The following is a 53,680-nucleotide window of genomic DNA, read 5'->3' on the forward strand; positions in this document are numbered from 1 at the left end:
GCGCGCGTTGCGGGGGTCGGGCATTTCCTCTGTATAGGCGTGAGTGCCGATAACGCCGCCACGGTAAAACGGCTGGCTGAGCAGTATGTCGATGTGGACTGCTCGGTGGGCGTGCATCCGTTGGATCTCGAGCCGGGCGCCGAGCCGGCACTGGACTGGCTGCTAAGTGAACTGGCTCACCCCCATGTCGTGGCCATCGGCGAAACCGGTCTGGATTATCACTACGAGCCCGAATCCGCCGCGCTGCAGCAGGCTTCGTTCCGGCTGCATCTGGACGCGGCGCGTATCACTGGCAAGCCGGTGATCGTACACACCCGCGCGGCGCGCGCCGACACGCTCGAGTTACTTCGCGAAGCGGCCTTGCCACAGGCCGGCGTGCTGCATTGCTTTACCGAAGATTGGGACATGGCCAGGGCTGCGCTCGACCTTGGCTTCTACATTTCCTTGTCTGGCATCGTCACCTTCCGCAACGCCGAGGCGCTGCGAGATGTGGCGCGTCGGGTGCCGGCTGACCGCCTACTGGTCGAAACGGATTCACCCTATCTCGCGCCGGTTCCCTACCGCGGCAAGCCCAACCTGCCGCAGTACGTGCGCGAAGTCGCCGAGTTTATCGCGCAGGTGCGCGGGGTCGATTACCCGCTCCTGGCCGAGCAGACCACCGCCAATTTCAAGCAGCTCTTCCCCCTGGCTCGTGTGGCGGGCTGAGCGAGCGATCGTCAACACAAACCGAGCGCAAGGCTTAATGCGCTGATGCCGTGTACAATCCGCGCCGCTTCGCCCTGCATGCGAAACATGGCATGCGGGCGCGATAGTTCCGCTCGGTTCATGTCGCAACCACCGAGCCGTTTCCCGTCACAGACCTATCAAGGTGACGCATGCCCAGCGAGACGCTGCATCCCGGGACGCTGCAACGCGGCCTGAAAAACCGACACATCCAATTGATCGCACTTGGTGGCGCCATCGGCACGGGGCTGTTTCTCGGCTCGGCTGGCGTGCTGCGCAGTGCCGGCCCGTCGATGATTCTTGGCTATGCGATCGGCGGACTGATTGCTTTTTTGATCATGCGGCAGCTCGGCGAGATGATCGTGGAAGAACCCGTTGCAGGTTCGTTCAGCCATTTCGCGCACAAATACTGGACGCCTTATGCGGGCTTCCTTTCCGGGTGGAACTACTGGGTACTGTATGTGCTGGTGGGCATGGCCGAGCTGACCGCGGTCGGTAAGTATGTGCAGTTCTGGTGGCCGGAAATACCGACCTGGGCAACGGCCGCGGCCTTTTTCGTGCTGATCAACCTCATCAACCTGGTCAACGTGAAAGCCTTCGGCGAGACCGAGTTCTGGTTCGCGATCATTAAAGTGGGCGCCATCATCGGCATGATCGCACTGGGCTTGTACCTGCTGCTCAGCGGCGAAGGCGGCGAGCAGGCCAGCTTCAGCAACCTCTGGAGCCACGGCGGCTTTTTCCCCAACGGCGTCAGCGGAATGATCATGGCCTTGGCCATCATCATGTTCTCTTTCGGCGGGCTGGAACTGGTGGGTATCACCGCCGCGGAAGCCTCAGACCCCAGGACCGTCATTCCCAAGGCCATCAACCAGGTGGTCTACCGGATTCTGATCTTCTACATCGGCGCGCTGAGCGTCCTGCTGGCGCTGTATCCCTGGGATACCCTGCTGCAGACGCTCGGTGCCGCCGGCGATCCCTATAGCGGCAGCCCCTTCGTGCAGATTTTCTCGCTGATTGGCAGCGATACCGCGGCGCATGTGCTGAACTTCGTGGTGCTGACCGCGGCGCTCTCGGTATACAACAGCGGCGTCTACTGTAACAGCCGGATGCTCTACGGCCTGGCCGAGCAGGGCGATGCGCCGAAGGTACTGCTGGCGGTCAATCGTCGCGGCGTACCCGTGCTGGCCATCGCCTTCTCGGCGCTTGTAACCATGCTCTGCGTGCTGGTGAATTATGTGCTGCCGCAGAACGCCCTCGAATTGCTGATGTCGCTGGTGGTCGCGGCCTTGCTGATCAACTGGGCGATGATCAGCCTGGCCCACCTGAAATTTCGCAAGGCGATGACCAGCCAGGGCATAACGCCTTCGTTCAAGGCGTTCTGGTATCCGTTCAGCAATTATCTGTGCTTGGTGTTCGTCGCGCTGATCGCCGCCATCATGCTATCCATGCCCGGGTTGCGCACCTCGATCATCGCCATACCACTATGGGCGTTGTTCATCTGGGGATGCTTCCGGCTTCGGCAATGGCGGCGGCAAGTTGCCCTTGGTTGAGGCGACGCACAGAGTTATCTGCAAAAAAAACCCGGCTTCGTAAGGAGCCGGGCCAAGACCATTAGGAGTAATGAGGTCACGTCCTCGTTCCCTCAGCTGGCCGAGCATTGGGGGGATTGCGCGGCCAGTGACTGAAGTATTGGCCCGTATCGGCGATCCTGCCGGTGGAATCGCCGCCTTTTTAAAACGGATTTGGAATAGTCAGGCGGACCTTGATCGCCTACCTTGCGTGCAGGTTGCCGATGACGGCCAACGTCTGTTCGATCACTTCCGCACGGGTGTAGAAGTGGGGCGACAACCGCACGCCTCCGCCGCGAAGCGCACAAACGATCTGCTCCGTTTTGAGCTGCTCGAACAGCGCCGCGTTATCCCAGCCATCGACTCTGAACGTGACGATCCCGGCGCGTCTTAGCGGATCGCTTGGGCTCAGCGGGGTAACGCCTGGCATGGCGGACAACGCGTGATGCAGGTGGTCGATGCGCTCGGCCAGCGCCTGGCCTACGTGGGCCATACCGACCTCTTCGAGCAGCGACAAGCTCGCTTCCAGCGCCATCGCACCGAGCATGTTGGGGCTGCCGCATTCGAACCGACGCGCGCTGCGCGCCGGCTGCCAGTCGACGCGGTCGTAGTCGCCGGCATGCTCGAGCATGTGCCAGCCGTATTCATGGAGCTGCAATTGGTCGCGTAGGTCACTGCGGCAGTAAAAAACACCCAGCCCTTCGGGCCCCAGGAGCCACTTGTGCCCGTCCGCCATGGCGAAGGCGCATTTGTACTGCTGCACATCGAAAGGCAGCGCGCCGAGCTGCTGGATCGCGTCGATGCACAGCAACACGCCACGCTGCTCACAGCCCTCACCCAGCCGGGGCAGGTCGAGCCGCAAGCCGCTGGCGTACTGAACGGCACTGATTGCCAGCAGGCGTACCTTGGGGCCGCAGGCCGCGAGCAGGGCGCCTTCCGGGTCGTCGCCCTTGAGGCTGACTTGAATCACCTCCACGCCTCGCGGCCGCAGCGCCTCCCAGACGACCCGATTGGAGGGGAATTCCTCGTCGCTGATGATGATCTGGTCGCCGGCTTTCCAGTCCAGGCCGAACGCGACGAATGACAGCGCCTCGGACGTGTTTTTCACCAGCGCGATGTCGGCAGGGGCGGGCGCGTTCAGCAACCGGGCCAGACGAACCCGCAGCCGGTTCTCGACCGTGAGCCACTGCGGGTAGTCGCGGGCACCGACTGTCATGTTCTGCTGGGCGAAGGCCGTCACCGCTTCGGTCGCGCGGCGAGGCCAGGGAGCGACGGCTGCGTGATTCAGGTATCGCAGCCCTTCGATATGAGGAAATTCGTCATTCAGTGAACTCATGGGCGATGTTCCGTGCATTTTCTGACTAGATAGGCATAATCATCTGCTTCAATTTTCAAGCCGCAGTCTCCTATGCAAAATGAACCTCGGAAGGTCCGTGAATTCCGCCGTCGCGAACAAGAAATTCTCGATACCGCGCTTCAGCTGTTCCTCGAACAAGGAGAGGACAGCGTCACCGTCGAGATGATCGCCGACAGGGTCGGCATCGGCAAAGGCACCATCTACAAGCACTTCAAGTCCAAGGCCGAAATCTACCTGCGGCTCATGCTCGATTACGAGCGTGACCTGAACGAGCTGTTGCATTCGCCCAGCCTCGATCAGGACAAGGAAGCCCTGTCGCGCGCTTACTTCGAGTTCCGCATGCGTGATCCGCAGCGCTACCGCTTGTTCGACCGTCTCGAGGAAAAGGTGGTCAAGGGCAACCAGGTGCCGGACATGGTGGAGGAGCTGCACCGGATCCGCGCGTCGAATTTCGAACACCTTACGCAACTGATCAAGGGGCGTATCGAAGCAGGCAAGCTCGAAGACGTGCCGCCTTACTTCCATTACTGCGCGGCCTGGGCATTGGTACACGGCGCCGTGGCGCTGTATCACTCGCCGTTCTGGAGCAACGTTCTCGAGGATCAGGAAGGCTTCTTCCAGTTCCTGATGGATATCGGCGTGCGCATGGGGAACAAGCGCAAGCGCGACTAGCCGGCTGCCGCCAGGCCACGTGCATTGCCTGGCGAACACGCGGATCCTGCCGCAAGGGCGCCCAACATTGCTCTCGCTTCGACTTGGCCGATGCCCTCGTAGGTCGTTGCTCCTAACGGATTGCAGACACTGAAGGCGAGCCCCAATCGTTCACCGCTGCTCGCCCGGTATCGACATCTGCGACGCCCAGGTTGGCAGAGCTGGCGTGGTTAGTGCATTGCTTCGCCAGAATCGTCGGTTTTCAGTCAGTGGCAGGAGCAGCAAATGAAAGTGGTTGGCCTTGTTGTGGCAATGCTCGTCTTGAGCGGCTGCATGAACGTCAGTGATCTGGCCGAGGGCGCTCGTTATCAGCTCAGCGACGTAGGTGTGCTCGACCACAGCGAAACCGTGCGGTCGACCTCCTGGCGTCTGCAGCCCGACTCGTTCATCTATATCGCGCAAGGCCATTTCGTCCCACCCGGCAACGCTTATCCTCGGCCGAACGTGGTTGCCGAAGAAGCCTTCAAGGGCTTCGTCGAGTACTTTCCGCTGGTCAGGCGCGCAGCCGAACCGGCCGGACTGGATGAGGCATTGAACCAAGCGCGGGCAGCTGGTGCCCATTACTTGCTATATACGCGATTCGCCGCGGCGGATGACCGGATCGGCAGCTTCGATGAGCTCAATGACCAGCGCGCGCTGGATCGCCTGGGTGTCGATACCAGTGTCATTCAGCTGATGCTGATCGAGACCGGAAACCACTATCTGGTCGATACCGCCCGCATCCGCAGTCGCGGTGGGTTGCTGAACATTTACGATGCGACGCCGCAGGTCTTGTTGGGACCGCCCTTGCGCGACTACGCCCGACGCCTGACAGGCCTCAGCCGTTAAGGAGCGCACATGAGCGATGCTGGAAAAGCCGCGAACCTGCTCGATCAGATTGCCCAGTCCGGAAGCAAGGGCTTGCCGCCGGTGCACCTGTGGAACCCGCCATTTTGTGGCGATCTGGACATGCGGATCGCGCGTGACGGTCGCTGGTACTACATGGGTACGCCAATCGGGCGCCCGGCCATGGTTCGGCTGTTTTCCACCGTGATTCGGCGGGACGGCGACGACTATTTCCTGGTGACGCCGGTGGAGAAGGTCGGCATTACCGTAGACGATGCGCCGTTCGTGGCCGTCGAGCTGTCGGTCGATGGGGTGGGGGAGGCGCAGGTGCTGCGCTTCGTCACCAATGTCGGTGACGAAACCGAAGCGGGAGCGGAACACCCGATACGGGTCGAGATCGATCCGCAAACCCAGGAGCCGGCGCCCTATGTGCTGGTACGCGCGAACCTGGAAGCGCTGATTCATCGCAACGTGTTCTACCAGCTCGTCGAGCTGGCGGTGCCGCAGGATATCGAGGGTGTCAGTTGGCTGGGTGTCTGGAGCCATGGCCAGTTCTTTCCGATCGGGCGTGCCGAATAACCTGAACGGAACGCAGCCTCTGGCCGCCTTGCGACGGAACGGGGCCGCTTCAGCCCCGTTGGCTTTCGCTCAATCAGTACGCCAGAGAATTTCCGCTTCGCCGCGCTCGCTGATGCTGATCCAGCGATCGGCGTCCTCTACCGACTCCTCTTCCTGCCAGCCACCTGGCGCACAGCGAATTTCCACGCCCAGCGCCTGATAGGCCGCGCGGGCGCAGGCGACGTCGTCCTCCCATGGGGTCGCGTCGCTTTCCAGCAACAGGCTGTGCCACTTGCCGACGGCCTTGGGTAACCAGGTCACCGGTATGTCGCCAGCCTTGCACTTGAAGGTGTGGCCCTTGGGCTGCCAGGGAGAGCAGGGCCCGACAGCCTGGTCGAGCCATTGGGTTACGGCGTCCTGGCTGGCGTCCCTGAGGTAGATCTCGATGTCCGGTTGACGCATGGGCGATGGCCTTGTCTGTGAGGTTGCGAGCCTGTGGCGGCTGGGGCGACGTGGCACCGGCCGCGTCAGGAGCGTCTTGTCTTGAAGGTTCTAGCGGTCTCGCTCGATCCAATCGTAGCGTATCGCAACCCGAACCTTGAGCGGTGTGTCGATCACCTTGGCGCGGCGTTCGGCGCTGGCGCGCCAGCCATGCGGGGTCATGGCCAGCAGATCGGCGCGGGCCTGGGCGTCATCGAGCAGCAACTCGTAGGTGAGCGTCTCGCTAGCCGCCAGGTGCATACCCTGAGGGATCAGCGACAGGTGCTTTTCGTCATCATAATCGCGTATTTCGTCGTACAGCAGACCGCGTAGTTCCCACAGATGCTCGCGAGTCGGCCCCATGCGCAGGAGGCCACCGCCGGGCGCGAGCAGGCGGTGGGCTTCGTCCCAGTCCAGCGGGCTGAAGACGCTGGCCAACAGAGTGCAGCTGCCATCGGCCAGCGGCACCCGCGCCATGCTCGCCACCAGCCATTCCAGCTGCGGCGCACGTTTGCAGGCACGTTTGATCGCTTCGCGAGAAATATCCAGCGCATAGCCATCGGCATCCGGCAGTGCCTGGGCGATCTGGGCGGTGTAGTACCCCTCGCCACAGCCGATATCCAACCAGCGCGTCGGCAATCGCTCACCCGCCAGCTGCGCCAGGCGCGCGGCCAGCGGCGCATAGTGGCCGCCGTCGAGAAAGCGCCGACGAGCCTCGACCATGGCTTGGTTGTCACCCGGCGCACGACTGTTCTTGTGCTGCACGGGCAGCAGGTTCAGGTAACCCTGGCGGGCGCGATCGAAGCGGTGATTGGCCGGGCAGGCGACGCCGTTGTCGACTGCCACGAGCGCGGCTTGGCAGAGCGGACAGATCAGCATGCGAGCAGGTTGACCAGTGTCTGGTAATAGATTTCGGTCAGCAGATCGAGATCGCTGGCGAGGATGTGTTCGTCCACTTGATGGATCGTCGCGTTGACCGGGCCCAGCTCGACTACCTGGGTGCCGAGCGTGGCGATGAAACGCCCGTCGGACGTGCCGCCACTGGTCGAGGGGGTGGTCTCGCGCCCGGTGACGCTACGAATCGCGGCGGCCACGCCGTCGAGCAGTTCCCCCGGTTCGGTGAGAAAGGGCAGCCCCGACAGCGCCCAGTCGACGCTCCAATCCAGGCCGTGTTTGTCGAGAATCGCTGCGGTGCGTTGCTGCAAGGCTTCGACGGTGGACTCGGTGGAGAAACGGAAGTTGAACACCGCTTCCAGGGTGCCGGGAATCACGTTGGTCGCGCCGGTGCCCGAATTCAGGTTAGAGATCTGGAAGCTGGTGGGTGGGAAAAACGGGTTGCCATCGTCCCAGTGCTCGGCAGCCAGTTCGGCCAGCGCGGGCGCGGCGAGGTGAATCGGGTTCTTCGCCAGGTGCGGGTAGGCCACATGGCCTTGCTGGCCGCGTACGGTCAGGGTGCCGCCGAGCGAGCCACGGCGGCCATTCTTGACCACGTCGCCGACCTGGCTGGTGCTCGACGGCTCGCCGACAATGCACCAGTCCAGCCGCTGGCCGCGTTCGCGCAGGCGTTCGACCACGGCCTTAGTGCCGTGGTGGGCCGGGCCTTCCTCGTCGCTGGTAATCAGAAAGGCGATCTGGCCCTTGTGGGTTGGATGAGTCGCGGTGAAGCGCTCCACGGCTACGATCATCGACGCCAGACTGCCCTTCATGTCCGCTGCACCACGGCCGTGGAGCATGCCGTGCTCGTCGATGCGTGCGGCGAAGGGCGGGTTGTGCCAGGCCTGTAGTGGGCCGGTGGGCACCACGTCGGTGTGACCGGCAAAGCAGAGTACCGGACCTTCATGACCGCGAATCGCCCAGAAGTTCTCGACGTCCTCGATGTGCATCGGCTCGATGGCGAAGCCGCAGGCGGCCAGACGCTCGCACATCAACTGCTGACAGCCCTCGTCCAGTGGCGTGACCGAAGGCCTGTTGATCAGCTCACAGGCGAGTTCGAGAGTGGGGGAGAGGGCGGCGGTACTCATCACGGCTCCGGAGCGGGCGGGGGAAAGGGCGCCATATTAAATTAATTCGGCGAGCTGGGCGGCGCGAAAACGGATGCGATTGGCCAATCGCCGCCGCGGCGGCTGTGCCAGCCGGCGGCAAACCCAGGGCCTGGCTGGGAGCGGGCCGGTCGGCGCTCTATAATCGGCCGATAATATTCGGGGGATCACATGGCAATTGACGATCAACGTTTCGGCGGCATCGCCCGTCTGTACGGTGCCCAGGGGCTCGAGCGCCTGGCCGCCGCCCATGTGGCGGTGGTCGGTATCGGCGGCGTCGGCTCGTGGGCGGCCGAAGCGCTGGCACGCAGTGGCGTGGGTGAGATCAGCCTGTTCGATCTGGATGACGTCTGCATCACCAATACCAATCGCCAGGTGCACGCGCTGGAGGGCGCGGTCGGCAAACCCAAGGTCGACGAGATGGCCGCGCGGATCAAGGCGATCAACCCAGCGTGCCGGGTGCACGCGGTGGCCGATTTCGTTACGCGTGAGACCATGGCCGAATACATCACTGAGCAGCTGGACTGCGTCATCGACTGCATCGACAGCGTGCCGGCCAAGGCCGCGTTGATCGCCTGGTGCAAGCGTCGCAAGATCCAGATCATCGCTACCGGAGGCGCGGGAGGGCAGGTCGATCCGACGCAGATTCAGGTCACCGATCTGAACAAGACCTTCAACGATCCGCTTGCGGCGAAGGTGCGATCGTTGCTGCGGCGCGAATATAACTTTTCGCGTACGCCGGGCCGCACCTACAGCGTGCCCTGCGTGTTTTCCACCGAGCAGCTGCGTTATCCCAAGCCGGACGGCGGTGTCTGTCAGAGCAAGAGTTTCGTGGGTGAAGGGGTCAAGCTCGACTGTGCCGGCGGTTTCGGCGCGGCGATGATGGTTACCGCGAGCTTTGGTCTGGTGGCGGCGGCGCGGGCCGTGGACAAGCTGGTCGCAGGTGCGCGGCGGCCCGCCGAACGAACCCCGGGGCCGGCCAACCGTTGAGTTCGGGGCTTAGTCTGTCGACGCCAGCGCGCGCATCCGCTCCAACACGGCGTTCATGCCGTTGGCTCGGGACGGGCTGAGCTGACGGGACAGCCCCAGCTGGCTGAACCACTCCGCCACATCGACGCGCTGCAGTTCGCGCGCCTCCAGCCCATCGACCCGGGCCAGCAGGACGGCGAGCAGGCCACGCAACAGCCGCGCCTCACTGGTGCCGCGGAAATGCCACTGACCGTCGCGGCGTTCGCCCACCAGCCAGACCTTGCTCTCGCAGCCCGCCACGAGATTGGCGTCGTTGCGCTCGGCATCGGCGAGCGGCTGCAGGCAATCACCCCATTGCATCAACAACCGAGCGCGCTGCTCCCAGCCTGCCGCCTGCTGAAAGCTGTGCAGGGCGTCCATCGCCGCTTCGGGCAGATCGTTCATCGCAGCAGGTCCAATGCCTGATCCAGCGCGCCGAAGAAGCGCCCCAGATCGTCGCCGTCGTTGTATAGCCCGAGCGATACCCGAGTCGCGCCTTCCAGCCCTAGCGACTTCAACAGCGGTTGTGCGCAGTGAGTGCCACTGCGCACGGCGATGCCCTGATCGGTGAGTAGGTGGGCCAGGTCGCCATGATGGATGCCATCCACGGTAAAACTGGCCAGGGCGACTTGCGGCTCGCCGAGCAGCCTGACGCCGTCGCGAGCCGCCAGCCCATTCAGCAGTTCGCGGTGCAACGCCTGTTCATGGGCCGCTACCGCCGTAGCGTCGAGCTTCGACAGGTAATCCAGTGTCGCGCCGAGGCCGATGACGCCACCGATGGGTGGGGTACCGGCTTCGAACCCCAGCGGGGCGGCGTGGAACTCGGCGTGCTGGTAGTCGGCGATGCGGACCATTTCGCCGCCGAATTGCCAGTGCTTGAGCTTGAGCAGCGACTCGCCGCGCCCGTACAGTGCGCCGACGCCCTCCGGGCCGTAGAGCTTGTGGCAGGACAACACATAGAAATCGCAGGCCAGCGCCTGCATGTCGTGCCGACCATGCACCACGCCCTGCGCGCCGTCGACCACTGTCAGGGCGCCTTGCGCCTTGGCCAGCGGGAGTAGCTCCAGCAGCGGTTGCCAGCAGCCGGTCACGTTGGACAACTGACTGACGGCCAGCAGGCGCGTGCGCGCGCCGATGAGCTGCCTGGCGGCATCCATGTCGATGCGCCCGCGGGCATCCAGCGGCAGCACGACCAGCCTGGCGCCGCGGCGCTTGGCCAATTGCTGCCAGGGCAGCAGATTGGCGTGATGCTCCAGGGCGCTGACGAGGATTTCGTCATCGGCTTCGATCAGGTGTTCAAGCCCGTAGGCGAGTAGATTGAGCGCCTCGGTGGCGCCGCGGGTGAAGACGATTTCGGTCGGGCAGGAGGCATTCAGCCATTTGGCCACCTTGACGCGTGCCTCCTCGAACGCGCGCGTCGCACGTTCGGCTGGCTGGTGCTGGGCACGATGCACATTGGCGGTGCCGCAGGTGAAGTATCCCGTAAGGGCGTCGATCAGCGCCTGGGGTTTTTGCGCAGTGGCGGCACTGTCGAGATAGGTCTGACCCTGGGCTTCGAGGATGGCCAGAGCGGGGAAATCGGCACGCCAGGGGGATACAAGCGACATCGTTTTCGTCCTATGGCTTTGTGCCCGAAGCGGCTGGAGGCCTTGGGTAGAGCGGGGCAGGGTTGCCCACCGGCCCAGCCTTGGCCTCCAGCGCTTCGATCTGTTTCCAGCTTAGTTGTGCGCGTGCAGCGCTTCGTTCAGCTCGATCGCGGATTTGTGCGTCTTGCATTCGACCGCGCCGGTCAGCGAATTGCGGCGGAACAGCAGGTCGGTCTGGCCGGCCAGCTCGCGCGCCTTGACCACCTTGACCAGCTCGCCTTGCTCGTCGAGCAGGTTCACCTTGGTGCCGGCGGTGATGTACAAACCGGATTCCACGGTGTTGCGGTCACCCAACGGGATGCCGATGCCGGCGTTCGCACCGATCAGGCAGCCTTCGCCGACCGAGATGACGATGTTGCCGCCGCCGGACAGGGTGCCCATGGTCGAGCAACCGCCGCCCAGGTCTGAACCCTTGCCGACGAACACACCGGCCGATACGCGGCCTTCGATCATGCCCGGACCTGCGGTGCCGGCGTTGAAGTTGATGAAGCCTTCATGCATCACGGTGGTGCCTTCACCCACGTAGGCGCCGAGGCGGATTCGTGCGCTGTCGGCGATACGGACGCCGGCCGGAACCACGTAGTCGGTCATCTTCGGGAATTTGTCGACCGAGACGACTTCCAGCAGATAGCCCTTCAGGCGTGCTTCGAGCTGGCGTTCGGCCAGCTCGGCCAGGTCCACCGCGCCCTGGTTGGTCCAGGCGACGTTGGGCAGCAGCGGGAAAATGCCGGTCAGGTTCAGACCATGCGGTTTGACCAGACGATGGGAGATCAGGTGCAGCTTGAGGTAGGCTTCGGGCGTGGACGTCAGCGCCGCGTCTTCGGCCAGTAGCGTGACCACCAAAGGGCGCTGGCTCTCGGCCAGGCGCGTCAGCAGCGCGTGCTGAGTGGCGTCGATCGACTTCAGCGCATCGGCCAGCTGAGCGGCCTGGGTGGTGCTGATGGCGATCGCCTGGTTACCACCTTGATAGTTGAGCAGCGGTGCAATGGCGTCGACCAGCTCACCGGCCGGGCGCAGCAGCGGCTGCGCATAGAAGACTTCCAGCCAGGTGCCCTGACGGTTCTGGGTGCCGACGCCGAACGCCAGGCTGAATAGGGAGTTGCTCATAGGGGAGTCCTTAATCAATCGCAGTCTCTAGGGGAGCGCGTTCAGTTCTTGGCTGCCAGCTCGGCAGCGTAGGTGTCCGGCTTGAAGCCGATCAGCGTCTTGTCGCCGAGGTCGAGGACCGGACGCTTGATCATCGACGGCTGGACCAGCATCAGCTCGATGGCCTTGGCTTGGTCAAGATCGGCTTTCTGCGCATCGTCCAGTTTGCGGAAGGTGGTGCCGGCACGGTTGAGTACGGTCTGCCAGCCATGTTCTTCGCACCAGGCTTGCAGGTGGGCACGGTCGATACCGGCGCTCTTGTAATCATGAAAGGTGTAGCTCAGCCCCTGCTGGTCGAGCCAGGTGCGGGCCTTTTTCATCGTGTCGCACGCCTTGATGCCGTACAGGCACAGTCCGTTGTTTCGTTCAGGCATAACAGGCTCCGCATTCTCCGGCCAAACTGGACCGCGGATTATGCCACGGTGAGACGAAGCCTGCCGCTTGCCGGCTGCCTGGAAGGCTTCAGATTATCCGCTTGTCGCCTCGCCGCACTGGCGTAGCAATGCCTCGATCGGTTGGGTGCTGGTCGGGCGGACCACACGTCCCAGTTCTTCGCCGTTACGCATCAGGATCAGTGTCGGCCAGAGCTTGACGCGGAATGAGCGCCCCAGTGGGCGTCTCGGGCCATCCTCGATCTTCAGGTGGCGCAGTTCGCGGCCGGCCAGCGCACTGGCCAGCGGCGCCTGCGCGGCACGGCAGTGACCGCACCAGTCGGTGCCGAATTCGATCAGGGTGAAGCCGTCGAGCGCGTCGACTTCCTCGCGTGAGGGGGCGTTGGCGGTATAGGTCTCGTTCAGGGTCATGGCATGGCTCCCGTCGGCTGTTAAGGGATGGAGTCGCGGTGACAGTGCTCGGTTCAGCCACCGGTCGGCGGCCACGTTCGATCTTTTTCGCGCTGAGCGTTGTCCATTGATCACAATCGCAACGATGAGGTCATGTATGGCACGCAAGCATTTCGAACACCATGAGGCCATTTCCTCGGCCGTTCCTGCCGACGACGGTTTCGAGGCGGTGATTGCGGTCAAGCGCCGTGATAGCGATGACAACGTCCATGTATTCAAGGTCGCCAATGGACGGCGGTATGACCTCGCCTCCGAGGCCGATGTCGCCGCCGAGGCGGCGCTGACCAAGGTCCGGGAGGTCAGCGAGGACGGTGAGCTAATCTGGGAAGAGAACGCAATCTGACGGAGGACGCCATGAACGAGCCTGAAAAACCGGATGTCGATGAGCGTGACGAATGCGATGACACCGCCACGGATATTCCGGAGCACATGAAACCGGAAAACCTCGAGAAGCTGCGCGACTACGGCAAGGACATGATCCCGCCCGGGGTTGCCTGATGCGCAAGCCGGACGCCCTGGCGTCCGGCTTTTCGTCAGAGCGCGGCGATGAAGGTTCGAATGCGCTCGGCGGCCTCGACGCAATCGGCCAGTGGCGCCACCAGCGCCATGCGCACCCGGCCCGCTCCAGGGCTGGCGCCCTCTACTTCGCGTGACAAGTAAGAGCCGGGGACCACGGTGACGTGCTCGCGGGCGAACAGCTCGCGGGTGAACTGCTGATCATCGACCGGCGTCTTCGGCCAGAGGTAAAACCCGCCATCAGGGCGCTGCACGTCCATTACCGGGGTAAGGATGTCCAGCACCGCGTCGAATTTCTCGCGGTAGAGCTGTCGGTTGGCCTGCACATGGCTTTCATCGTTCCAGGCGGCGATGCTCGCCAGCTGTGTCTGCACTGGCATGGCGCAGCCGTGGTAGGTGCGGTAGAGCAGGAACGCCTTCAGGATCTCGGCGTCGCCGGCAACGAACCCGGAGCGTAGTCCTGGTAGGTTGGAGCGCTTGGAGAGGCTGTGGAAGACCACGCAGCGCTTGAAATCATCGCGCCCCAGTGCGGCGCAGGCGGTCAGCAGTCCTGCTGGCGGCTGGTCTTCATCGAAGTACAGCTCGCTGTAGCACTCGTCCGCCGCGATGACGAAGTCATGCTGGTCAGCCAGGGTGATCAGCTTCTTCAGCGTGTCGAGGGGCACCAGTGCGCCGGTCGGGTTGCCGGGTGAGCAGAGGAACAGGATCTGGGTGCGCCGCCAGGTGCTGGCCGAGACGGCATCGAAGTCGGGATTGAAGCCGTTTTCGGCCGTGCACGGCAGGTAATGCGGCGTGGCGCCGGCCAGCAGCGTGGCGCCTTCGTATATCTGATAGAACGGATTCGGGCTGACCACCAGCGCCTCGGTGCCGCGGTTGACCACCGCCTGTGTAAAGGCGAACAGGGCTTCACGGGTCCCGTTGACCGGCAGCACATGGCGGGCCGGGTCGATACCGCCAGTGGCGACGCCGAAGCGCCGCTCGGCCCAGCGGGCGATCGATTCGCGCAGCGCGGGTATGCCGAGCGTGGATGGATACACCGCCAGCTGATCGAGATTGGCAGCCAGCGCCTGGGCGACGAAATCAGGGGAAGGGTGCTTTGGCTCGCCGATCGACAGTGCTATCGGGCGCTTCTCGGCAGGCGGTTGGGCGCCGGCGAGCAAGGCGCGCAGCTTCTCGAATGGGTAGGGCTGCAGCAAGGACAGGTCGTTGTTCATGGTCGTGGTCTTCGAGACGTCGGGAAGCGTGCTGATTCACGCTTCGATAGCTTCATTCGCTGCGTGCACCGCCGTAATAGGCGCAGCCGCGCAGGGTTTGGTCGTCGAGGCGCAGTTCGGCTGTCAAATGGGTGACCGCGCCGGTGGCGCTGTCGACGCAGCGTAGCGGGGCGACCCAGAGGTCGAGGCGCTGGTTGTTCGCTTCACTGCTGAAGCTGATTTGCCCACCCGGCAACTGCTCTTCCAGATAGGGTAGGGCCAAGGGGGCCTGCCCCTGGCGTTCAAGCAGCATGCCCTGAGTCGTGATCCGCACAGCCCAGCCCGGCTCATGACCACCCGCACGGAGGGTGAGCTGGTCGAATTCGCGAATGTTACAGCCGTGCCCGTCGCCTTCGAGGCGATAGAGCTGGGTCAGTTGCAGCTGAGCGCTGCCGTCGGCCCGGGAGGCCAGCCTGCCGCGAACATCGGCAAACAAGCGCGTATTGCCATCTGCCCACAGGGCTTGCGCATCATCACCGAACCCCGTCGCAGCCGGGTCGAGCAGCTCCACCTGGCGCTCGCCCTGGCAGCTGTCCAGCACGAGCTTGCCCTCGCTGCGCGTGACCACACCCTGCAGCCGCTCGAGCGGTTGTCCGGGTGGCTGGTGGTTCCAGGGCATGGACTGGCAGCCAGCAAAAACCGGCAGCAAGGCGAACATCAGGGCGCGGGAGCAGGTCATCGTGGGGCTCGGCATGCAGCGTGTGGAGCTGCGCCAGCATGCTGGCGCAGGTGAGATCAGTTACCTTTCACGGCTTTGCCGTCAACGGTGCCTTCATCCAGCATGATCTGATATTCCTTACCGTCCTTTTCCACCTGATGCAGGCGGACCAGCAGGTAATCCCAGTCGGTGGCGAACCAGAGGATCGTCTGGCGCTTGCTCTGGGTCGGGTCACGCACGCGTTCGACCTTGATGGCATCCACTTGCCCGGCCTTGGTGCTGACCTTTTCCTCGCCGAGGACACGGAAATCGTAGGTTTCGATTTCATCGCCATCGACGACCTGATAACTCATGCTCTTTTCACCCGCCGCTACGGCGTGCTGAAGCGCGATCTGATAGGTGGACTTGTCCAGCAGGCCGCGGTTGAGCGGCAATTTGACCGGATCGCCACGGTCTTCGCCGACGACCTGTTTCGCCGCCCAGTCGAAGTCGTTTTTGACGACCTTGCCTTTGCCGAGCCCGCTGCGCTTGAGCCGATACTTCTGCGGCACGAAGGTGTCCCCTTCGACCTTGAACGTGCTGCGCTCGTTGAAGCTGGCCACCAGCATGGAGGCTTCGAAATCCAGCTGCCAGGTATCACCGTCGAGCTTTTCCAGGCTGCGCTGGGCCGTGCCACTGATGGGCACCTGTTTCCAGTCCGCGGTGTAGCTGGCGGAGAAAGGCTTGAGCTCCAGCGCCTGGACCGGCAGAGCCAGTACGGCAAGAGCGAGCAGCAAGGCGCGACGCATAAGATCTCCTAGATTCGTAACAGATGGCCGGTAGCCGGCAGCAGGGTGGCGTCCAGCATCGCGCCTTGTTCGGCAAGGCGCAAGCGGCCGTCGGCGAACCAGCGAACGGCCAGAGGATAGATGACGTGCTCGGCTGCATGGACCCGCTCGGTCAGCTGGTCAATGCTGTCGTCGGGTTCGACGGCAAAGGCTGCCTGGATGGCGACAGGGCCACCGTCGAGTTCTTCGGTGACGAAATGGACGCTGCAGCCATGCTCGCGGTCGCCGGCATCCAGCGCTCGGCGATGGGTATCCAGCCCTTTGTATTTCGGTAGCAGCGACGGATGTATGTTGAGCAGACGGCCGTGGTAATGGCGCACGAAGCCGGGGGTGAGGATACGCATGAATCCGGCCAGCACCACCAACTGCGGCTGATGCGCGTCGATGATCTCCATCAGTGCCGCATCGAAGGCTTCCCGGTCGGCGTAATCCTTGTGCCGCACCACATGCGTGGGAATGCCTGCAGCCTGTGCGCGTTGCAGGCCGAAGGCTTCTGCACGATTGGAAACCACCGCGCAGATGCGTGCCGGGTTACCGGCTTCGATACTGTCGATCAGGGCCTGCAGATTGCTGCCGGACCCCGATATGAGCACCACGATATTGCAGGTCGGGGTCATCAGTGACTTTTCAGGTTGTTCAGTACAACGCGCTCGGCGCCTTCGCCGGCCGCTGCAATCTGACCGATCACCCAAGGCTGTTCGCCGGCGTCACGCAGATTGTCGAGCACCGCTTCGACCTGGTTCTGGGCGACGCAGATGACCATACCGACGCCGCAGTTCAAGACACGGTGCATCTCGTGCTCGTCAACGTTGCCCTGCTCCTGCAGCCAATCGAAGACTGCCGGGCGCTGCCAGCTGGCAACGTCGATGACCGCCTGGCTGCCATCGGGCAGTACGCGCGGAATGTTGTCCAGCAGGCCACCGCCCGTGATGTGCGCCATCGCCTTGACCGCACCGGTGTCCTTGATCAGCTTGAGCAGTGGCTTGACATAGATGCGGGTCGGCGCCATCAACAGCTCGGTCAGCGGCTTGCCGTCGAGTTGGGTGTTCTCGATGTCGGCGCCGGCTACTTCGATGATCTTGCGGATCAGCGAATAGCCGTTCGAATGTGGGCCGGAAGAGGGCAGTGCGATCAGCGCATCGCCCGCGGTCACGGTTGTTCCGTCGATGATCTCGCTTTTCTCCACCACGCCGACGCAGAAGCCCGCCAGGTCGTAATCTTCCCCTTCGTACATGCCGGGCATTTCCGCCGTCTCGCCGCCCACCAGCGAGCAGCCGGCCAGTTCGCAGCCGGCACCGATGCCGGTGACCACGGTGGCGGCGATGTCGACATTGAGCTTGCCGGTGGCGTAGTAATCGAGGAAGAAAAGCGGCTCGGCGCCGCAGACAACCAGGTCGTTGACGCACATCGCCACCAGGTCCTGGCCGATGCTGTCGTGCTTGTTCAGGTTCAGAGCCAGGCGCAGCTTGGTGCCGACGCCGTCCGTGCCGGACACCAGTACGGGCTGCTTGTAGCCCGCCGGGATTTCGCAGAGGGCGCCGAAGCCGCCCAGCCCGCCCATGACTTCAGGACGCGCGGTGCGCTTGGCTACGCCCTTGATGCGTTCAACCAGCGCTTCGCCTGCATCGATGTCGACACCGGCGTCCTTGTAGCTGATGGAGGGTTGCTTGCTCATAGAGATCCGGACCTGTGAGGAGAGTGCGGGGCGACCGGTGGAACGGAGTCTGTCTCGACGTGGCGAGGGCGCCGGACCGGTCAGCGGAAAGCGCGCGATTTTATCAGGCTTGCCGCAGAGCGACCATCCCGCACACCGGATCCAGCTAGCAGCAGCCCGGAGCGGCGATGTCGAGTCGAGCGGGTGCCGCAACTGTGCGGCGGTTGCCCCGATTCAAGCGCCTGTTTAAGGTATAACGCGTGTTTCACCGTGGCCGCATCCGATCGTCGCCGAGCGATCGTTAGGCTTCCCCATGACTGGCCAGCCAGCGAGTATCCGCATGCCTCTTATCCCCCGCTTCATAGCTTTGTGCTGCGCCATGGTTTCCGCTCACAGCCTGGCGGCACCGGTCAGCGACCTGTACAAGGTGCGAGAGCCGGTGGCCAGTCAGCAGCCAGCGGAGCGCGAGGAAGCGTTGCGCAAGGCGTTCGACACCCTGGTGTTGCGCCTGACTGGCGATCCTGAGACGGACGAGGCTGCCGTTGCGCAGTTGCGCAAGGACCCGCAGCAACTGATAAGCCGATATGCCTACGAGGATGGTGCGGTGGTGGTGAGCTTCGACCCGACCACTACCGAACGTGCATTACGCAAAGCCGGCTTGTCGTTGTGGGGCAGCGACCGCCCCAGCGTGCTGACCTGGTGGTTGACGGAGTCGAGCGACGGCTCGCAGCTCATCGGTGATGCGCAGGACGGCGCATCCGACTTGCAGGCGGCCGCGCAGCATCGTGGCTTACCGCTGCGTTTGCCGCTTGCCGACCTGAGCGAGCAGATCGCCGCCACGGCTGAGACGGTGGCGGCGGATGACCCGGGAGCACTTCGCGACGTATCCGAGCGTTACGATGCAGATAGCTTGCTCACCGTGCTGGCTAAGCATTCTGACGACACCTGGCAGGCGAACTGGCATTTCTGGCTTGGCGACAAGCGCACCCAAGGCAAGGCGAGTGGCGCCACCCGCGCCGCTGTGGCCGACGAAATCCTGTCGGAGGTCAGCGCCTTCCTGGCGCCGCAATACCGCGTCGCGCCGGGCGCGGTTGCCGAAATCACACTCGAGGTGCTGGGCGCCGACGTCGATCGCTTTGCCGAATTGGACCGCCTGCTCGAACCCTTCGATGCCCACTTGCAGCGCGTCGATAGGGATCGCTTGGTGTATCGCCTCAACGCCAGCCCGGAACAACTTCGGGCGCAGCTGGCCTTGGCACGTCTGCAGGAGGTGCCTGCTGATGAGGTCGACGAGCAGCCCGTTGAAGCGCAGACGCCCTCGGCTGACGCGGCGCTTGATCCTGCTGTCCAGCCGATCGACGCCGAGACGCCTATCGAAGAACCGAAACGGCCTGCTGAGCTACCATCCGCGTCGAGAGACCAGGGCGAGGTGCTGCGCTTTCGCTGGTAGCTGAAGGCGCTGCAATAGGCGCCAATGGTTCGGTGCCGCTACCCGCGGCACGTGCCGGTTTCTCTTGCCTGCCGAGAGCATGGCTCTCGATCAACGGAACAAGGCGTACAGATCATGACCATCACCTCCACTAACCGCTGGCTCTGGCTGGCGGCGCTCTTGCTGCTTGGCTGGCTGGTCTATCAGCTCTCGCCGATCCTTTCCCCATTTCTGGTGGGCATTCTGCTGGCGTACCTGGGCGATCCGCTGGTCGATAGGCTGGAGAACTGGAAACTGTCGCGGACCTGGGGCGTGATCCTGGTGTTTGCGTTGTTCCTGCTGCTGTGCCTGTTGATGTTGCTGGTACTGGTGCCGATGCTGGGCAAGCAGCTGATGCACCTGTATCAGCTGGCGCCTCTGGGGCTCGACTGGCTGCAGGTCACGGCGTTGCCTTGGGTGCAGATGCAGTTTGGTCTTGAAGAAGAGTTCTGGCGTTTCGATCAACTCAAGAGTGCCTTTTCCGCCAATCTCGGCAGTACCAAGGACGTGGTTGCGGTCATCCTGAGCCAGGCGACCGCTTCGGGCCTTGCGCTGCTCGCGTGGCTGGCGAATCTCTTTCTGGTGCCGGTGGTGTGCTTCTATCTGCTGCGCGATTGGGATCTGATCATGGCCAAGCTGCGGGCGCTGTTGCCACGGCGCCGGGAGGAGACCGTGATGGCTTTGATGCGCGAATGCCACGAGGTCATTGGCGCCTTTCTGCGCGGGCAGCTGTTGGTGATGTTGGCGCTTGCCGTGGTGTATTCCGCCGGGCTCATGCTGGTTGGCGTCGAGCTTGGGTTACTGATCGGCGTGCTGGCAGGCCTGGCGAGCATCGTGCCGTATATGGGATTCGTGGTCGGTATCGGCGCGGCGGTGATCGCTGTCCTGTTCCAGTTTGGCCTGGAGCCTTATCCCTTGCTGGGCGTCGCCGCGGTGTTCGCGGTCGGGCAGATGCTCGAAGGCATGTTACTGACGCCCTTGCTGGTGGGCGATCGGATCGGTCTGCATCCGGTTGCGGTGATCTTCGCGGTGCTGGCGGGCGGTCAGCTGTTCGGCTTCACTGGCGTACTGCTGGCGCTGCCGGTGGCCGCGGTGATCATGGTTCTGCTGCGCCATGTGCATGATCTCTATAAACTCTCGGACCTTTACGCAGAGCCTCCGGTCGATCCGCCCCGCCAACCATGAAACCCATTCAACTGCCCCTGGGCATCCGCCTTCGCGACGATGCCACCTTTGCCAACTTCTATCCGGGCGCCAATGCCGCTGCGCTGGGCTACGTTGAGCGCGTCTGTTCGCCCGAGGCCGGCTGGTCCGACGAACTGATCTATCTCTGGGGCAACACCGGCGTGGGGCGCAGCCACCTGCTCCAGGCCGCCTGTCTGCGGGTCGAGCAGCGCGGCGAACTTGCCGTGTACCTGCCGCTGGCTGAGGTGGGCGAATACGGTCCAGCGTTGCTGGACAATCTGGAGCAGAGCGAGCTGGTCTGCCTGGATGATCTGGATGCAGTTGCGGGCGATCCGGTCTGGGAAGAGGCGTTGTTCCATCTGTTCAATCGGTTGCGCGATAGCGGCCGACGCCTGCTGCTCGCCGCCGATGCCTCGCCGCGAGAGATCGCGATCCAGCTGCCGGACCTCAAGTCGCGCTTGAGCCTTTCACTGGTGTTCCAGTTGCAGGAGCTGTCCGACGAGGACAAGCTGCGCGCGCTGCAGCTGCGTGCGTCGCGGCGTGGACTGAGCCTGCCCGATGATGTCGGCCGCTTCATTCTTACCCGTGGCGCTCGCGACATGAGCGCCTTGTTCGAGCTGCTCGACCGGCTCGACCAGGCTTCGCTGCAGGCGCAGCGTAAGCTCACCATTCCGTTTCTCAAGGAAACGCTTGGCTGGTAGCAGCGCCAGGGCATGAGGGGTGTGCCCGTTCCCTCTTGAAGCCGCTACGAGGGGCGAGTGCTTTCGCCGCTAGTAGCCAGCCAGGGTGGTTTCGATCCACCGGGGATGGCCATCGAGCCAATTTGAGTTGGGCGCAGGGTTGTGGTCCCGCGCCCCGTCTACCTCAGTTCTCTCCCGCTGCCTTGCGTTCGTATTGATAAGCCCAGCGGGTATAAAGCAGAGCGCCGGTGAACAAGGTCAGGCTGATGATCGCCTCCAGCCAGCCGTAGAACATCCGGGCCGGGTCGATGGCCGCGAGTACGCCCTGAATGAAGTACAGGTTGACGATGAAACATGTCCAGGCGTGCGCACGTGGGCTGCCGGAGATCATGCCCGGGGCGACCAGTAAAAGCGGGATCAGCTGAATACCGACCACGACCCAGGTGCGTGCCCCATGGAGATCGGCGAACGCGAGGTTCCAGACGACCAGTAGCACGGCGAGACCAATGAAGCTGGCCAGACTGATCGCACGAGCGAGTTTGACCCGCGGTGTCAGCCATTCCAGCGTTGGGAGCGGTTTGGGTTTTCTAGCCACGGACATTCTCCAGGCGCTTGGCGGTGTCCGCGATGCGCTGCCCTAAGGCACGGCAAAGGGCAATTTCGTTATCGTCCAGCTGACGCTTGCTGTCTGTGCCGGCGTGATGGCTCGGTCCATAGGGCGTACCGCCGCCACGAGTCTCGAGTAACGCGTTTTCGCTGTAGGGCAGACCGAGTACCAGCATGCCGTGGTGAAGCAGTGGTAATAGCATCGACAGCAGCGTCGATTCCTGCCCGCCGTGCAGGCTGGACGTCGAGGTAAAGACGCCGGCGGGTTTGCCCACCAGTTCGCCCGTCAGCCAGAGGCCACTGGTGCCGTCGAGGAAGTACTTCAGAGGCGCAGCCATGTTGCCGAATCGGGTCGGGCTGCCGAGTGCCAGCCCGGCGCAGTTCTTCAAGTCATCCAGGGTCGCGTAGACCGCACCCTGCTCGGGAATGCTCGGCGCTACCGCTTCGCACTCGGTCGATACCGCCGGCACGGTGCGAAGCCGCGCTTCGAGTCCGGTCTGCTCGATGCCGCGGGCGATCTGCCTCGCCATCTCGGCAGTGGCGCCGTGGCGGCTGTAATACAGCACCAGGATGTAGGAAGCGTTCATGGCAGTAGCTCCAACACCTTCTCGGGTGGACGACCGATCACGGCGGCATCGTCGGTGACCAGGATGGGCCGCTCGATCAGCTTCGGGTGAGCGATCATCGCTTCGATGATCTGGCGGTCGCTGAGGCTCGGATCGGCCAGGTTGAGGGTCTTGTATTCCGCTTCGCCCGTGCGCAGAAGTTGGCGCGCCGGGATGCCCAGGCGGGCAATGATCCGTTGCAGCTCTTCGGCAGACGGGGGCGTTTCCAGGTAATTGATCACCGTGGGCGTCAGGCCACGCTGTGTGAGCAATTCCAACGCGCCACGCGATTTCGAGCAGCGCGGATTGTGATAGAGGGTCAGTTCGGTCATTTGCAGTTTGCTTCACGCCAGGGAAGGCCGTCATTCTAACCTTCAAAGCCGCAAGGCTTGAAACGCTGCTCGCGGGCGGCTGTCTGCACAGGTAGGCTTTCGCTCTGTCACAGGCCTGCAAGCGTGTGTTTCGGCAATCGTGACTGGCACCGAGGGGATGGGATGCAGCAACGGATCAAGGACTTCGTCGAGTTTGTTCGCTTTCTAGTGCAGCGATTCCTGGCCGACCGTGGGGCCCACAGCGCAGCAGCCTTGACCTATACGACGCTGTTCGCGGTTGTGCCGATGATGACGGTGACCTTCGCCATGCTCTCGGCGATCCCTGCGTTCCAGGGCGTCGGCGAGCAGATACAGATCTATATCTTCAACAACTTCATTCCATCCACCGGCGCTACCATTCAGGAGTATCTGGTGGCCTTCACCGATCAGGCCAGGCAGCTCACCTGGTTCGGTGTGGGCTTTCTGATGGCGACCGCGCTGATGATGCTGCTCACCATCGAAAAGGCCTTCAATGTCATCTGGCGCGTGCGCCAACCCCGTCGTGGTATTTCGAGCTTTTTGTTGTACTGGGCCATCCTGAGCCTGGGGCCTCTGTTGCTCGGCGCGGGATTCGCCATGAGCACCTACATCACCTCGTTGTCGCTGATCTCCGGGCCTCACGCGGTCGTGGGGGCGCGCACCATTCTCAAGGCGATGCCGCTGGTGCTGAGCATCGCGGCCTTCACGCTGATCTACGCTGCCGTGCCGAATACTCGGGTACCCCTGCGGCACGCCGTGGTCGGAGGGGCCTTCACCGCCGTTCTGTTCGAGGCGGCGAAGCAGTTGTTCGGCCTGTATGTCAGCTATTTCCCCAGCTATCAGCTGATCTACGGTGCCTTCGCCGCGGTGCCGCTGTTTCTACTGTGGGTCTATCTCTCCTGGATGATCGTGCTGTTCGGTGCGGAGCTGGTGTGCGGCTTGTCGTCGTCTCAGCAATGGCGTCAGCGCTCGGTGCCCCGTCTGCTGGTCATGCTTGGGCTGCTGCGCGTGCTTTATGAGAGCCAGCAGGCCGGACGCGAGGTGCGTTTGCGCGACGCGCACCGAAACGGCTGGCAGCTGCCCGAGGACGAGTGGGACGAAATTTTCGAGTTCTTCGAGCGTGAACAGTTGGTATGTCGCACCGGGTCGTCCGGCTGGGTACTCTGCCGCGATCTCAATCACTACAGCTTCGATCAGCTGTTGCGCTGCAATCCCTGGCCCCTGTCGGGCAGGCAGGCGCTACCGGATCACCTCGACGAGCCCTGGTATCCAACCCTGCGTCAGACCCTGGACCTGCTCCACAAAGAGCAGGCCAGCCTCTTCGGAGGTAGTGTCGCCGACTGGCTGCAGGCACGCCGGGTATGATCACGACACGGCTTCATTGCAAGGAAACCAAGATGATCAAACGGTCCGTAGGTCTATTCGCGGTACTCGCCTGCCTGGCGCTGGCCGGCTGTGGTGAGGATTGGGGGCCTGACCAGAACGGTTCTGCTGTCACGGCTCAACAGCTCAAGGGTCAGTGGCTGGTCATCAACTACTGGGCGGAGTGGTGCGGGCCTTGCCGGACCGAAGTGCCCGAGCTCAACGCACTGGATAGCGCCAGCGATGATGTCACGGTGCTGGGGGTGAATTTCGACGGGTTGCAGGGTGACGAACTGGTCGCCGCGGCCGATGCGCTGGGCATTGCCTTTCGGGTACTCAGTGTCGATCCGGCGGAACGCCTGGACCTACCGCGCAGTGCGGTACTGCCGGTGACCTATATCGTGGATGCCTCAGGGACAGTGCGCGAGCATCTGGTGGGTGAACAGACGAAGGAGGGGCTGCTCGCTCGGCTGGATGCATTAAGGCGATAGCGCTAAAGAAAATGCTGCCTGAACGGGCTCAAGGCTTCACATACCAGAAGTCCTGCCAAAAACCGATGACCTTCGCCGGGTACTGAGGCTTGCCGAGGCTGCCGTTGTAGCGCGCGAGGGCACGGTTAATGTCGCCGTTCTCTTTCTTCAGGTAATAGCTGAGGATGGTGCAGCCGTAGCGCAAATTGGTGGCATTGTCGGTGAGGTTGTCCTGTGGACGGCCGAGTTCGGCCTTCCAGAACGGCATGACTTGCATCATGCCCTGTGCGCCGACGCTGGAAATGGCGAAGCGATCGAACCGACTCTCGGCGTGGATCAGGGCCAGTACCATGTCCGGTTTCAGGCCTGCCTTGCTGGCCTCCTGATGTACCAGACGCAGTAACGTCAGCCGCTCCTGCGGGTCCGGAACGTAGCGTTTGAGGCGTGTCGACATGTCCAGCAACCAGACCTCGGCGTCGAATCGATCCTGAAAGCTTTCAGCTTCCGCCACGGTCCGCTGCATCAGCTCGCGCAGCTCCGGTTCCGGCGCCTGGCGAACGGACGCAGCGACTGGCCACGCCACCATCAGCGCCATCAGCCACAGCCAGGAACGAGCCTTCACGAGGCGGTCTCAGTCTTCGCCCGGATCGCTGACCTGGCGACCGGCGTCCTGCATCAGGCTGTGAAGGAACTGCTGTTGCAGGTCAGGATCGTTGCGGGTCAGTTCGATCAGGCTCTGCTCGAGCTCGCTGGCTTCTTCCTCGAGCCCCAGCTCCGACAGGCGCTTGACCCGATGCACCCACTGCTCGACATCGTCGCCTTCCAGGTCGTCGAAAATGAGGTCGTGTGCCTCGACCAGCTTTCCGCGCAGGCTGCGGCTGACCAGAAGCGTTGCGTCGGCACGGGTCGCATCCTGAGGGTCCACTACCTGCAGTTGGAGTTTGCCGACCTGGCTGATGTCCTGGTCGGCGAACGGGCCGTCGAGCAGATTCAGCCGCAGTACACCGTTGCGATCGGTGCTCAGCTCGTGGGTTTCGCTGCCTGCTACGACCTGCACCGGCCGTTCCGCCCAGGGCAGGCTGGAGTATTCGAGTCGGGCATCGCGGCGTTGCTCGTCGAGGCTGGCCAGGTTCTGCTGCGAGCGGCCGTTGGACTCGACGTTGACGAAGGGGTTGAGACCGGCAAAGCCATAGCTGATCCAGTCACGCGTGGCGCTTTCCGGCAGATGGCCGAGCATGACCACGTTGAGCACGTTGGCACCTATGCCGGCGACCACCGCAACAGCCCCCAGCGGAATCTCGTACAGCTCGCGCCACGGCTGATACGGCGTATACCGGTCATAGCGACGGGTCACTTCGAAGTCGGTGACCTCGAAGGTTTTCTGGTCGAGTATGCGAATCCGACGCTGAGGCAGCTCCAGCAGCGGCTCGCCCACTTCGATGCGCAGGCTGTGGTCCAGCAGCTTGCGCTCAGTGCGAGCCTCATGCTCGCTGCGCTGAGGCAACTGGTTGGCGCAACCACCCATAAAAAGCGCCACGCAGAGCGTGGCGCAGACTGAAGCACTTCGGTTGAGCATGATGTCCGTTAGCGACTGGTACGCGAATTGATGAACTCAAGGATATCGGCGGCCGGCACGGCCTGGCTTTCGGCATCACGGCGATGCTTGTATTCCAGGGTGCCGTCAGCAAGGCCCCGATCGCCGATCACGATGCGATGCGGAATGCCCACCAACTCCATGTCAGCGAATTTGACGCCGGGACTGGTCTTTTTGTCACGATCATCCAGCAGCACCTCGTAGCCTGCGGCTGTGAGCTCCGCATAGAGCTTGTCGGTGGCCTCACGCACGGCTTGGTTCTCGTACTTCATCGGAACCAGGGCGATCTGGAAGGGAGCCAAGGCCTCTGGCCAGAGGATGCCCCGCTCGTCGTAGTTCTGCTCGATGGCCGCGGCGACGACGCGAGAGACGCCGATACCGTAGCAGCCCATGGTCAGGGTAACCGGTTTGCCGTTCTCGCCCATGACCGAGCAGTTCATGGCTTCGCTGTACTTGGTGCCCAGCTGGAAGATGTGGCCGACTTCGATGCCGCGCTTGATCACCAGCGTGCCTTTGCCATCCGGGCTCGGGTCGCCAGCGACCACATTGCGCAGATCAGCCACTTCCGGCAACGGCAGATCGCGCTCCCAGTTGACGCCGAAGTAGTGCTTGTCTTCCTGGTTCGCGCCCGCGACGAAGTCGCTCATCAGCGCGACCGATCGATCGACGATGCAGCTGACCGGCAAGTTCAGCGGGCCGAGCGAGCCAGGGCCTGCGCCCATCGCAGCACGGATTTCGGGCTCGGTCGCGAACACCAGCGGGCTTTCGACCTGCGGCAGGTTGGCCGCTTTGATTTCGTTCAGCTCATGGTCGCCACGTACGATCAGTGCAATCAGCTGGCCTTCTTCGGCACCACGAACGATCAAGGTCTTGATGGTTTTTTCGATGGGCAGCTGGAACTGCTCGACCAGCGCGGCAATCGTTTTGCAATCGGGCGTGTCGACCAGGCGCAGCGCTTCCTGGGGTGCTCCACGCTCGGTTTCGCGTGGGATGGCTTCAGCCTTCTCGATATTCGCCGCATAGTCGGAGCTGTCGCTGAAGGCGATGTCATCTTCGCCAGATTCGGCCAGCACGTGGAACTCATGCGAGCCGGTGCCACCGATCGAACCGGTATCGGCCTGCACGGGGCGGAAGTTCAGCCCCAGGCGGGTGAAGACGTTGCAATACGCCTGATGCATGCGGTCATAGGTTTCCTGCAGCGAAGCCTGATCGGCATGGAAGGAGTAGGCGTCTTTCATCACGAATTCGCGCCCGCGCATCAGGCCGAAGCGGGGGCGAATCTCATCGCGGAATTTCGTCTGGATCTGGTAGAAATTGATCGGCAACTGCTTGTAGCTGTTGAGCTCGTTGCGAGCCAGATCCGTAATGACTTCTTCGTGGGTCGGGCCGACGCAGAACTCGCGGTCATGCCGGTCTTTCAGACGGAGCAATTCAGGCCCGTACTGGACCCAGCGGCCCGACTCCTGCCACAGTTCGGCAGGCTGGATTGCTGGCATCAGGACTTCCAGCGCGCCGGCCTTGTTCATCTCGTCGCGGACGATCGCTTCGACCTTGCGCAGTGCACGCAGGCCCATTGGCATCCAGGTATAGAGGCCAGACGCCAGCTTGCGAATCATTCCGGCACGCAGCATCAGCTGGTGGCTGATCACCACGGCATCGGAAGGGGTTTCTTTGAGGGTCGAGAGCAGGAACTGACTGGTGCGCATGTGGGCCGTTGTGTCCTTGCAGAGCGGAAAAATGACTCGGCATTGTACGGCGGCGGCGAGGTGGCGTACAGAATCCTTCGGAAGGCGTTCGGGCGGAAAACAAGAAAGCCCGGCATTTGCCGGGCTTTCTGTTTTTACCGCGAGTTACGCAACTAAGTCCCGAATTACAGGATGCTCAGCGGGTACTCGACGATCAGGCGGGTGTCGCTCAGGTCGTTATCCAGACCATTGGTGGCGTTATAGAACGCCTGGCGAACGCGCAGGGACAGATCCTTGGCAGGACCGTCCTGGAAGACGTACTTGGCTTCCAAATCCCATTCGCGTTCTTCCGCGTCCGAGTTACCAGCGCCCATATCGATGTTGCTACCGCTCACGTAGCGGGTCATGAAGCTAAGGCCCGAAACACCGTAGGCAGCCATGTCTAGGTCATAACGGACCTGCCAGGATTGCTCGTCTTCATAGTAGAAGTCGGAGTATTGGACCGAGTTGCCTAGCCAAACAGTGCCGCCGCCGTCTACGCCATAGACATAGCCATTGGTATTGTAGCCGCCATGCGACTTCTGATACGCGACAGTGAACTTATGAGCGCCAATGCCGTAAGTAGAAGCAAGGCTCCAGATGGTGTTGTCTTCGTCGCTACCAGTGTTCGTGAATTCTGACTCGTAGTCGGTCTGGTAGATATTGAAGTCAAAAGCCAACGACTGGTCTGCGTCGAGCGCCATGTTGTAATTAACGTTGCCGTAGATCTTCTCGAACGCGTCCTGCACATCCGAGTAGTACAGCGAGGTGCTCAGGCTGTCGCTGAACGCATAAGTGCCACCGACGAGGTTGATCTCATCCAGGCCAACGGAATCATGGTCAGCTTCAGATTTTGCGCTCAGGGCAGTAAAGCGGCCGACGTTCAATTCCAGTCCATCGATCTCGCTGCTAGTGATCAGGCCGCCGCGTGCGGTTTCTGGCAGCAGGCGGGCGTCGTCGGTGGAGAACACCGGGAGGGCCACGAACTGAGTGCCGTACTTAAGTACCGTATTGGATACGCGGAATTTGACTGCTGCGCCAGCCTCGGAATAGTCATCCTGCGGCCTGCCGTCACTGTCTTTCGGGAAGATGTCTGGCCAGGCACGACCTTTGCCACTGTCAAGTTTGACACCCAGCAGGCCAATCGCATCGACGCCGACGCCGACGGTGCCCTGAGTAAAGCCGGATTCGAAGGTGCCAATGAAGCCATGACCCCAAGCTTCGCGGTAGCTCTGGCCATTGGCGGCAGGGGTACCGCCGAAGCCGTTGTCGCGAGCATCACGGTTCATATACAGGTTACGGTTCAGGATGGTCAGGCTGCTGCCTTCGACAAAGCCTTCCGATTCGGACTGGCTGGACGCCAATGCCATTTGCGACGTGCCGGCCGCAACGGCCATGGCGATTACGCTCCACTTCATCACTTTCATCGTGATTGCTCCTTTGGTTCAAATTGGTGCTTGCTCCCCAGCGTGCGCTGGAAAGAGGCATCTTTATTTTCGGTATACAAGCTCAATTTCGGTCCTTGTTTGCCCAGTTTCGAAACCTGCAGCAAGCCTTGGAATTTATTGTCCCGAGGATAACTGTGTAGCTGGGGAAACTAGCGCCGGCAAGCTTAACGCAGCTATTTCCGTTTTTCTCCCCCCTCCCTGGATGCTTTTTGACTCACTGCAATAACCGTGCGCAAACGCAAAAATCGGCTTCGCGGGCATTGTTTTGCCGACTGGCTCGGGTCGGCCGGCTCTATTCCGGGGCCTTGAGGTGGTTTCATGCGCAGGCCTGGTGCGTGACGGCGCTGAAGGGCTCCAGGCGTTGGAGTATCCTTGGGTGAACGATCAGGTGCGGCTTCGGCTGGCCTGTCTTTCGATCAAGAACTGGAGTGCCGTTATGTTCGTTCTCGACTCACGATTGGAGCAGGACACGCTCAATATGGGCGATTTTCCATTGTGCCGGCTGTTGCTGATGAACGATGCCAATTATCCCTGGTTCATTCTGGTGCCACGTCGAGAGGAGGTCAGTGAGTTGTTTCAGCTGGACCCGGCGGACCAGCAGGCCCTGTGGCGAGAGGCGACGGCACTGGCCGAGACGCTGAAAGACACGTTCGGCGCGGACAAGATGAACATCGCAACCCTGGGTAACGTGGTGGCTCAGTTGCATATGCATGTCATCGCGCGGCGGCGCGATGACGCGGCTTGGCCGGCGCCTGTCTGGGGGAGGCACGCGGCGAACCCTTACAGCGAGGCCCAGGTGGCGGCGATCAAGCAGAAGCTGAAGCTGGTGCTTACCGACAACTTTCGATTTGCGGAGTGACATCATGGAGCTCGAGCAACGGATTATCGATCTGGAGGCGCGCCTGGCGTTTCAAGACGACACGATTCAAACGCTGAACGATGAATTGGTTGAGCAGCAGCGGACCGTCGAACGCTTGCAGGCGCAGCTGGCATTGCTCGCCAGGCGGCAAGAAGATATGCAAAGCAGAATAGGGGGCGAGGGGGACGAAGCGCCTCCGCCGCACTACTGATTGCCGCGGCGGAGGTGATACGCCAGGGTTGAACCCTGGCGCCTGTGTCAGCTAACGGACTGGCTGGGGACGACGTCCTCGGCCTGCAAGCCCTTGTCGCGCATCATGATGGTGAATTCGACGCGCTGACCTTCGACCAGCACTCGGTGGCCTTCGCCGCGAATGGCGCGGAAGTGGACGAATACGTCGTCGCCGCTGTCACGGGAAATGAAGCCGAACCCTTTGGAGGTGTTAAACCACTTGACCGTGCCTGTTTCGCGTCCAGCGGCAGCGGCTGGCGTCGACGCAGTCTTGGGTTGGGGTCTACGGGTGGTCGAAGTCCGGCTGCGGTCGCTCGTTGGCAGATTCTTCGACGGCGCTGCCAGTTGCAGCAGCACGGCGACGAAAGCGAGCATGAGGCTGGCAAGCGTTGCCGGCTGGCCGGCAATGGCGGTAACTGGTGTCAGTAGCACGATGGCCTGAACTGCAACCGTGACAATCAACAGTGCCGATGCGACGAGCAGAATCGGGCGGCCCCGGCCATGCATGTGCGATGGGCCAAACGAGGCGAACTGTACGTTCAACAAGCCGAGAAACAATAAAGCCAGGGCCTCAGGTTGCACCAGTAGTGGCAACGCTCCGCTGAGGCTGGGTAGGAATGACAACACTAAGGCAGCAACGCCCGTTAACACATGGATGATCTTCAGCATTCGTATGACTCATAGTTAAAAAGCACGACAGTAAGCGGCAGGCAATGGACGAAAGATGGCTGAGCGTGAAACTCGGTCGCTCTATTGATGGCGTCCAGCCTGCGGCGCGCGCGAATTTAACAGTAAAGGAACGGGCTGCTCAAATGGATGGCGTGACAGCCGCTGGAGAAGGGCGGGCGCGGTGGCGATGGCGGGGCTGTCGATTTCCCCGAACCGTGGCGGGATGACCGCAGGTGCGGCCACCCCGCGCAAAGCCTAGCTACCTCAGGCAGCGAGCAGACTGCGCAGCATCCAGGCAGTTTTCTCATGAATCTGCATGCGCTGGGTCAGGAGGTCAGCGGTGGGTTCGTCGCTGACCTTTTCCAGCAGCGGGAAGATGCCGCGGGCGGTCCGCACCACTGCCTCCTGCCCCTCTACCAACAGCTTGATCATCTCTTCCGCGGACGGAATACCCTCCTGCTCCTTGATGGAGGACAGCTTGGCGTAGGCTGCGTAGGTTCCTGGAGCGGGAAAGCCGAGTGCGCGGATGCGCTCGGCGATGTCATCCACGGCAACTGCCAATTCGGTGTACTGGGTCTCGAACATGGTGTGCAGGGTGTTGAACATCGGGCCCGTCACGTTCCAGTGAAAGTTGTGCGTCTTCAGGTACAGCGTGTAGGTGTCGGCCAGCAGGCGGGACAAGCCGTCTGCGATGGCGGCGCGATCCTGTTCGGCAATACCGATATCAATTTCCATGTTGCTCTCCCGTTTGATGAGTCCACTAATAGTTATGCCAGAAAACAATTGCCCGTAGCGAGTGACGAGCTGTCGCCAGGCGTGATGTACTGATTGGAAGCTTTCTGCCCAAGTCCGTTCAAATGGTGTTCGCTATCGGCTCGATTGCTTGCGCCTATAGCCGTCGGCTGCGTTGAATGGATTATGCAGATATAATCCCGCGCTTGTGTCGGACGGCCGGTGTGCGCCGTACGGGAAGCGGGGCGCTTTGGCGCCGGTCGCTGCCGTAGATGCCGATGAGTAACACCCAGGCGGGGCAAGAAGCAGCCGTCTGCCCAGTCGCGAGTTCAGCGACCCAACGAATTCAAGATGCGAGAAGCGAACCTCACCATGATGCGCAGCCACTATTGCGGCCAGTTGAACGAAAGCCTGGACGGCCAGGAAATCACTCTATGCGGCTGGGTTCATCGCCGCCGGGACCACGGCGGGGTGATCTTCCTCGATATTCGCGATCGTGAGGGGCTGGCCCAGGTCGTATTCGACCCGGATCGCGCCGAGACCTTTGCCACGGCAGACAAGGTGCGTAGCGAATACGTCGTCAAGATCACTGGCAAGGTTCGCCTGCGTCCGGCTGGGGCGGTCAACCCGAACATGGCGTCCGGTGCGATCGAAGTGCTGGGCTACGAGCTCGAAGTGCTGAACGAGGCGGAAACCCCGCCGTTCCCGCTGAATGAATACAGCGACGTCGGCGAGGAAACCCGTCTGCGCTATCGCTTCATCGACTTGCGCCGCCCGGAAATGGCGGAGAAGCTCAAGCTGCGTTCGCGCATCACCACCAGCATCCGTCGCTACCTGGACGAAAATGGCTTCCTCGACGTCGAGACGCCGATTCTTACCCGTGCCACGCCGGAAGGCGCGCGCGACTACCTTGTGCCTAGTCGCACCCATCCCGGCAGCTTCTTCGCGCTGCCCCAGTCACCCCAGCTGTTCAAGCAGCTGCTGATGGTTGCCGGCTTCGATCGCTACTACCAGATCGCCAAGTGCTTCCGTGACGAAGATCTGCGCGCCGACCGCCAGCCCGAATTTACCCAGATCGACATCGAGACCAGCTTCCTCAACGAGTCCGACATCATCGGCATCACCGAAGGCATGGTGCGCAAGCTGTTCAAGGAAGTACTGGGCGTCGAGTTCGGTGAGTTTCCGCACATGCCGTTCGAGGAGGCGATGCGTCGCTACGGCTCGGACAAGCCGGACCTGCGCATCCCGCTGGAGCTTGTCGATGTTGCCGACCAGCTGCAGGAAGTCGAGTTCAAGGTCTTCGCCGGCCCAGCCAACGATCCCAAGTGCCGTGTTGCCGCGCTGCGGGTGCCGGGCGGGGCGAGCGTGCCGCGCAAGCAGATCGACGACTACACCAAGTTCGTCGGCATCTACGGTGCCAAGGGCCTGGCCTACATCAAGGTCAACGAGCGCGCCAAGGGCGTCGAGGGCCTGCAGTCGCCGATCGTCAAGAACATTCCGGAAGACAAGCTGAACGTCATCCTCGATCGCGTCGGTGCGGTTGATGGCGACATCGTCTTTTTCGGCGCCGACAAGGCCAAGATTGTCTCTGAGGCGCTCGGCGCGCTGCGCATCAAGCTGGGCCATGACCTCAACCTCTTCACGTGCGAGTGGGCGCCGATGTGGGTCGTCGACTTCCCGATGTTCGAGGAGAACGATGACGGTTCGCTCAGCGCGTTGCACCATCCGTTCACCGCGCCCAAGTGCACACCCGAAGAGCTTGAGGCCAATCCTGCCGCGGCGCTGTCGCGTGCGTACGACATGGTGCTCAACGGTACCGAGCTGGGCGGTGGTTCCATTCGTATCCACCGCAAGGAAATGCAGCAGACCGTCTTCCGCATTCTCGGCATCGACGAAGCGGAGCAGAACGAGAAGTTCGGCTTCCTGCTCGATGCGCTGAAGTTTGGGGCACCGCCGCACGGCGGCCTGGCGTTCGGCCTTGATCGCCTGGTGATGCTGATGACCGGTGCACAATCGATCCGCGAAGTCATCGCCTTCCCGAAAACTCAGAGCGCAGCGGACGTCATGACCCAGGCGCCGGGTGCCGTGGATGCCAAGGCATTGCGCGAACTGCACATTCGCCTGCGCGAGCAGCCGAAAGCCGAATGATGATGGCCGGAGCCCAGGGAAACCTGGGCTCTTGGTTTAAGCAGATTGAAAAGTTGATCAAAAAGGGAGGCAGTTAATGGCTGGGCATTCCAAATGGGCCAACATCAAGCATCGCAAGGGGCGTCAGGACGCCAAGCGCGGCAAGATTTTCACCAAGCTGATTCGCGAGCTGACCGTTGCCGCCAAGAGCGGGGCGATTCCTGCCGATAATCCGCGTCTGCGCCTGGCCGTTGACAAGGCCTTGGTCGCCAATATGTCGCGCGATGTGATCGATCGCGCCATCGCTCGCGGTGCCGGCAACAACGAAGCCGACAACGTCGTCGAACTGACCTACGAAGGCTATGCGCCGAGCGGTGTCGCGATCATCGTCGAAGCCATGACCGACAACCGCAACCGTACGGCGGCCGAAGTGCGCCATGCCTTCAGCAAGCACGGCGGCAACCTGGGCACCGACGGTTCGGTGGCCTACATGTTCGATCGCAAGGGCCAGATCAGCTTCGCCGCGGGAGTGGACGAGGACGCACTGATGGAAGCGGCCCTCGAAGCGGGTGCCGACGATGTGGAAATGGGTGAGGATGGCTCGGCGCTGGTGTCCACCAGTTTCACCGAGTTCCACGCGGTCAACGAGGCGCTGAGCGCCGCCGGGTTCAAGGCTGAAGAGGCCGATATCGCGATGATTCCCTCGATCTCGGCGCCGCTCACCGATCTGGAAACCGCGCAGAAGGTATTGCGCCTGATCGATGCGCTGGAGGATCTGGATGACGTGCAGAACGTCTATCACAACGCGGAGATTCCAGACGAGATCATGGAACAGCTGGACTGATCCATCATGCGTTGCCCACAGCCGGAAGTGACCTCGGCGCGTCCGGCGTTTCGTTGGCGTTTTCGGCAGCTGTTCACGCTCGGTTATCTCGCTGGCCGCCATGCTTCGAGGTCCTTATACTGGCGGCTGGATAAATAGACAGTATGGCGACGGCATGACGCTTATTCTGGGGATTGACCCCGGTTCACGGATTACCGGCTACGGCGTGGTGAGGGATAACGGGCGCAGCTGCGAATACGTGGCCTCGGGATGCATCCGTACTGGCAGTGGCGAGCTGGCCGCCCGCCTGCAGGCTGTGTTCGTAGGCGTCAGCGAAGTGATTCGCCTTCATGGCCCGGTGACCATGGGTATCGAACAGGTGTTCATGGCGCGTAATGCCGATTCCGCCCTCAAGCTGGGCCAGGCGCGGGGCGCTGCGATCGTCGCCGCCGTCGGGCAGGGCCTGGATGTCGCTGAGTACACCGCCACACAGGTCAAACAGGCCATTGCCGGAACCGGTGGGGCCGATAAACAGCAGGTGCAGATGATGGTGATGCACTTATTGAAATTGGTGCAAAAGCCGCAGATCGATGCATCGGACGCCCTGGCCATCGCCTTGTGCCATGCCCATCATCGGCAGAGCCTGATTCCGCATGGCCTCTCGGGCGCCAAGCGGCGCGGTGGCCGCCTGCGCCTGTAGCGGTCCATCGCTGTGATGTCGTTCTTCGCGTTCTGATGCCACCCGTTTATTCCGGCCGAAGCCGGGCATGCCGATCCTAGGAGAGCAGAGTTTGTGATTGGACGTTTGCGCGGCACCCTGGCTGAAAAACAGCCGCCCCACCTGATCGTCGACGTGAATGGGGTCGGCTATGAAGTCGAAGTGCCCATGACTACCCTGTATCGCCTGCCAGCAGTAGGCGAGCCGGTAACGCTGCATATTCATCTGGTGGTGCGCGAGGATGCCCAGCTGTTGTACGGCTTCTCGGATAAGCGCGACCGTGAGCTGTTTCGTGAGCTGATTCGCCTCAACGGCGTGGGCCCCAAGCTGGCGCTGGCCTTGATGTCAGGGCTGGAGGTCGACGAACTGGTGCGCTGTGTTCAGGCTCAGGACACCTCCGTGCTGGTCAAGATTCCCGGCGTGGGCAAGAAAACCGCCGAGCGTCTGCTGGTGGAACTCAAGGATCGCTTCAAGGCCTGGGAGAACATGCCGTCCATCGCAACGCTGGTGGTGGAACCCCAGAGAGCCGTGGCAGTCTCAAGCGCGGAGAACGATGCCGTCAGTGCCCTGATCTCGCTGGGCTTCAAGCCGCAAGAGGCCAGCCGTGCTGTATCCGCCGTACAGGGAGACGATTTGAGCAGTGAAGACCTGATCCGCCGTGCACTCAAGGGAATGGTCTAGTGATCGAAGCAGATCGTCTGATTACCGCCACCGGTCGAGACCGCGAGGAGCAGTTCGACCGCGCCATTCGCCCGCTGAACCTGGCCGATTACATTGGGCAGCCTGTCGTGCGCGAGCAGATGGATCTCTTCATTCGTGCCGCCCGGGCGCGCAAGGAAGCGCTGGATCACACGCTTATCTTCGGTCCTCCAGGGCTCGGCAAGACTACGCTGGCCAACATCATCGCGCAGGAGATGGGGGTATCGATCAAGAGTACATCGGGGCCGGTGCTTGAGCGCCCGGGTGATCTCGCCGCGTTGCTGACCAATCTGGAGGAGGGCGACGTCCTCTTTGTCGACGAGATCCACCGGTTGTCGCCCATCGTCGAAGAGGTGCTCTATCCGGCGATGGAAGACTTCCAGCTCGACATCATGATCGGCGAGGGGCCCGCTGCGCGCTCGATCAAGCTCGACCTGCCGCCGTTCACGTTGGTCGGGGCAACGACCCGGGCCGGTATGTTGACCAATCCGCTGCGAGATCGCTTCGGTATCGTGCAGCGTCTGGAGTTCTACTCCACCGCTGATCTGGCCACCATCGTCGCGCGGTCGGCTGGCATTCTCGGCCTGCCCATAGAGGCCGAAGGCGCTGTCGAAATTGCGCGCCGGGCGCGGGGAACGCCACGCATCGCCAATCGCCTGCTACGGCGCGTTCGCGACTTCGCCGAGGTGCGCGGCAACGGGGAAATCACGCGTGGCACTGCCGACCTGGCGTTGAACATGCTCGACGTCGACGAGCGCGGCCTGGATCACCAGGATCGCCGCTTGCTACTGACGCTCATCGAGAAGTTCGACGGTGGGCCTGTGGGTATCGACAGTCTTGCCGCCGCGATCAGCGAGGAGCGTCATACCATCGAGGACGTGCTCGAGCCCTACCTCATTCAGCAGGGCTACATCATGCGTACCCCGCGCGGCCGGGTGGTCACGCGTCACGCCTATCTGCACTTCGGTTTGAACCTGCCGAAACGCATGGTTGAGCCGCCAATCGCCGACCTTTTCAGTGGCGATATGGATTGAGAAAAAATCTTTGTTTCACCCGATTGGCATTTGCAGGGCCTGGCACTAGTATGCGCGCGGAATCACATGCTCAACCGTTTCTCCACCGGTGTCGTGTCTATTACGAAGACACCGATGCGGGCGGTATCGTTTATTACGTCAATTATCTCAAGTTCATGGAGCGGGCCCGTACCGAGCGGTTGCGCAGCCTGGGGTTCGCCCAGTCGCAGCTGGTTGGTGAAGACCTGCTTTTTGTCGTGCATTCCAGCGAAGCGCGATACCACGCACCGGCCAGGCTGGACGATGAGTTGCTGGTGTCGGCTGAAGTGATAGAAATGAAGCGCGCAAGCCTGCGATTCAAGCAGCAGGTGCGGCGAGCGAAGGATGATGTGCTGCTCTGCGAAGGGCAGTTCGTGGTGGCCTGTGTGCGCACCGAGAGTTTGAAACCCCGTTCCATTCCCGAAGGGCTGCGAGCAGCTTTCGCCGGGTCGGGCCTACCCCCTGCAGGAGAGTAAGCGTGGAAGCCAACGTCGATCATATGTCCATGTGGAGCCTGATCAGCAATGCCAGCTTTGTGGTTCAGTTGGTGATGCTGATTCTGGTAGGCGCCTCGGTGATGTCGTGGATCCTGATTTTCCAGCGCGGCGCCATGCTTCGTGCCGCCAAGCGTTCGCTGGATGCCTTCGAGGAGCGCTTCTGGTCCGGAATCGACCTGTCCAAGCTTTACCGGCAAGCTGGCAGCAACCCTGATCCCGATTCGGGTGTGGAGCAGATCTTCCGTGCCGGATTCAAGGAATTTTCCCGTCTGCGCCAGCAGCAGGGCGTAGATCCAGACGCGGTGATGGATGGTGTCAACCGCGCCATGCGAGTGGCTATCTCGCGCGAGGAAGAGAAGCTCGAACAGAGCCTGCCATTCCTGGCAACTGTCGGTTCCACCAGCCCCTATATCGGTCTGTTCGGTACCGTTTGGGGCATCATGAACTCGTTCCGCGGCCTGGCGCAGGTGCAGCAGGCGACCCTGGCGACCGTGGCCCCCGGCATTGCCGAAGCGCTGATCGCTACCGCCATCGGTCTGTTCGCCGCAATTCCTGCGGTCATCGCCTACAACCGCTTCTCGGCGCGTGGTGAGATGCTCATCGGTCGCTATTACACCTTTGCCGATGAATTCCAGGCGATTCTGCACCGCAAAGTTCACACCACTGAAGATTGAGGCCGCAGGCCATGGCTAGAATTCGCAACAGACGCAAACCTGTCGCTGAAATGAACGTGGTTCCCTACATCGACGTGATGCTGGTGCTATTGGTCATTTTCATGGTGACCGCGCCGATGCTCAATCAGGGTGTAAAGGTCGATCTGCCGAAGGTCAGCAGCGAGGTCCTGCCTCAGGATAACGATGCGCGCGTACTGACCATCTCGATCAAAGCCGACAAAACCTACTACTGGAACATGGGCTCCGAGGTCGACACGGACACCGTTCAGGACAAGGCGCTGACCCTCGGCGAGATGACCAAGGCGGTGACCGCGATCATGAACCAGAACCGCAGCCAGGGTAAGCAGGTGCAGGTATTCGTACGCGGCGACAAGGCAGTGGACTATGGTTCGGTGATGGCCGCCATGGGAGGGCTGCAGGAAGCAGGCGTAGGTAATGTCGGCCTGATAACCGAGGCGCCGTGATGCCACGTCCGGAACGTTCGCGCTCGGAAAGTCTTTATTGGCCCACGATTCTGGCGGTTGGGCTGCACGTCATCATTTTCGGAATGCTCTTCGTCAGCTTCGCCATGACACCGGAGCTGCCGCCTTCCAAGCCCATCGTTCAGGCGACGTTGTACCAGCTCAAATCTCAAAGCCAGGCCAAGACGCAGACCAATCAGAAGATTGCCGGCGAGGCGAAGAAGACGGCTGCCAAGCAGTACGAAACCGAGCAGATGGAGCAACGCAAGGTCGAGCAGCAAAAGCAGGCTGCCGCTAAAGCTGCGGAACAAAAAAAGGCTGATGAGGCTCGAAAGGCCGAGGCAGCGAAGGCTGAGGCCGCCCAAAAGGCAGCCGAGGCCAAGAAGGCCGAAGCCGCCAAGCAGGCCGAGCAGAAGAAACAGGCCGATATCGCCAAGAAGAAGGCCGCCGACGAGGCAGCGAAAAAGAAAGCGGCCGAAGAGGCGGAAAAGAAAAAGGCTGCCGAGGAAGCGAAGAAAAAAGCGGCTGCCGAGCAGGCCAAGAAAAAGGCGGCGGAAGACGCCAAGAAGAAGGCCGCTGCGGAAGCAGCGAAGAAAAAAGCTGCCGAAGAGGCGAAGAAGAAGGCCGCCGCCGAGGCCGCGCGTAAGGCAGCCGAAGACAAGAAGGCACAAGCGCTGGCCGAGTTGTTGTCTGACGATACCGAGCGGCAGCAAGCCATGGCTGATACCCAGGGTGATCAGGTGGCCGGTAATTTCGATGATCTGATCCGCCTGCGCGCGGCAGAAGGTTGGAGTCGACCGCCCTCGGCACGTAACAACATGTCGGTTACGCTGCAGGTCAACATGTTGCCGGACGGCACTATCACCTCCGTCACTGTTTCACGTTCAAGCGGCGATGCGCCATTCGACAATTCGGCGGTCGCAGCAGTTAAGAATATCGGTCGGCTGACCGAGATGCAGGGCCTCTCTGCCCAGGATTTCCAGCCGTATCGCTCGTTCAAGATGACATTTACGCCTGAGGATCTAGCGTTGTGATCAATTACCTTCGAGGTTTCACTGTCCTTCTCCTGTTAGTGCTGGGCACCGCCATGGCTCAGGAGAAGAACATCGTCGTTACCAGTGGCGCCGATCGTGCGATTCCGATTGCCGTGGTGCCGTTCGGCTGGCAGGGCGGCACGGTGCTGCCGGAGGACATGGCCGAGATCGTCGGCAACGACATGCGCAACACCGGGATCTTCCAGCCTATTCCCAAGCAGAACATGATTAGCATGCCCAGCAGCGGCAGCGAGATTATCTTCCGGGACTGGAAAGCGCTGGGCGCGCAATACGTCATGGTCGGCAATATCACGCCGTCGGCTGGCAAGCTGCAGATTCGCTACGAGTTGTTCAACGTCGCCACCGAGCAGCAGGTCATGACCGGCACCGTGGGAGGCAGCCAGGATCAATTGCGCGACATGGCCCATTACGCGGCCGATCAGGCTTTCGAGAAACTGACCGGTATCAAGGGCGCGTTCTCCACGCGACTGCTTTACGTTACGGTCGAGCGTCTCGGTGGCGCGAACACCCGCTATACCTTGCAGCGTTCCGACTATGACGGTGCGCGTGCGGTGACATTGCTGCAGTCCCGCGAACCTATCCTGTCGCCGCGCTATTCGCCGGACGGGCGTCGTATCGCCTATGTCTCGTTCGAGCAGAAGCGCCCGCGTATCTTCATGCAGCATATTGATACCGGCCGTCGCGAGCAGATCACCAATTTCGAGGGGCTCAATGGCGCGCCGGCGTTCTCGCCCGACGGCAATCGCCTGGCATTCGTGCTGTCGAAGGACGGCAACCCGGAGATTTACGTCATGGACCTGGGCTCGCGCCAGCTCCAGCGCCTGACCAACCATTACGCCATCGATACCGAGCCGTTCTGGGGTGCCGATGGTCAGACCATCTACTTCACGTCCGACCGCGCCGGCAAGCCGCAGATCTACAAGCAGCGCCTGGGTAGCAACAATGCCGAACGGGTGACGTTCGTCGGCAACTACAACGCCAACCCGAAACTATCGGCAGATGAAAAGACTCTTGTGATGATCCATCGTCAGGAGGGCTACACCAACTTCAAGGTCGCTGCGCAGGATCTTCAGCGTGGCAACCTGAGGTTGCTGTCGGATACCAGTTTAGATGAGTCGCCCACTGTTGCGCCTAATGGCACCATGCTAATCTACGCGACCCGCCAGCAGGGCCGGGGAGTCTTGATGCTCGTATCGATCAACGGTCGAGTTAGGCTCCCGCTTCCTACTGCTCAAGGCGAAGTCCGTGAGCCATCGTGGTCCCCTTACCTGAACTGATGCGGTACAACGCTTTACCTAACCAAAAACACACCTGGGGTTGTTACACATGGAAATGCTGAAATTCGGTAAGTTCGCTGCGCTGGCTCTGGCGATGGCTGTCGCTGTTGGTTGTTCGTCCAAAGGCGGCGACGACTCGGGCGAAGGTTCGTCGGCTATCGATCCGAACGCTGGCTACGGTGCTGACAGCGGCGCTGTCGACGGCAGCATGAGCGGCGAAGAAGCTGCCCTGCGCGCCATCACCACCTTCTACTTCGAGTACGACAGTTCCGACCTGAAGCCAGAAGCCATGCGCGCTCTGGACGTTCATGCCAAGGACCTGAAGTCCGCCGGCAATCGTGTCGTTCTGGAAGGCCACACCGACGAGCGCGGTACCCGCGAGTACAACATGGCTCTGGGCGAGCGTCGTGCGAAAGCCGTTCAGCGCTACCTGGTTCTGCAGGGCGTATCCCCTGCGCAGCTGGAACTGGTTTCCTACGGTGAAGAGCGTCCGGTTGCCATGGGCAACGACGAGCAGTCCTGGGCTCAGAACCGCCGCGTTGAGCTGCGTAAGTAATAAGCCATGCTCAAGCACCGTTACGCTCTGACGCTTTTAGCGCTTGGCCTGCCGCTCTTCGCGGCGGCCCAGGTCCCGGTGGTGGATTACGACTCGCAGGGCCAAAGTGGCTCGCCCGAGACGAACTACTCTTCCGGTGCGGAAACTGGCGGTGCCTATGTCGGAGGCGGGGCAGCAGCCCCGTCTTCGGCGCAGGGTATGCTCTTCGTTCAGTTGCAGCAGATGCAGGAAGAGATCGCGCAACTGCGGGGCATGCTCGAAGTGCAACAGAACGAGATCCAGCGCCTCAAACAGGAAGGTCTGGAACGTTATCAAGATTTGGACAGTCGCTTATCCGCTGCCTCTTCGGGCAGATCGGTGAGCCAGAATTCTTCAACCCCTGACGCAATTGACGCCAGGGGCCCTATCCAGCCGCCTGCGGGCGCGCCGGCGCAAGGCGCAGCGAATAGCCAGTCAGCCGATCCCGAAAAGGAAAAGCTCTACTATGACGCGGCGTTCGACCTGATCAAGGCGAAGGATTTCGAAAAGGCCAGCCAGGCCTTTTCGGCTTTCTTGCGTAAATATCCCACTAGTCCCTATGCGGGCAATGCGCAGTATTGGCTGGGTGAGGTAAATCTTGCCAAGGGCGATCTGCAGGGCGCTGGCCAGGCTTTCGCCAAGGTTAGCCAGGCGTATCCGCAGCACAACAAGGTGCCGGATTCGCTGTACAAGCTGGCTGACGTCGAGATACGGCTAGGCAATCGGGACAAGGCAAACGGTATTCTCCGTCAGGTCATTGCTGAATACCCGAATAGTTCGGCCGCGCAGTTGGCGCAGCGCCAGCTGAATCGATAAGCCGAAACCGCACGGCACGCTAAACAAAACCCGCCTCTTGGCGGGTTTTTCGTTAGAATCACCGCCCCTTTTCCGCAACGGAGGCGGATGGCCTGTTTAGCCGTCACGCCCGTGGCTTATATGCAAGATACCCTGCGAATCTCCGAGATCTTCTTCTCGTTGCAGGGGGAGACGCGTACCAGTGGCCTGCCCACTGTGTTCGTTCGCCTGACCGGCTGCCCCCTGCGCTGTCAATACTGCGATACCGCTTATGCCTTCAGTGGCGGCGACATCATGCCGCTCGAAGCGATCATCGAGCGGATCGCCTCCTTCAAGCCTCGCTACGTCTGCGTCACCGGTGGCGAGCCATTGGCCCAACCCAATTGCCTGCCCTTGTTGAGGCAGCTCTGCGACGCCGGCTACGAGGTATCGCTGGAAACCAGTGGTGCCCTGGACATCAGTGGCACGGACGAGCGCGTAAGCCGGGTGGTTGACCTGAAGACGCCAGGGTCGGCCGAGGTGGGGCGCAATCGGTACGAGAATATCGGCCAGCTGACGCCCAATGACCAGGTGAAGTTCGTGATCTGCTCGCGCGAGGACTACGACTGGGCGGTCTCCAAACTCATCGAATACCGGCTGGAGACGCGTGCGGGGGAAGTGTTGTTTTCGCCCAGTCACGGCCAGGTGGATGCGCGGGCGCTGGCTGACTGGATCGTCAGCGATAACCTCCCGGTACGCTTGCAGCTTCAGCTGCACAAGATTCTCTGGAACGACGCCCCCGGCCACTGATATCCGCCGCAGCGTCCTGATGTGAAGGGCGCCGGTATTTCCGACAGGTAAACACCATGACTGACAAGAAAGCCGTGATCCTTCTTTCTGGCGGGCTCGACTCTGCAACGGTAGTCGCGATGGCCAGGGCGCAGGGATACGACTGCTACACCATGAGTTTCGATTACGGCCAGCGCCATCGCGCCGAGTTGCAGGCCGCCGAGCGCGTCGCCCAACAATTGGGCGTAGTCGAGCACAAGGTCATTGGCATGAACCTGAATGGCATCGGTGGCTCCGCGCTCACCGACGCCAGCATTGCCGTGCCGGAAGTAGCGGGCGAGGGGATTCCGGTCACCTACGTGCCCGCTCGCAACACCTTGTTTCTCTCGCTGGCCCTGGGGTGGGCCGAGGTGCTCGGTGCGCGCGATATTTTTATCGGCGTTAACGCGATTGATTATTCAGGCTACCCCGATTGCCGACCGGAGTTCGTGGCGGCGTTCGAGCGCATGGCCAACCTGGCGACCAAGGCTGGCGTGGAGGGGCAGGGCTTCACGATTCGTGCGCCTTTGCAGAATCTCAGCAAGGCTGAGATCGTTCGAGCCGGTATTGGGCTAGGCGTGGATTACGCCATGACGGTGTCGTGTTATCAGGCCGATGGCGATGGGCGCGCCTGTGGCAAATGCGAGAGCTGTCGTCTGCGTGCGGCGGGTTTTGCAGAGGCAGGCGTCGTGGATCCGACCCGCTATCTCTAAATTCTTTTCTTAAAACCGTTGATTTATTCAATCAAATCAGTATCATGCGCCCCGCATTGGGTCGTTAGCTCAGTTGGTAGAGCAGTTGGCTTTTAACCAATTGGTCGTAGGTTCGAATCCTACACGACCCACCATATCCCCCTAGCGGGCACGAAGCCGGATACCGATTGGTCATCCGGCTTTTTTATGCCCGTCTTTCGCGGCGCGGATCGCGTTTATCCCTCTATTTCTATCGTTTTTCACTACGACCATGGTCTGTAAATGAGTCCAGAACAAACGTAATAGACTGCGGCCTCCCGAAGGTCCGTTGGTTTGAGGCTCACATGTATTCCGATCGCATCCGCTTGTCCTCCCTGCAGAGCAAGGTCATGAGCGCCCAGGAGGCGGCTACTTTTATCCACGACGGCATGACCGTCGGCATGAGCGGCTTTACCCGTGCGGGTGAGGCGAAAGCGGTGCCCCTGGCACTGATCGATCGTGCGAAAGACGAGAAGCTGAAAATCAGCCTGATCACGGGTGCCAGCCTCGGCAACGACCTGGACGGAAAAATGGCTGCAGCGGGCCTGCTGGCGCGTCGCGGGCCGTTTCAAGCGGACGCCACGCTGCGCAAGGCGATCAACCAGGGTGAGGTCATGTTCATCGACCAGCACCTGTCGCACACCGTCGAGCAGATGCGCAACAACCAGATCAAGCGTCCGGACGTGACCATCGTCGAGGCGGTGTGCATTACCGAGCAGGGCCATATCGTTCCGACGACATCGGTAGGTAACTCCGCCAACCTGGCCGTATTTGCCGACAAGATCATTGTCGAGCTGAACCTGGCTCACAACCCCAACCTGGAAGGCCTGCACGATATCTACTTCCCAGGCGAGCGTCCCAACCGCGGACCCATTCCGCTGACCAAGGTAGACGATCGTATCGGTACGCCGGCCATTCCGGTGGATCCGGCCAAGATCGCGGCGATCGTAATCACCGAACAGCCGGACTCCTATTCCACCGTGACTCCGCCGGACGAAGAGACCCAGGCGATCGCCAACCACCTCGTCGAGTTCTTCAAGAAAGAAGTTGCCGAAGGCCGCCTACCGAAGAATCTTGGTCCGATGCAGGTGGGTATCGGCAACATCGCCAACGCCGTTGTCTGTGGCTTGATCGATTCGCCGTTCGAAGACCTCGTGATGTATTCCGAAGTGCTGCAGGACTGCACCTTCGAACTGATCGATGCCGGCAAGATGAAATTTGCCTCGGGGTGCTCCATTACCCTGTCCGAGCGTTGCAACGATCGCGTGTTTGGAAACCTGGAAAAGTACAAGGACAAGCTGGTGCTGCGTCCTCAGGAAATATCCAACCATCCGGAGCTGGTACGGCGCCTCGGTATCGTCGGCATCAACACCGCCTTGGAATTCGATATCTACGGCAACGTCAACTCGACGCACGTTGGCGGCACCAAGATGATGAATGGCATCGGCGGGTCGGGCGACTTCGCCCGTAACGCCAACATGGCCATCTTCGTGACCAAGTCGATCGCCAAGGGCGGCAACATTTCGAGCGTCGTACCCATGGTTGCGCACGTCGATCACACCGAGCACGATGTGGAAATCCTGGTTACGGAGCAGGGCCTGGCGGATCTGCGCGGGTTGGCGCCGCGTGAGCGGGCGCGGGTGATCATCGACAATTGCGTTCATCCGTCCTACCGGGAAGCCCTGAACCAGTACTTCGAAGGCGCTTGTGACCGCGGTGGCCAAACCCCGCACATGCTGCGCGAAGCCATGCAGTGGCATATCAATCTCGAAGAACGTGGCCACATGCTCAAAGGCGAGCGGTGACATGAAAAAGACCGCCGGCTGATGCCGGCGGTTTTCATTTGGGCGGCGCAAAAAAGCGATGTCGCCTGGTAGGCCCTCGCTTTCCCTTTTGCAGAGGCATCGGCTAGTATTCTTGCCCCTTGAGCGGGCAGGAAGGCGGAATCTGCATATCGTACTGCCTCTCCCTTTCGCCTCGTTCGAGCCGATCCGGTTGACCGGCTGTTGCCCGGCGCTTCATGCAATAACGTGCTTTGCAGGACCGCGAACATGACGCAGATCCCCGAACGTATCTTGGTGCAGGCTCACCTGGCGGCCAAGCAGCCCAAGCCGTTGACGCCCGAGCAGGAGGCGCAGCTGCGCCGCGATATCGCCGCGGAGCTGAAACGGCAAAATGCCGTGCTGGTGGCGCACTACTACACCGACCCGGTGATCCAGTCGCTCGCTGAAGAAACCGGCGGTTGTGTCGCCGACTCGCTCGAAATGGCACGCTTCGGCAACGAGCACGAGGCGCAGACGGTGGTGGTGGCCGGCGTCAAGTTCATGGGAGAAACAGCGAAGATCCTCAATCCAGAGAAGCGTGTGCTGATGCCCACGCTGGACGCTACCTGCTCGCTGGATCTCGGTTGCCCGGTGGAGGAGTTCTCGGCCTTCTGCGATCAGCATCCGGAGCGTACTGTGGTCGTCTACGCCAATACTTCCGCGGCGGTCAAGGCGAGGGCGGACTGGGTGGTGACGTCGAGTTGTGCGCTGGAGATCGTCGAAAGCCTCATGGATAACGGCGAGAAGATCATCTGGGCCCCGGACAAGCATCTCGGCAGCTATGTGCAGCGTGAAACCGGGGCCGACATGCTGCTGTGGGATGGCGCCTGTATCGTCCACGAAGAGTTCAAGGCGAAGCAGCTGGAAGACATGAAGGCACTCTATCCGGATGCCGCCATTCTGGTTCATCCCGAGTCGCCCGAATCGGTCATCGCCCTGGCGGATGCCGTGGGCTCCACCAGTCAGCTGATCAAGGCGGCGCAGACACTGGCCAATCCCACTTTTATCGTCGCGACTGACCGCGGCATCTTCTACAAGATGCAGCAACTGTGTCCGGACAAACAATTCGTCGAAGCCCCGACTGCCGGCAATGGCGCCACTTGCCGTAGCTGCGCTCATTGCCCGTGGATGGCCATGAACACGCTGGAGCGCACACTGGACTGCCTGCGGCTGGGCAGCAACGAGATATTCGTGGATCCCGCGCTGGTGCCGCGCGCGGTCAAACCATTGAAGCGAATGCTGGACTTCACCCAAGCCGCGCGCATGCTGCAGGCCGGTAACGCCTGAGGCCGGTCCTGCGATGGGCAACGCGCCGCCCGTGCGCGTTTCCCATGCTCAGCGCAGCATCTCCTCGACCATGCGCTTCTCTTCAATCAGTGCTTTTTGCCGCGTATCTATGCGAGCTGCCGTCTGGAAGTTCGTCGAGCGACGCTTGGCGAAGTCGAGCTGCTCGATCGCCTGATCATAATCACCCACCAATGCGAAGTACTCGGCACGGGCCTGATGCAGGCCGATGATGTTGCCGGTGAGGCCGCGAATCTCCGATACCTGATACCAGATGTCCGGGTCCTTGCTGCGAGCGTCGACCAGGGCGTCGAGCGCTTGCTCGGCCTCTTGCAGCTTGTTTTCCTTGATCAGCAGATCGATATGCGCCTGGCGCACCGGATAGCTGCCTGGGTAAAGATTGAGTAGACGCTGGGTTCGCGTGCGGGCAGCGGCGAGGCGGTTGGCGGTGATATCCAGCTCGATCTGGGCGAGGTTGTAGGTCGCGTCGTCGGGCTCCTTGGCCAGCAGTGGTTGCAGGTTGGCGGCCGCCTCATCGAGCTGTCCGCTCTTGATCTGTGCCAGCGCCAAACCATAGCGCGCAGCGTCGAGGTTTGGATTTTCGCTGAGCATGGCCCGGAAGCGCTTGGCGCTGACCCCTGGTGTGCTTTCGAATTTCAGATCGACCCGCGCGCGCATCAGCTGATAGCGCAGGCTGTCCTCGACGCCGCCCGTAGGATATTGCTCGGCACGGTTTTTTGTGTCGGCAATGCGCGACTCGGTAACCGGGTGGGTCAGCAGGAACTCGGGCGGTTTCTGATCGTAGCGATACTGGCGCATCAGCCGGCCGAACATCTCCGGCATCGCGCGTGGATCGTAACCGGCCTGTTCGAGGTTGATGATGCCGATACGATCGGCTTCCTGCTCGTTCTGGCGGGAGAAGCGTCGTTGCGCCTGGATTGCGGCGGCCTGGGTGGAGACGATCGCGGCGATACCGGCATCGCCGGCGCCGGCTGCGGCTGCGACGACACCGGCGAGCATGGCTGCCATCAACGGCAATTGCATGCGCTTCTGCTCCGCCAGCCCCCGAGCGAAATGGCGCTGGGACAGGTGCGCCAGTTCGTGCGCCAGTACCGAGGCGTACTCGGCTTCGGTCTGGGCATGCAGGAACAATCCGCCATTGACGCCGATAATGCCGCCCGGCGCGGCGAAGGCGTTGAGCTGCGGGCTGTCCAGGAGCACGAACTCCAGGCGTCGATCCTGCAATTGGCTGCTTTCGGCCAGTTTGTAGACGCTGCGCTCGACAAAGTCCTTGAGCTGGGGATCCGACAGTTGCGGCACCTGGGCCCGTAGCAGGCTGAGCCAGGCGCGACCAAGCTGATGTTCTTGCTCCGGTGAAACGATACCCGAGCTGGAGTCGCCGAGTGACGGAAGATCGTTGGCCATCAGCGGCTGCCCGATCAGGCAGGCCAGCGTCAGCAGAGTAGGGCGCAGCAGTTTCATCCAGACTGGCTCATTGAAGCGGGAGCGTTACTGTAGCTTTGTGCCTGGGTAGCTGGCCAGTGGTGGGCGCAGGTCGGTATCCTGCGCTTCTTTCTGGGAGATGACTCATGACTCAACAGCCTGTGCCCGACACCGTCTGCGATGCCGAGCTCGATGCCGTCGGGCTGGCCTGTCCGATGCCCCTGCTGAAGGCCAAGCTCGAGCTGAATCGGCTCGCCAGTGGGCAGGTGCTGATGGTCACGGCGACCGATCCGGGGTCGCAGCGCGATTTCCGCAGCTTTGCCAAGTTGGCCGGTCACACGCTGGTGCGTGAGGAGGCGGATGAAGGCGTTTTTCGATATTGGTTGCAAAAGGGCTGAGGCCCGCTAAGGAAGCGCACATGCTCAACGTTTTGCGCGGTTGGATTCATCGTTACTTCTCTGATGAAGAAGCGGTGGTTCTGGCTGTCTTGCTGGTCGCCGCATTCGCCGTGGTGTTGACCTTCGGGGACATGCTTGCCCCGGTGCTGGCCGGCCTGGTGCTGGCGTTCCTGATGCAAGGGCTGGTCGGTGCGCTCGAGCGCATCCGCATTCCTCACCTGGTGGCGGTCTGGCTGGTATTTCTGATGTTCGTCGGCGCACTGTCGGTATGCATCCTGTTTCTCGTGCCGCTGCTGTGGCAGCAGGTGCTGACCCTTTTCAACGAGTTGCCCCGAATGCTGGTCGAATGGCAGTCGCTGCTGCTGCTCTTGCCCGAGCGCTACCCGCAGTTGCTGACCGAAGAGCAGGTGCTGCGCGGCATCGACTTCATGCGCGGGGAGGTGGGGCGCTATGGGCAGGTGGTGCTGACGTCGTCCTTGTCCAGCCTACCACTGCTGCTGAGTCTGATGATCTACCTGATCCTGGTGCCGATTCTGGTGTTCTTCTTCCTCAAGGATCGCCAGCAGATCAGTGACTGGCTGAGCGGCTATCTGCCCCGAGAGCGAGCCTTGATTACCCAGGTTTCGCAGGAAATGAACATTCAAATCGCCAACTACATTCGAGGCAAGGCGATCGAAATCCTGATCTGTGGCGTGGTGTCCTATGCGGTGTTCGCGGCGCTGGAGCTGAACTACGCCGCGTTGTTGGCACTGCTGGTGGGTGTCTCTGTGGTGGTGCCTTACATCGGCGCTACGGTGGTCACCATTCCCATCGCCCTGATCGGATTGTTCCAGTGGGGCTTGGGCGATCAGTTCATTTACCTGATGGTGGCGTACGCGATCGTCCAGGCATTGGACGGTAACGTCCTGGTGCCCTTGCTGTTCTCCGAAGCGGTCAATCTGCATCCGGTGGCCATCATCTGCTCGGTTCTGCTGTTCGGTGGGCTCTGGGGCTTCTGGGGCGTGTTCTTTGCGATCCCCCTGGCCACCTTGTTCAAGGCGGTGCTCTATGCCTGGCCGCGCAAGGCACCCACGGTTCCGGTCGTGGAACACGTGTAGAACGAGAAAGGCCAGCATTCGCTGGCCTTTCGTCTATTGGCGATGCAGTGCCTGGGCGGCCTGCAAAACCGCTTCGACATGCCCGGGGACCTTCACGCCTCGCCATTGCTGACGGAGCACGCCGTCGCGGTCGATGAGGAAGGTGCTGCGGTCCACGCCCAGGTATTCCTTGCCATAAAGCTTCTTCAGCTTGATCACGTCGAACAGCTGGCAGAGCTGTTCGTCTTTGTCGCAGATAAGCTCGAAGGGAAACGCTTGTTTGGCTTTGAAGTTCTCATGGGTTTTCAGGCTGTCGCGGGACACGCCGAAGATCAGGGTGTTGGCCTCGCTGAAGGCGTCGTGCAGATCGCGAAAACCCTGGCCCTCGGTGGTGCAGCCCGGCGTGTTGTCTTTCGGGTAGAAATACAGCACGACCTGCTTGCCCTTCAGCGCGTCGAGGCTGACCTGGGTATCGTTGGTGGCCGGCGCCTGGAATGGCGGAACGGGTTGATCGATTTGCACGGGCATCGGGTCTTGCTCCATTAGGGATTTTGCGGGCGCCAGGGCTCTATGAGCGCGTCCAGATTCAGGGCGTCGGCAAAATCCAGGAACTGGTCGCGCAGCCAGCTGATCTGCGTGCCGGCCGGCAGCGTGACGGTCAGCGTCGCGTTGAGCATCGTGCCCCCGGTCTGGGGCGCCTGGTAGGTGTCGCAGGTCAGGCTCTCGAGCTCCACGCGATGATCAAGGAAGAACTGGCACAGCTCGTTGAGAATGTCCGGACGATACACCGAGCTGACATAGGCCACGTAGGGTAGCGCCTGCGGACGCGTTTCCAGTGCTTCGCTGCGCACCACGTTGGTGGTGAACTCGTGCTTCTTGGCCAGGCCGGGAAGCGCTGTCTCCATGCGAGCGAGGGCGTCCCAGGTTCCGGTGATCTCCAGGACCAGCGCGCAGAACTCGCCATGTCGCGTCAGGCGGGTACTGACGACGGCGCAGCGATTCTCGTTGCTGGCTCGGCAAAGCACGTTGGTGAGCGCCATCGGGTTACGGCCCATGGCGCTGATGACGAGAAACTGTTCTCGGGGTACTGGGGGGGTGGACATGCAGGTTCCTGGCGGTGATGAATCGGGTCGGCCAGCCAAGCCGAAAACGGCTAAGGGTAGCGAAAAGCATCGCCCGATGGAATGCGTGACGGGGTAAGCCCGTGCGAAGCGCGCGTCGCCGCCCGATCGTTCCGACGGCAGGTTGTATCCAGCCCACTCGCAAAGCGCACGGGAGCCTTGTACCATTACGCCTCTCTTTTTCCGGCAGGAGTGGTTGCATGATTGCGGGCAGTATGGTGGCGTTGGTCACTCCCATGGACGCACAGGGCGGTCTTGACTGGGATAGCCTGAGCAAACTCGTGGACTTCCATCTCCAGGAAGGTACCAATGCAATCGTTGCAGTCGGCACCACGGGTGAATCGGCTACCCTCGAGGTACCCGAACACATCGAAGTGATCCGCCGGGTGGTGGACCAGGTCAACGGTCGTATACCGGTGATCGCTGGTACCGGTGCCAACTCGACGCGCGAAGCGGTCGAGCTGACCGAAAACGCCAAGTCGGCCGGTGCCGATGCCTGCCTGCTGGTCACGCCTTATTACAACAAGCCGACTCAGGAAGGCTTGTACCTGCACTTCCGCCACATCGCCGAGGCGGTAGCGATTCCGCAGATCCTCTACAACGTACCGGGTCGCACCGCCTGCGACATGCTGCCTGAGACCATCGAGCGGTTGTCCACGGTGCCGAACATCATCGGCGTCAAGGAAGCGACCGGCGATCTCAAGCGCGGCCGGGAAGTACTCGATCGTGTCAGCAAGGATTTCCTCGTCTATTCGGGCGACGATGCCACCGCCGTTGAACTGATGCTGATGGGCGGCAAAGGCAACATCTCGGTCACCGCCAACGTCGCGCCGCGAGCGATGAGTGAGCTCTGCGCCGCGGCCATTGCCGGTGATGCGGAAAAAGCGCGGGCCATCAATGCCCTGCTGATGCCGCTGCATCAGACCCTGTTCCTAGAGGCCAATCCGATTCCAGTGAAGTGGGCGCTGCACGAGATGGGGCTGATGCAAGACGGCATCCGCCTGCCCCTGACCTGGCTGAGCCAGCGCTGCCAGGAGCCGCTCCGCGAGGCAATGCGCCAGTCCGGTGTGCTCGCCTGAGCGAGCTCCGCTTTACTGAATTGATAATGAAGGAACATGCATGAAGCGACTGGCCGGCCTTTCGACCCTAGCCCTGATCATCTCTGGAACCAGCGGCTGTGGCTGGATCTGGGGTGAAGACGGATATTTCCGCGACCGTGGTAGCGACTATCTTCAGGCCCGCCAGGTACCGCCGATGCAAGCGCCGGCCGATGTCAGCCTGCGACCGATCGAGCCCCTGCTGCCCATTCCTCAGCAGGTAGCTGACACCCGTGCGACCGGCGAATACGAAGTGCCGCGCCCGCAACGCCTGCTCATCGCCGAAGAAGCCAGCGATTACAGCCTGCAGACTTCGGAAGACGCGCGTTGGCTCGTCGCCATGCGCGCTCCGTCTCAGGTCTGGACCGCCGCTCGGCAGTTCTTCACCGACAATGGCTTCCAGATCGCCGACGAGCACCCGCAAACAGGCGAGTTCGTGACCGCCTGGCAGACCCGCGACCAGTTGGCTCCGGCACTGGTGCGCAATCTCGGCCTGGGCACCGGCGAAACCCGCGTCCGTGTTCGCATCGAACCCGGCGTGCAGCGCGACACCAGCGAAATCTACGTCCTGAGCGTCCAGCGTCCTGCCGGTAGCAGTGCCGATGTTGCCTGGCCTGACGAGCCGGTCAACGCCGAGCTCGATCGCGTATTGCTCGACGAATTGCAGGCGGGTCTGAACAGCCGTGCGGCTCAAGGCACGTCAACTTCGCTGCTGGCCGAGCGTGACTTCGATGCGCCGAGCCGTGTAACCCTTAGCGAAGCCGGCAGCGGCTCGCCCGTGTTGCAGCTCGATACCGATTTCAACCGCGCCTGGTCGAGCGTTGGCCGCGCCCTGGCCGCCAGCGACATCCTCGTCGAAGACCTCGATCGCAGCCTGGGTGTTTATTACATCAACCTGTCGGAAGGGGCGGCGAAGCCGGATGAAAAGCCAGGTTTCTTCGCCCGATTGTTCGGCACGACCCCGGACCGCGAGGAAATCGAGGCGCGTGCCGAGCGTTATCAAGTACGACTCACCGACATCGGTGGCAACGTGCAGGTGGCGCTCGACAAGAACCTCGATACCGTCGCGCCCGCAGACGTAGCCCGACGCGTGCTTGGCATGCTCAAAGAGAATCTGGACTGATCCTTCGCATCGATCCGCTCCAACCCATCCAGGCGAAACCGACAGGTTTCGCCTGTTTCGTTTGATGACAGATCCGATCGCCACCTGCGCACGCGGCGATGGCTCGGCAAAACCGCGAGAAGCGCCATGACCACTCCCAATGCCCTCAGCCTCAAGAAGATCTACTCCGGCAAGGTTCGTGATCTGTACGAGATCGACGACAAGCGCATGCTCATGGTCGCCACGGACCGC

At 61.8% G+C, this 53,680-nt stretch carries 62 protein-coding genes and 1 tRNA gene (2 of these 63 only partly in view); 37 read left to right on the plus strand and 26 right to left on the minus strand.

All coding sequences use genetic code 11. The features are described 5' to 3' along the window. Window positions 1-705: the 3' portion of a TatD family hydrolase gene (locus KVO92_RS17810; protein ID WP_217476858.1), read on the plus strand. 81 nt of this gene lie to the left of the window's left edge; the window shows 705 of its 786 coding nt (coding positions 82-786); its start codon lies off the left edge, out of view; its stop codon occupies window positions 703-705. Window positions 706-875: 170 nt separating this feature from the next. After that, on the plus strand, window positions 876-2,273 hold the full coding sequence (locus KVO92_RS17815) for an amino acid permease (RefSeq protein WP_217476859.1): 1,398 nt from the start codon (window positions 876-878) through the stop codon (window positions 2,271-2,273). A gap of 220 nt (window positions 2,274-2,493) precedes the next feature. Here the strand turns inward: KVO92_RS17815 and KVO92_RS17820 are convergent, their stop codons facing one another. Next, window positions 2,494-3,627 carry an aminotransferase class V-fold PLP-dependent enzyme gene (locus KVO92_RS17820; RefSeq protein WP_217476860.1) on the minus strand — a complete coding sequence of 378 codons (1,134 nt, stop codon included), beginning with the start codon at window positions 3,625-3,627 and terminating at the stop codon, window positions 2,494-2,496. Window positions 3,628-3,699: 72 nt separating this feature from the next. Here KVO92_RS17820 and KVO92_RS17825 point away from each other — a divergent pair, with 72 nt between their 5' ends. The 3 genes from KVO92_RS17825 (at window position 3,700) to KVO92_RS17835 (ending at window position 5,763) form a co-directional block, all read left to right on the plus strand. Beyond that, on the plus strand, window positions 3,700-4,320 hold the full coding sequence (locus KVO92_RS17825; RefSeq protein WP_217476861.1) for a TetR/AcrR family transcriptional regulator: 621 nt from the start codon (window positions 3,700-3,702) through the stop codon (window positions 4,318-4,320). A 264-nt stretch (window positions 4,321-4,584) separates the two neighbouring features. Then, the gene (locus KVO92_RS17830; RefSeq protein ID WP_217476862.1) at window positions 4,585-5,187 is read left to right on the plus strand and encodes a DUF4823 domain-containing protein; all 603 of its coding nucleotides are present in this window, start codon (window positions 4,585-4,587) and stop codon (window positions 5,185-5,187) included. Window positions 5,188-5,196: 9 nt separating this feature from the next. Further along, window positions 5,197-5,763: a DUF1285 domain-containing protein gene (locus tag KVO92_RS17835; RefSeq protein ID WP_217476863.1), complete on the plus strand. Its 567-nt coding sequence runs from the start codon at window positions 5,197-5,199 to the stop codon at window positions 5,761-5,763. 69 nt (window positions 5,764-5,832) lie between these two features. Here the strand turns inward: KVO92_RS17835 and KVO92_RS17840 are convergent, their stop codons facing one another. From KVO92_RS17840 to dapE, 3 genes are all read right to left on the minus strand, one after another. Beyond that, window positions 5,833-6,204 (minus strand): hypothetical protein, encoded by a 372-nt coding sequence (locus KVO92_RS17840; protein ID WP_217476864.1) that lies wholly within the window; start codon window positions 6,202-6,204, stop codon window positions 5,833-5,835. A 90-nt stretch (window positions 6,205-6,294) separates the two neighbouring features. Beyond that, on the minus strand, window positions 6,295-7,101 hold the full coding sequence (locus tag KVO92_RS17845) for a putative RNA methyltransferase (protein WP_217476865.1): 807 nt from the start codon (window positions 7,099-7,101) through the stop codon (window positions 6,295-6,297). Then, a complete protein-coding gene (gene dapE / locus KVO92_RS17850) occupies window positions 7,095-8,243 on the minus strand; it encodes a succinyl-diaminopimelate desuccinylase (RefSeq protein ID WP_217476866.1) in 1,149 nt (382 codons plus the stop codon). The genes KVO92_RS17845 and dapE overlap by 7 nt, the downstream gene beginning before the upstream one ends. Before the next feature lie 189 nt (window positions 8,244-8,432). Between dapE and tcdA the strand changes: the two genes are divergently transcribed. Next, the gene (gene tcdA, locus KVO92_RS17855; RefSeq protein WP_217476867.1) at window positions 8,433-9,251 is read left to right on the plus strand and encodes a tRNA cyclic N6-threonylcarbamoyladenosine(37) synthase TcdA; all 819 of its coding nucleotides are present in this window, start codon (window positions 8,433-8,435) and stop codon (window positions 9,249-9,251) included. A 9-nt stretch (window positions 9,252-9,260) separates the two neighbouring features. Here the strand turns inward: tcdA and KVO92_RS17860 are convergent, their stop codons facing one another. From KVO92_RS17860 to KVO92_RS17880, 5 genes are all read right to left on the minus strand, one after another. Then, entirely contained in the window at window positions 9,261-9,674 is a 414-nt protein-coding gene (locus tag KVO92_RS17860; protein ID WP_217476868.1) for a SufE family protein, read from the minus strand. After that, complete coding sequence (locus KVO92_RS17865; RefSeq protein WP_217476869.1) at window positions 9,671-10,876, minus strand: aminotransferase class V-fold PLP-dependent enzyme; 1,206 nt, start codon at window positions 10,874-10,876, stop codon at window positions 9,671-9,673. The genes KVO92_RS17860 and KVO92_RS17865 overlap by 4 nt, the downstream gene beginning before the upstream one ends. A 111-nt stretch (window positions 10,877-10,987) precedes the next feature. Continuing rightward, window positions 10,988-12,022 (minus strand): 2,3,4,5-tetrahydropyridine-2,6-dicarboxylate N-succinyltransferase, encoded by a 1,035-nt coding sequence (gene dapD, locus KVO92_RS17870; RefSeq protein WP_217476870.1) that lies wholly within the window; start codon window positions 12,020-12,022, stop codon window positions 10,988-10,990. Window positions 12,023-12,063: 41 nt separating this feature from the next. Beyond that, window positions 12,064-12,435, minus strand: a complete 372-nt coding sequence (locus KVO92_RS17875; RefSeq protein WP_217476871.1) for an ArsC family reductase — start codon at window positions 12,433-12,435, stop codon at window positions 12,064-12,066. A gap of 93 nt (window positions 12,436-12,528) precedes the next feature. Next, window positions 12,529-12,864 carry a thioredoxin family protein gene (locus KVO92_RS17880; protein ID WP_217476872.1) on the minus strand — a complete coding sequence of 112 codons (336 nt, stop codon included), beginning with the start codon at window positions 12,862-12,864 and terminating at the stop codon, window positions 12,529-12,531. A 136-nt stretch (window positions 12,865-13,000) separates the two neighbouring features. On the opposite strand from KVO92_RS17880, the gene KVO92_RS17885 reads away from it, so the two are divergent. Both KVO92_RS17885 and KVO92_RS17890 read left to right on the plus strand, forming a co-directional pair. After that, window positions 13,001-13,246 carry a hypothetical protein gene (locus KVO92_RS17885; protein ID WP_217476873.1) on the plus strand — a complete coding sequence of 82 codons (246 nt, stop codon included), beginning with the start codon at window positions 13,001-13,003 and terminating at the stop codon, window positions 13,244-13,246. Window positions 13,247-13,257: 11 nt separating this feature from the next. Continuing rightward, window positions 13,258-13,401: a hypothetical protein gene (locus tag KVO92_RS17890; protein WP_217476874.1), complete on the plus strand. Its 144-nt coding sequence runs from the start codon at window positions 13,258-13,260 to the stop codon at window positions 13,399-13,401. A 35-nt stretch (window positions 13,402-13,436) separates the two neighbouring features. Here the strand turns inward: KVO92_RS17890 and dapC are convergent, their stop codons facing one another. From dapC to purM, 5 genes are read right to left on the minus strand one after another with little or no spacing between them, the layout of a single operon-like run. Next, the gene (gene dapC, locus KVO92_RS17895; RefSeq protein WP_217476875.1) at window positions 13,437-14,633 is read right to left on the minus strand and encodes a succinyldiaminopimelate transaminase; all 1,197 of its coding nucleotides are present in this window, start codon (window positions 14,631-14,633) and stop codon (window positions 13,437-13,439) included. Window positions 14,634-14,685: 52 nt separating this feature from the next. Next, entirely contained in the window at window positions 14,686-15,351 is a 666-nt protein-coding gene (locus tag KVO92_RS17900; protein ID WP_217476876.1) for a COG3650 family protein, read from the minus strand. A gap of 56 nt (window positions 15,352-15,407) precedes the next feature. Further along, window positions 15,408-16,118 (minus strand): DUF3108 domain-containing protein, encoded by a 711-nt coding sequence (locus KVO92_RS17905; protein ID WP_217476877.1) that lies wholly within the window; start codon window positions 16,116-16,118, stop codon window positions 15,408-15,410. Between the two features lie 8 nt (window positions 16,119-16,126). Beyond that, a complete protein-coding gene (gene purN / locus KVO92_RS17910) occupies window positions 16,127-16,774 on the minus strand; it encodes a phosphoribosylglycinamide formyltransferase (RefSeq protein ID WP_217476878.1) in 648 nt (215 codons plus the stop codon). After that, window positions 16,774-17,832, minus strand: coding sequence for a phosphoribosylformylglycinamidine cyclo-ligase (gene purM / locus KVO92_RS17915; RefSeq protein ID WP_217476879.1), 1,059 nt, complete (start codon window positions 17,830-17,832; stop codon window positions 16,774-16,776). The genes purN and purM overlap by 1 nt, the downstream gene beginning before the upstream one ends. A gap of 319 nt (window positions 17,833-18,151) precedes the next feature. On the opposite strand from purM, the gene KVO92_RS17920 reads away from it, so the two are divergent. The 3 genes from KVO92_RS17920 to hda all read left to right on the plus strand — a co-directional run bounded on the left by KVO92_RS17920 (window position 18,152) and on the right by hda (window position 21,165). Then, window positions 18,152-19,261 (plus strand): DUF2066 domain-containing protein, encoded by a 1,110-nt coding sequence (locus KVO92_RS17920; RefSeq protein WP_217476880.1) that lies wholly within the window; start codon window positions 18,152-18,154, stop codon window positions 19,259-19,261. 114 nt (window positions 19,262-19,375) lie between these two features. Next, the gene (locus KVO92_RS17925) at window positions 19,376-20,464 is read left to right on the plus strand and encodes an AI-2E family transporter (protein ID WP_217476881.1); all 1,089 of its coding nucleotides are present in this window, start codon (window positions 19,376-19,378) and stop codon (window positions 20,462-20,464) included. Then, a complete protein-coding gene (gene hda / locus KVO92_RS17930) occupies window positions 20,461-21,165 on the plus strand; it encodes a DnaA regulatory inactivator Hda (RefSeq protein ID WP_217476882.1) in 705 nt (234 codons plus the stop codon). The genes KVO92_RS17925 and hda overlap by 4 nt, the downstream gene beginning before the upstream one ends. A 163-nt stretch (window positions 21,166-21,328) precedes the next feature. On the opposite strand, the gene KVO92_RS17935 is transcribed toward hda, so the two are convergent. Genes KVO92_RS17935 through arsC form a run of 3 tightly spaced genes read right to left on the minus strand, consistent with a single transcriptional unit; the run spans window position 21,329 to window position 22,687 of the window. After that, window positions 21,329-21,739 carry a DUF2069 domain-containing protein gene (locus KVO92_RS17935; protein WP_217476883.1) on the minus strand — a complete coding sequence of 137 codons (411 nt, stop codon included), beginning with the start codon at window positions 21,737-21,739 and terminating at the stop codon, window positions 21,329-21,331. Next, window positions 21,732-22,337, minus strand: coding sequence for an NAD(P)H:quinone oxidoreductase (wrbA, locus tag KVO92_RS17940; RefSeq protein ID WP_217476884.1), 606 nt, complete (start codon window positions 22,335-22,337; stop codon window positions 21,732-21,734). The genes KVO92_RS17935 and wrbA overlap by 8 nt, the downstream gene beginning before the upstream one ends. Beyond that, entirely contained in the window at window positions 22,334-22,687 is a 354-nt protein-coding gene (arsC, locus tag KVO92_RS17945; RefSeq protein WP_217476885.1) for an arsenate reductase (glutaredoxin), read from the minus strand. Before arsC ends, wrbA begins: the two co-directional genes overlap by 4 nt. A 162-nt stretch (window positions 22,688-22,849) precedes the next feature. Between arsC and KVO92_RS17950 the strand changes: the two genes are divergently transcribed. Next, entirely contained in the window at window positions 22,850-24,070 is a 1,221-nt protein-coding gene (locus KVO92_RS17950) for a virulence factor BrkB family protein (protein ID WP_217476886.1), read from the plus strand. Between the two features lie 32 nt (window positions 24,071-24,102). After that, on the plus strand, window positions 24,103-24,558 hold the full coding sequence (locus tag KVO92_RS17955) for a TlpA family protein disulfide reductase (RefSeq protein ID WP_217476887.1): 456 nt from the start codon (window positions 24,103-24,105) through the stop codon (window positions 24,556-24,558). 28 nt (window positions 24,559-24,586) lie between these two features. On the opposite strand, the gene KVO92_RS17960 is transcribed toward KVO92_RS17955, so the two are convergent. The 4 genes from KVO92_RS17960 to KVO92_RS17975 all read right to left on the minus strand — a co-directional run bounded on the left by KVO92_RS17960 (window position 24,587) and on the right by KVO92_RS17975 (window position 29,282). Continuing rightward, complete coding sequence (locus KVO92_RS17960; protein WP_217477295.1) at window positions 24,587-25,132, minus strand: lytic transglycosylase domain-containing protein; 546 nt, start codon at window positions 25,130-25,132, stop codon at window positions 24,587-24,589. 36 nt (window positions 25,133-25,168) lie between these two features. Continuing rightward, window positions 25,169-26,113: a hypothetical protein gene (locus KVO92_RS17965; protein WP_217476888.1), complete on the minus strand. Its 945-nt coding sequence runs from the start codon at window positions 26,111-26,113 to the stop codon at window positions 25,169-25,171. A gap of 8 nt (window positions 26,114-26,121) precedes the next feature. After that, window positions 26,122-27,837, minus strand: coding sequence for a proline--tRNA ligase (locus KVO92_RS17970; RefSeq protein ID WP_217476889.1), 1,716 nt, complete (start codon window positions 27,835-27,837; stop codon window positions 26,122-26,124). 164 nt (window positions 27,838-28,001) lie between these two features. Beyond that, window positions 28,002-29,282, minus strand: a complete 1,281-nt coding sequence (locus KVO92_RS17975) for an OprD family porin (RefSeq protein ID WP_217476890.1) — start codon at window positions 29,280-29,282, stop codon at window positions 28,002-28,004. Between the two features lie 457 nt (window positions 29,283-29,739). Between KVO92_RS17975 and KVO92_RS17980 the strand changes: the two genes are divergently transcribed. Continuing rightward, entirely contained in the window at window positions 29,740-30,162 is a 423-nt protein-coding gene (locus tag KVO92_RS17980; RefSeq protein WP_217476891.1) for an HIT family protein, read from the plus strand. 4 nt (window positions 30,163-30,166) lie between these two features. Then, window positions 30,167-30,373 (plus strand): SlyX family protein, encoded by a 207-nt coding sequence (locus KVO92_RS17985; protein WP_217476892.1) that lies wholly within the window; start codon window positions 30,167-30,169, stop codon window positions 30,371-30,373. A gap of 47 nt (window positions 30,374-30,420) precedes the next feature. Here the strand turns inward: KVO92_RS17985 and KVO92_RS22805 are convergent, their stop codons facing one another. Next, window positions 30,421-31,062 carry a cold-shock protein gene (locus tag KVO92_RS22805; RefSeq protein ID WP_217476893.1) on the minus strand — a complete coding sequence of 214 codons (642 nt, stop codon included), beginning with the start codon at window positions 31,060-31,062 and terminating at the stop codon, window positions 30,421-30,423. Window positions 31,063-31,326: 264 nt separating this feature from the next. Further along, the gene (locus KVO92_RS17995) at window positions 31,327-31,797 is read right to left on the minus strand and encodes a Dps family protein (protein ID WP_102847221.1); all 471 of its coding nucleotides are present in this window, start codon (window positions 31,795-31,797) and stop codon (window positions 31,327-31,329) included. 369 nt (window positions 31,798-32,166) lie between these two features. On the opposite strand from KVO92_RS17995, the gene aspS reads away from it, so the two are divergent. The 17 genes from aspS to nadA all read left to right on the plus strand — a co-directional run bounded on the left by aspS (window position 32,167) and on the right by nadA (window position 47,194). Beyond that, on the plus strand, window positions 32,167-33,942 hold the full coding sequence (aspS, locus tag KVO92_RS18000) for an aspartate--tRNA ligase (RefSeq protein WP_217477296.1): 1,776 nt from the start codon (window positions 32,167-32,169) through the stop codon (window positions 33,940-33,942). Between the two features lie 76 nt (window positions 33,943-34,018). Beyond that, window positions 34,019-34,765 (plus strand): YebC/PmpR family DNA-binding transcriptional regulator, encoded by a 747-nt coding sequence (locus KVO92_RS18005; protein WP_217476894.1) that lies wholly within the window; start codon window positions 34,019-34,021, stop codon window positions 34,763-34,765. A 154-nt stretch (window positions 34,766-34,919) separates the two neighbouring features. Next, window positions 34,920-35,444 carry a crossover junction endodeoxyribonuclease RuvC gene (ruvC, locus tag KVO92_RS18010; RefSeq protein ID WP_217476895.1) on the plus strand — a complete coding sequence of 175 codons (525 nt, stop codon included), beginning with the start codon at window positions 34,920-34,922 and terminating at the stop codon, window positions 35,442-35,444. 93 nt (window positions 35,445-35,537) lie between these two features. Continuing rightward, complete coding sequence (gene ruvA / locus KVO92_RS18015; RefSeq protein WP_217476896.1) at window positions 35,538-36,143, plus strand: Holliday junction branch migration protein RuvA; 606 nt, start codon at window positions 35,538-35,540, stop codon at window positions 36,141-36,143. Further along, window positions 36,143-37,195 (plus strand): Holliday junction branch migration DNA helicase RuvB, encoded by a 1,053-nt coding sequence (gene ruvB / locus KVO92_RS18020; RefSeq protein ID WP_217476897.1) that lies wholly within the window; start codon window positions 36,143-36,145, stop codon window positions 37,193-37,195. The genes ruvA and ruvB overlap by 1 nt, the downstream gene beginning before the upstream one ends. A 50-nt stretch (window positions 37,196-37,245) precedes the next feature. Beyond that, the gene (ybgC, locus tag KVO92_RS18025) at window positions 37,246-37,689 is read left to right on the plus strand and encodes a tol-pal system-associated acyl-CoA thioesterase (RefSeq protein ID WP_217476898.1); all 444 of its coding nucleotides are present in this window, start codon (window positions 37,246-37,248) and stop codon (window positions 37,687-37,689) included. Between the two features lie 2 nt (window positions 37,690-37,691). Further along, window positions 37,692-38,384, plus strand: coding sequence for a protein TolQ (gene tolQ, locus KVO92_RS18030; protein WP_217476899.1), 693 nt, complete (start codon window positions 37,692-37,694; stop codon window positions 38,382-38,384). Window positions 38,385-38,395: 11 nt separating this feature from the next. Next, window positions 38,396-38,848 carry a protein TolR gene (gene tolR, locus KVO92_RS18035; RefSeq protein ID WP_217476900.1) on the plus strand — a complete coding sequence of 151 codons (453 nt, stop codon included), beginning with the start codon at window positions 38,396-38,398 and terminating at the stop codon, window positions 38,846-38,848. Next, window positions 38,848-39,879 (plus strand): cell envelope integrity protein TolA, encoded by a 1,032-nt coding sequence (gene tolA, locus KVO92_RS18040; protein ID WP_217476901.1) that lies wholly within the window; start codon window positions 38,848-38,850, stop codon window positions 39,877-39,879. The genes tolR and tolA overlap by 1 nt, the downstream gene beginning before the upstream one ends. Then, window positions 39,876-41,177 (plus strand): Tol-Pal system beta propeller repeat protein TolB, encoded by a 1,302-nt coding sequence (gene tolB, locus KVO92_RS18045; RefSeq protein WP_217476902.1) that lies wholly within the window; start codon window positions 39,876-39,878, stop codon window positions 41,175-41,177. The genes tolA and tolB overlap by 4 nt, the downstream gene beginning before the upstream one ends. Window positions 41,178-41,226: 49 nt before the next feature. Then, entirely contained in the window at window positions 41,227-41,733 is a 507-nt protein-coding gene (gene pal, locus KVO92_RS18050) for a peptidoglycan-associated lipoprotein Pal (RefSeq protein ID WP_021209200.1), read from the plus strand. A gap of 6 nt (window positions 41,734-41,739) precedes the next feature. Beyond that, window positions 41,740-42,567 carry a tol-pal system protein YbgF gene (gene ybgF, locus KVO92_RS18055; RefSeq protein ID WP_217476903.1) on the plus strand — a complete coding sequence of 276 codons (828 nt, stop codon included), beginning with the start codon at window positions 41,740-41,742 and terminating at the stop codon, window positions 42,565-42,567. A 120-nt stretch (window positions 42,568-42,687) separates the two neighbouring features. Continuing rightward, the gene (gene queE / locus KVO92_RS18060) at window positions 42,688-43,335 is read left to right on the plus strand and encodes a 7-carboxy-7-deazaguanine synthase QueE (RefSeq protein WP_217476904.1); all 648 of its coding nucleotides are present in this window, start codon (window positions 42,688-42,690) and stop codon (window positions 43,333-43,335) included. 56 nt (window positions 43,336-43,391) lie between these two features. Next, complete coding sequence (gene queC, locus KVO92_RS18065) at window positions 43,392-44,066, plus strand: 7-cyano-7-deazaguanine synthase QueC (protein ID WP_217476905.1); 675 nt, start codon at window positions 43,392-43,394, stop codon at window positions 44,064-44,066. Between the two features lie 58 nt (window positions 44,067-44,124). Beyond that, window positions 44,125-44,200: transfer RNA gene (locus KVO92_RS18070), tRNA-Lys, on the plus strand. 189 nt (window positions 44,201-44,389) lie between these two features. Further along, window positions 44,390-45,889 carry an acetyl-CoA hydrolase/transferase family protein gene (locus KVO92_RS18075; RefSeq protein ID WP_217476906.1) on the plus strand — a complete coding sequence of 500 codons (1,500 nt, stop codon included), beginning with the start codon at window positions 44,390-44,392 and terminating at the stop codon, window positions 45,887-45,889. A gap of 246 nt (window positions 45,890-46,135) precedes the next feature. Next, window positions 46,136-47,194 (plus strand): quinolinate synthase NadA, encoded by a 1,059-nt coding sequence (nadA, locus tag KVO92_RS18080; RefSeq protein WP_217476907.1) that lies wholly within the window; start codon window positions 46,136-46,138, stop codon window positions 47,192-47,194. 48 nt (window positions 47,195-47,242) lie between these two features. Here the strand turns inward: nadA and KVO92_RS18085 are convergent, their stop codons facing one another. Further along, complete coding sequence (locus KVO92_RS18085) at window positions 47,243-48,673, minus strand: M48 family metalloprotease (protein ID WP_217476908.1); 1,431 nt, start codon at window positions 48,671-48,673, stop codon at window positions 47,243-47,245. Window positions 48,674-48,780: 107 nt separating this feature from the next. On the opposite strand from KVO92_RS18085, the gene KVO92_RS18090 reads away from it, so the two are divergent. Beyond that, window positions 48,781-49,032: a sulfurtransferase TusA family protein gene (locus tag KVO92_RS18090; protein WP_217476909.1), complete on the plus strand. Its 252-nt coding sequence runs from the start codon at window positions 48,781-48,783 to the stop codon at window positions 49,030-49,032. A gap of 20 nt (window positions 49,033-49,052) precedes the next feature. Further along, window positions 49,053-50,129, plus strand: coding sequence for an AI-2E family transporter (locus KVO92_RS18095; protein ID WP_217476910.1), 1,077 nt, complete (start codon window positions 49,053-49,055; stop codon window positions 50,127-50,129). A 33-nt stretch (window positions 50,130-50,162) separates the two neighbouring features. Here the strand turns inward: KVO92_RS18095 and KVO92_RS18100 are convergent, their stop codons facing one another. Both KVO92_RS18100 and KVO92_RS18105 read right to left on the minus strand, forming a co-directional pair. Further along, entirely contained in the window at window positions 50,163-50,636 is a 474-nt protein-coding gene (locus KVO92_RS18100; RefSeq protein WP_217476911.1) for a peroxiredoxin, read from the minus strand. A gap of 14 nt (window positions 50,637-50,650) precedes the next feature. Continuing rightward, window positions 50,651-51,211 (minus strand): glycine cleavage system protein R, encoded by a 561-nt coding sequence (locus tag KVO92_RS18105; protein ID WP_217476912.1) that lies wholly within the window; start codon window positions 51,209-51,211, stop codon window positions 50,651-50,653. Window positions 51,212-51,429: 218 nt separating this feature from the next. On the opposite strand from KVO92_RS18105, the gene dapA reads away from it, so the two are divergent. From dapA to KVO92_RS18120, 3 genes are all read left to right on the plus strand, one after another. Further along, window positions 51,430-52,308 carry a 4-hydroxy-tetrahydrodipicolinate synthase gene (gene dapA / locus KVO92_RS18110; RefSeq protein ID WP_217476913.1) on the plus strand — a complete coding sequence of 293 codons (879 nt, stop codon included), beginning with the start codon at window positions 51,430-51,432 and terminating at the stop codon, window positions 52,306-52,308. Between the two features lie 40 nt (window positions 52,309-52,348). After that, window positions 52,349-53,449: an outer membrane protein assembly factor BamC gene (gene bamC / locus KVO92_RS18115; protein ID WP_217476914.1), complete on the plus strand. Its 1,101-nt coding sequence runs from the start codon at window positions 52,349-52,351 to the stop codon at window positions 53,447-53,449. Window positions 53,450-53,575: 126 nt separating this feature from the next. Next, window positions 53,576-53,680 carry the 5' end (the start) of a phosphoribosylaminoimidazolesuccinocarboxamide synthase gene (locus tag KVO92_RS18120; protein WP_217476915.1) on the plus strand. Its footprint extends 765 nt past the window's final position, so only the first 105 of its 870 coding nucleotides appear in the window; the start codon lies at window positions 53,576-53,578; its stop codon lies off the right edge, out of view.

This window comes from Stutzerimonas stutzeri (genome assembly GCF_019090095.1).
GTDB lineage: Bacteria > Pseudomonadota > Gammaproteobacteria > Pseudomonadales > Pseudomonadaceae > Stutzerimonas > Stutzerimonas stutzeri_AN.

Excerpts from the sequence above, each read along its gene's own strand:
- KVO92_RS17985 (WP_217476892.1), top strand. The coding sequence starts at position 30,167 with ATGGAGCTCGAGCAACGGATTATCGATCTGGAGGCGCGCCTGGCGTTT.
- KVO92_RS17925 (WP_217476881.1), top strand. The coding sequence starts at position 19,376 with ATGACCATCACCTCCACTAACCGCTGGCTCTGGCTGGCGGCGCTCTTG.
- dapA (WP_217476913.1), top strand. The coding sequence starts at position 51,430 with ATGATTGCGGGCAGTATGGTGGCGTTGGTCACTCCCATGGACGCACAG.
- KVO92_RS17830 (WP_217476862.1), top strand. The coding sequence starts at position 4,585 with ATGAAAGTGGTTGGCCTTGTTGTGGCAATGCTCGTCTTGAGCGGCTGC.
- ybgF (WP_217476903.1), top strand. The coding sequence starts at position 41,740 with ATGCTCAAGCACCGTTACGCTCTGACGCTTTTAGCGCTTGGCCTGCCG.
- KVO92_RS17975 (WP_217476890.1), bottom strand. The coding sequence starts at position 29,282 with ATGAAAGTGATGAAGTGGAGCGTAATCGCCATGGCCGTTGCGGCCGGC.
- KVO92_RS18005 (WP_217476894.1), top strand. The coding sequence starts at position 34,019 with ATGGCTGGGCATTCCAAATGGGCCAACATCAAGCATCGCAAGGGGCGT.
- KVO92_RS18075 (WP_217476906.1), top strand. The coding sequence starts at position 44,390 with ATGTATTCCGATCGCATCCGCTTGTCCTCCCTGCAGAGCAAGGTCATG.
- bamC (WP_217476914.1), top strand. The coding sequence starts at position 52,349 with ATGAAGCGACTGGCCGGCCTTTCGACCCTAGCCCTGATCATCTCTGGA.
- KVO92_RS17995 (WP_102847221.1), bottom strand. The coding sequence starts at position 31,797 with ATGGAAATTGATATCGGTATTGCCGAACAGGATCGCGCCGCCATCGCA.
- KVO92_RS17840 (WP_217476864.1), bottom strand. The coding sequence starts at position 6,204 with ATGCGTCAACCGGACATCGAGATCTACCTCAGGGACGCCAGCCAGGAC.
- KVO92_RS17865 (WP_217476869.1), bottom strand. The coding sequence starts at position 10,876 with ATGTCGCTTGTATCCCCCTGGCGTGCCGATTTCCCCGCTCTGGCCATC.
- KVO92_RS18095 (WP_217476910.1), top strand. The coding sequence starts at position 49,053 with ATGCTCAACGTTTTGCGCGGTTGGATTCATCGTTACTTCTCTGATGAA.
- KVO92_RS17980 (WP_217476891.1), top strand. The coding sequence starts at position 29,740 with ATGTTCGTTCTCGACTCACGATTGGAGCAGGACACGCTCAATATGGGC.
- dapD (WP_217476870.1), bottom strand. The coding sequence starts at position 12,022 with ATGAGCAACTCCCTATTCAGCCTGGCGTTCGGCGTCGGCACCCAGAAC.
- KVO92_RS17875 (WP_217476871.1), bottom strand. The coding sequence starts at position 12,435 with ATGCCTGAACGAAACAACGGACTGTGCCTGTACGGCATCAAGGCGTGC.
- KVO92_RS17880 (WP_217476872.1), bottom strand. The coding sequence starts at position 12,864 with ATGACCCTGAACGAGACCTATACCGCCAACGCCCCCTCACGCGAGGAA.
- purM (WP_217476879.1), bottom strand. The coding sequence starts at position 17,832 with ATGAGCAAGCAACCCTCCATCAGCTACAAGGACGCCGGTGTCGACATC.
- KVO92_RS18090 (WP_217476909.1), top strand. The coding sequence starts at position 48,781 with ATGACTCAACAGCCTGTGCCCGACACCGTCTGCGATGCCGAGCTCGAT.
- KVO92_RS18105 (WP_217476912.1), bottom strand. The coding sequence starts at position 51,211 with ATGTCCACCCCCCCAGTACCCCGAGAACAGTTTCTCGTCATCAGCGCC.
- KVO92_RS17860 (WP_217476868.1), bottom strand. The coding sequence starts at position 9,674 with ATGAACGATCTGCCCGAAGCGGCGATGGACGCCCTGCACAGCTTTCAG.
- KVO92_RS17890 (WP_217476874.1), top strand. The coding sequence starts at position 13,258 with ATGAACGAGCCTGAAAAACCGGATGTCGATGAGCGTGACGAATGCGAT.
- KVO92_RS17835 (WP_217476863.1), top strand. The coding sequence starts at position 5,197 with ATGAGCGATGCTGGAAAAGCCGCGAACCTGCTCGATCAGATTGCCCAG.
- dapC (WP_217476875.1), bottom strand. The coding sequence starts at position 14,633 with ATGAACAACGACCTGTCCTTGCTGCAGCCCTACCCATTCGAGAAGCTG.
- KVO92_RS17905 (WP_217476877.1), bottom strand. The coding sequence starts at position 16,118 with ATGCGTCGCGCCTTGCTGCTCGCTCTTGCCGTACTGGCTCTGCCGGTC.
- tolR (WP_217476900.1), top strand. The coding sequence starts at position 38,396 with ATGGCTAGAATTCGCAACAGACGCAAACCTGTCGCTGAAATGAACGTG.
- dapE (WP_217476866.1), bottom strand. The coding sequence starts at position 8,243 with ATGAGTACCGCCGCCCTCTCCCCCACTCTCGAACTCGCCTGTGAGCTG.
- KVO92_RS17815 (WP_217476859.1), top strand. The coding sequence starts at position 876 with ATGCCCAGCGAGACGCTGCATCCCGGGACGCTGCAACGCGGCCTGAAA.
- KVO92_RS17820 (WP_217476860.1), bottom strand. The coding sequence starts at position 3,627 with ATGAGTTCACTGAATGACGAATTTCCTCATATCGAAGGGCTGCGATAC.
- KVO92_RS17965 (WP_217476888.1), bottom strand. The coding sequence starts at position 26,113 with ATGCTCAACCGAAGTGCTTCAGTCTGCGCCACGCTCTGCGTGGCGCTT.
- hda (WP_217476882.1), top strand. The coding sequence starts at position 20,461 with ATGAAACCCATTCAACTGCCCCTGGGCATCCGCCTTCGCGACGATGCC.
- KVO92_RS18085 (WP_217476908.1), bottom strand. The coding sequence starts at position 48,673 with ATGAAACTGCTGCGCCCTACTCTGCTGACGCTGGCCTGCCTGATCGGG.
- KVO92_RS17845 (WP_217476865.1), bottom strand. The coding sequence starts at position 7,101 with ATGCTGATCTGTCCGCTCTGCCAAGCCGCGCTCGTGGCAGTCGACAAC.
- pal (WP_021209200.1), top strand. The coding sequence starts at position 41,227 with ATGGAAATGCTGAAATTCGGTAAGTTCGCTGCGCTGGCTCTGGCGATG.
- KVO92_RS17970 (WP_217476889.1), bottom strand. The coding sequence starts at position 27,837 with ATGCGCACCAGTCAGTTCCTGCTCTCGACCCTCAAAGAAACCCCTTCC.
- tcdA (WP_217476867.1), top strand. The coding sequence starts at position 8,433 with ATGGCAATTGACGATCAACGTTTCGGCGGCATCGCCCGTCTGTACGGT.
- nadA (WP_217476907.1), top strand. The coding sequence starts at position 46,136 with ATGACGCAGATCCCCGAACGTATCTTGGTGCAGGCTCACCTGGCGGCC.
- KVO92_RS17885 (WP_217476873.1), top strand. The coding sequence starts at position 13,001 with ATGGCACGCAAGCATTTCGAACACCATGAGGCCATTTCCTCGGCCGTT.
- purN (WP_217476878.1), bottom strand. The coding sequence starts at position 16,774 with ATGACCCCGACCTGCAATATCGTGGTGCTCATATCGGGGTCCGGCAGC.
- KVO92_RS18100 (WP_217476911.1), bottom strand. The coding sequence starts at position 50,636 with ATGCCCGTGCAAATCGATCAACCCGTTCCGCCATTCCAGGCGCCGGCC.
- KVO92_RS17960 (WP_217477295.1), bottom strand. The coding sequence starts at position 25,132 with ATGGCGCTGATGGTGGCGTGGCCAGTCGCTGCGTCCGTTCGCCAGGCG.
- KVO92_RS17955 (WP_217476887.1), top strand. The coding sequence starts at position 24,103 with ATGATCAAACGGTCCGTAGGTCTATTCGCGGTACTCGCCTGCCTGGCG.
- KVO92_RS17920 (WP_217476880.1), top strand. The coding sequence starts at position 18,152 with ATGCCTCTTATCCCCCGCTTCATAGCTTTGTGCTGCGCCATGGTTTCC.
- KVO92_RS17825 (WP_217476861.1), top strand. The coding sequence starts at position 3,700 with ATGCAAAATGAACCTCGGAAGGTCCGTGAATTCCGCCGTCGCGAACAA.
- ybgC (WP_217476898.1), top strand. The coding sequence starts at position 37,246 with ATGCGCGCGGAATCACATGCTCAACCGTTTCTCCACCGGTGTCGTGTC.
- tolA (WP_217476901.1), top strand. The coding sequence starts at position 38,848 with ATGCCACGTCCGGAACGTTCGCGCTCGGAAAGTCTTTATTGGCCCACG.
- KVO92_RS17900 (WP_217476876.1), bottom strand. The coding sequence starts at position 15,351 with ATGACCTGCTCCCGCGCCCTGATGTTCGCCTTGCTGCCGGTTTTTGCT.
- aspS (WP_217477296.1), top strand. The coding sequence starts at position 32,167 with ATGATGCGCAGCCACTATTGCGGCCAGTTGAACGAAAGCCTGGACGGC.
- ruvC (WP_217476895.1), top strand. The coding sequence starts at position 34,920 with ATGACGCTTATTCTGGGGATTGACCCCGGTTCACGGATTACCGGCTAC.
- queE (WP_217476904.1), top strand. The coding sequence starts at position 42,688 with ATGCAAGATACCCTGCGAATCTCCGAGATCTTCTTCTCGTTGCAGGGG.
- KVO92_RS22805 (WP_217476893.1), bottom strand. The coding sequence starts at position 31,062 with ATGCTGAAGATCATCCATGTGTTAACGGGCGTTGCTGCCTTAGTGTTG.
- wrbA (WP_217476884.1), bottom strand. The coding sequence starts at position 22,337 with ATGAACGCTTCCTACATCCTGGTGCTGTATTACAGCCGCCACGGCGCC.
- arsC (WP_217476885.1), bottom strand. The coding sequence starts at position 22,687 with ATGACCGAACTGACCCTCTATCACAATCCGCGCTGCTCGAAATCGCGT.
- KVO92_RS17950 (WP_217476886.1), top strand. The coding sequence starts at position 22,850 with ATGCAGCAACGGATCAAGGACTTCGTCGAGTTTGTTCGCTTTCTAGTG.
- queC (WP_217476905.1), top strand. The coding sequence starts at position 43,392 with ATGACTGACAAGAAAGCCGTGATCCTTCTTTCTGGCGGGCTCGACTCT.